49 protein-coding genes and 1 pseudogene are annotated in these 47794 nt (G+C 58.2%); 16 read left to right on the forward strand and 34 right to left on the reverse strand.

The genetic code is table 11. The features are described from left to right. The 25 genes and pseudogenes from HY011_23610 to HY011_23730 form a co-directional block, all read right to left on the reverse strand. On the reverse strand, positions 1–821 hold an 821-nt coding region (locus tag HY011_23610; protein ID MBI3425928.1), incomplete at its 3' end, for an aldehyde dehydrogenase family protein. A gap of 2 nt (positions 822–823) precedes the next feature. Further along, on the reverse strand, positions 824–1144 hold the full coding sequence (locus tag HY011_23615; protein ID MBI3425929.1) for a hypothetical protein: 321 nt from the start codon (positions 1142–1144) through the stop codon (positions 824–826). Further along, positions 1125–1325, reverse strand: a complete 201-nt coding sequence (locus tag HY011_23620; protein ID MBI3425930.1) for a hypothetical protein — start codon at positions 1323–1325, stop codon at positions 1125–1127. The genes HY011_23615 and HY011_23620 overlap by 20 nt, the downstream gene beginning before the upstream one ends. Before the next feature lie 147 nt (positions 1326–1472). After that, the gene (locus HY011_23625; protein MBI3425931.1) at positions 1473–2621 is read right to left on the reverse strand and encodes a Gfo/Idh/MocA family oxidoreductase; all 1149 of its coding nucleotides are present in this window, start codon (positions 2619–2621) and stop codon (positions 1473–1475) included. Positions 2622–2812: 191 nt separating this feature from the next. Next, a complete protein-coding gene (locus HY011_23630) occupies positions 2813–3673 on the reverse strand; it encodes a xanthine dehydrogenase family protein subunit M (protein MBI3425932.1) in 861 nt (286 codons plus the stop codon). A gap of 39 nt (positions 3674–3712) precedes the next feature. Next, positions 3713–4270 (reverse strand): (2Fe-2S)-binding protein, encoded by a 558-nt coding sequence (locus tag HY011_23635; protein MBI3425933.1) that lies wholly within the window; start codon positions 4268–4270, stop codon positions 3713–3715. Positions 4271–4275: 5 nt separating this feature from the next. Continuing rightward, positions 4276–5010, reverse strand: a complete 735-nt coding sequence (locus tag HY011_23640) for a Uma2 family endonuclease (protein ID MBI3425934.1) — start codon at positions 5008–5010, stop codon at positions 4276–4278. A 54-nt stretch (positions 5011–5064) separates the two neighbouring features. Then, positions 5065–7290 carry a xanthine dehydrogenase family protein gene (locus tag HY011_23645; protein ID MBI3425935.1) on the reverse strand — a complete coding sequence of 742 codons (2226 nt, stop codon included), beginning with the start codon at positions 7288–7290 and terminating at the stop codon, positions 5065–5067. 5 nt (positions 7291–7295) lie between these two features. Next, entirely contained in the window at positions 7296–7514 is a 219-nt protein-coding gene (locus HY011_23650; GenBank protein MBI3425936.1) for a hypothetical protein, read from the reverse strand. Between the two features lie 45 nt (positions 7515–7559). Next, the gene (locus tag HY011_23655; protein ID MBI3425937.1) at positions 7560–8552 is read right to left on the reverse strand and encodes a TIGR03842 family LLM class F420-dependent oxidoreductase; all 993 of its coding nucleotides are present in this window, start codon (positions 8550–8552) and stop codon (positions 7560–7562) included. Between the two features lie 176 nt (positions 8553–8728). Then, positions 8729–11686 carry a CHAT domain-containing protein gene (locus HY011_23660; GenBank protein MBI3425938.1) on the reverse strand — a complete coding sequence of 986 codons (2958 nt, stop codon included), beginning with the start codon at positions 11684–11686 and terminating at the stop codon, positions 8729–8731. 186 nt (positions 11687–11872) lie between these two features. Further along, a pseudogene (locus tag HY011_23665) lies at positions 11873–12450 on the reverse strand (PIN domain-containing protein). Between the two features lie 49 nt (positions 12451–12499). Continuing rightward, the gene (locus HY011_23670; GenBank protein MBI3425939.1) at positions 12500–12796 is read right to left on the reverse strand and encodes a hypothetical protein; all 297 of its coding nucleotides are present in this window, start codon (positions 12794–12796) and stop codon (positions 12500–12502) included. A 163-nt stretch (positions 12797–12959) separates the two neighbouring features. Beyond that, complete coding sequence (locus HY011_23675) at positions 12960–13298, reverse strand: toxin-antitoxin system HicB family antitoxin (GenBank protein ID MBI3425940.1); 339 nt, start codon at positions 13296–13298, stop codon at positions 12960–12962. A gap of 32 nt (positions 13299–13330) precedes the next feature. Next, entirely contained in the window at positions 13331–13744 is a 414-nt protein-coding gene (locus HY011_23680; GenBank protein MBI3425941.1) for a PIN domain-containing protein, read from the reverse strand. Between the two features lie 27 nt (positions 13745–13771). After that, positions 13772–15367, reverse strand: coding sequence for a D-aminoacylase (locus HY011_23685; GenBank protein ID MBI3425942.1), 1596 nt, complete (start codon positions 15365–15367; stop codon positions 13772–13774). A gap of 171 nt (positions 15368–15538) precedes the next feature. Next, positions 15539–16408, reverse strand: a complete 870-nt coding sequence (locus HY011_23690; GenBank protein ID MBI3425943.1) for an acyltransferase — start codon at positions 16406–16408, stop codon at positions 15539–15541. Positions 16409–16461: 53 nt separating this feature from the next. After that, positions 16462–17997: an NCS1 family nucleobase:cation symporter-1 gene (locus HY011_23695; protein ID MBI3425944.1), complete on the reverse strand. Its 1536-nt coding sequence runs from the start codon at positions 17995–17997 to the stop codon at positions 16462–16464. A gap of 28 nt (positions 17998–18025) precedes the next feature. Beyond that, positions 18026–18709: a DUF4145 domain-containing protein gene (locus HY011_23700; GenBank protein ID MBI3425945.1), complete on the reverse strand. Its 684-nt coding sequence runs from the start codon at positions 18707–18709 to the stop codon at positions 18026–18028. A gap of 69 nt (positions 18710–18778) precedes the next feature. Beyond that, the gene (locus tag HY011_23705; GenBank protein ID MBI3425946.1) at positions 18779–19180 is read right to left on the reverse strand and encodes an HNH endonuclease; all 402 of its coding nucleotides are present in this window, start codon (positions 19178–19180) and stop codon (positions 18779–18781) included. Beyond that, a complete protein-coding gene (locus HY011_23710; protein ID MBI3425947.1) occupies positions 19177–19539 on the reverse strand; it encodes a hypothetical protein in 363 nt (120 codons plus the stop codon). Before HY011_23710 ends, HY011_23705 begins: the two co-directional genes overlap by 4 nt. A 56-nt stretch (positions 19540–19595) precedes the next feature. Continuing rightward, on the reverse strand, positions 19596–20987 hold the full coding sequence (hydA, locus tag HY011_23715; protein ID MBI3425948.1) for a dihydropyrimidinase: 1392 nt from the start codon (positions 20985–20987) through the stop codon (positions 19596–19598). A gap of 5 nt (positions 20988–20992) precedes the next feature. Then, positions 20993–21418 (reverse strand): PIN domain-containing protein, encoded by a 426-nt coding sequence (locus HY011_23720; GenBank protein MBI3425949.1) that lies wholly within the window; start codon positions 21416–21418, stop codon positions 20993–20995. Next, positions 21415–21660, reverse strand: coding sequence for a hypothetical protein (locus HY011_23725; protein MBI3425950.1), 246 nt, complete (start codon positions 21658–21660; stop codon positions 21415–21417). The genes HY011_23720 and HY011_23725 overlap by 4 nt, the downstream gene beginning before the upstream one ends. Positions 21661–21687: 27 nt before the next feature. Continuing rightward, positions 21688–22977: an aspartate aminotransferase family protein gene (locus tag HY011_23730; GenBank protein MBI3425951.1), complete on the reverse strand. Its 1290-nt coding sequence runs from the start codon at positions 22975–22977 to the stop codon at positions 21688–21690. Between the two features lie 296 nt (positions 22978–23273). On the opposite strand from HY011_23730, the gene HY011_23735 reads away from it, so the two are divergent. Beyond that, positions 23274–24590, forward strand: coding sequence for a tetratricopeptide repeat protein (locus tag HY011_23735; GenBank protein MBI3425952.1), 1317 nt, complete (start codon positions 23274–23276; stop codon positions 24588–24590). 160 nt (positions 24591–24750) lie between these two features. Further along, positions 24751–25941, forward strand: coding sequence for an RICIN domain-containing protein (locus HY011_23740; GenBank protein MBI3425953.1), 1191 nt, complete (start codon positions 24751–24753; stop codon positions 25939–25941). A gap of 181 nt (positions 25942–26122) precedes the next feature. Here the strand turns inward: HY011_23740 and HY011_23745 are convergent, their stop codons facing one another. The 5 genes from HY011_23745 to HY011_23765 form a co-directional block, all read right to left on the reverse strand. Continuing rightward, the gene (locus tag HY011_23745; protein MBI3425954.1) at positions 26123–27349 is read right to left on the reverse strand and encodes a saccharopine dehydrogenase NADP-binding domain-containing protein; all 1227 of its coding nucleotides are present in this window, start codon (positions 27347–27349) and stop codon (positions 26123–26125) included. 92 nt (positions 27350–27441) lie between these two features. Further along, positions 27442–27921 (reverse strand): pyridoxamine 5'-phosphate oxidase family protein, encoded by a 480-nt coding sequence (locus HY011_23750; GenBank protein ID MBI3425955.1) that lies wholly within the window; start codon positions 27919–27921, stop codon positions 27442–27444. 93 nt (positions 27922–28014) lie between these two features. Then, positions 28015–28431 (reverse strand): hypothetical protein, encoded by a 417-nt coding sequence (locus HY011_23755; protein ID MBI3425956.1) that lies wholly within the window; start codon positions 28429–28431, stop codon positions 28015–28017. 94 nt (positions 28432–28525) lie between these two features. Continuing rightward, positions 28526–30001, reverse strand: a complete 1476-nt coding sequence (locus HY011_23760) for a DUF853 family protein (GenBank protein ID MBI3425957.1) — start codon at positions 29999–30001, stop codon at positions 28526–28528. Positions 30002–30450: 449 nt separating this feature from the next. Continuing rightward, positions 30451–30642, reverse strand: a complete 192-nt coding sequence (locus HY011_23765; GenBank protein MBI3425958.1) for a hypothetical protein — start codon at positions 30640–30642, stop codon at positions 30451–30453. A 112-nt stretch (positions 30643–30754) separates the two neighbouring features. On the opposite strand from HY011_23765, the gene HY011_23770 reads away from it, so the two are divergent. The 6 genes from HY011_23770 (at position 30755) to HY011_23795 (ending at position 34709) form a co-directional block, all read left to right on the forward strand. Beyond that, positions 30755–31228 (forward strand): EVE domain-containing protein, encoded by a 474-nt coding sequence (locus HY011_23770; GenBank protein MBI3425959.1) that lies wholly within the window; start codon positions 30755–30757, stop codon positions 31226–31228. Positions 31229–31365: 137 nt separating this feature from the next. After that, positions 31366–31755 (forward strand): VOC family protein, encoded by a 390-nt coding sequence (locus HY011_23775; GenBank protein MBI3425960.1) that lies wholly within the window; start codon positions 31366–31368, stop codon positions 31753–31755. Positions 31756–31871: 116 nt separating this feature from the next. Then, positions 31872–32585 carry a TIGR02453 family protein gene (locus tag HY011_23780; protein ID MBI3425961.1) on the forward strand — a complete coding sequence of 238 codons (714 nt, stop codon included), beginning with the start codon at positions 31872–31874 and terminating at the stop codon, positions 32583–32585. Then, positions 32585–33250, forward strand: coding sequence for an endonuclease III (gene nth / locus HY011_23785; GenBank protein MBI3425962.1), 666 nt, complete (start codon positions 32585–32587; stop codon positions 33248–33250). Before HY011_23780 ends, nth begins: the two co-directional genes overlap by 1 nt. Positions 33251–33264: 14 nt before the next feature. Then, positions 33265–33636 carry a cytoplasmic protein gene (locus tag HY011_23790; protein ID MBI3425963.1) on the forward strand — a complete coding sequence of 124 codons (372 nt, stop codon included), beginning with the start codon at positions 33265–33267 and terminating at the stop codon, positions 33634–33636. Positions 33637–33644: 8 nt separating this feature from the next. After that, positions 33645–34709, forward strand: coding sequence for an acetylxylan esterase (locus HY011_23795; GenBank protein ID MBI3425964.1), 1065 nt, complete (start codon positions 33645–33647; stop codon positions 34707–34709). 114 nt (positions 34710–34823) lie between these two features. On the opposite strand, the gene HY011_23800 is transcribed toward HY011_23795, so the two are convergent. Together HY011_23800 and HY011_23805 are read right to left on the reverse strand one after the other, a co-directional pair. Then, positions 34824–35573, reverse strand: coding sequence for a hypothetical protein (locus HY011_23800; GenBank protein MBI3425965.1), 750 nt, complete (start codon positions 35571–35573; stop codon positions 34824–34826). A 121-nt stretch (positions 35574–35694) separates the two neighbouring features. Next, positions 35695–37800, reverse strand: a complete 2106-nt coding sequence (locus tag HY011_23805; protein MBI3425966.1) for a hypothetical protein — start codon at positions 37798–37800, stop codon at positions 35695–35697. A gap of 379 nt (positions 37801–38179) precedes the next feature. On the opposite strand from HY011_23805, the gene HY011_23810 reads away from it, so the two are divergent. From HY011_23810 to HY011_23825, 4 genes are read left to right on the forward strand one after another with little or no spacing between them, the layout of a single operon-like run. Next, the gene (locus tag HY011_23810) at positions 38180–38500 is read left to right on the forward strand and encodes a UPF0175 family protein (protein MBI3425967.1); all 321 of its coding nucleotides are present in this window, start codon (positions 38180–38182) and stop codon (positions 38498–38500) included. Further along, entirely contained in the window at positions 38497–39021 is a 525-nt protein-coding gene (locus tag HY011_23815; protein MBI3425968.1) for a hypothetical protein, read from the forward strand. Before HY011_23810 ends, HY011_23815 begins: the two co-directional genes overlap by 4 nt. Positions 39022–39071: 50 nt before the next feature. Then, entirely contained in the window at positions 39072–39539 is a 468-nt protein-coding gene (locus HY011_23820; GenBank protein ID MBI3425969.1) for a hypothetical protein, read from the forward strand. A gap of 2 nt (positions 39540–39541) precedes the next feature. Then, entirely contained in the window at positions 39542–39952 is a 411-nt protein-coding gene (locus HY011_23825) for a hypothetical protein (GenBank protein ID MBI3425970.1), read from the forward strand. 30 nt (positions 39953–39982) lie between these two features. Here HY011_23825 and HY011_23830 read toward each other — a convergent pair whose 3' ends face one another. Both HY011_23830 and HY011_23835 read right to left on the reverse strand, forming a co-directional pair. After that, positions 39983–41515 carry a M20/M25/M40 family metallo-hydrolase gene (locus tag HY011_23830; GenBank protein ID MBI3425971.1) on the reverse strand — a complete coding sequence of 511 codons (1533 nt, stop codon included), beginning with the start codon at positions 41513–41515 and terminating at the stop codon, positions 39983–39985. A 28-nt stretch (positions 41516–41543) separates the two neighbouring features. Next, positions 41544–42098, reverse strand: coding sequence for a YkgJ family cysteine cluster protein (locus HY011_23835; protein ID MBI3425972.1), 555 nt, complete (start codon positions 42096–42098; stop codon positions 41544–41546). Positions 42099–42266: 168 nt separating this feature from the next. On the opposite strand from HY011_23835, the gene lysS reads away from it, so the two are divergent. The 4 genes from lysS to HY011_23855 form a co-directional block, all read left to right on the forward strand. Continuing rightward, on the forward strand, positions 42267–43844 hold the full coding sequence (gene lysS / locus HY011_23840; protein MBI3425973.1) for a lysine--tRNA ligase: 1578 nt from the start codon (positions 42267–42269) through the stop codon (positions 43842–43844). Between the two features lie 25 nt (positions 43845–43869). Next, positions 43870–45588, forward strand: a complete 1719-nt coding sequence (locus tag HY011_23845) for a hypothetical protein (GenBank protein MBI3425974.1) — start codon at positions 43870–43872, stop codon at positions 45586–45588. Continuing rightward, positions 45588–46838 (forward strand): ABC transporter permease, encoded by a 1251-nt coding sequence (locus tag HY011_23850; protein ID MBI3425975.1) that lies wholly within the window; start codon positions 45588–45590, stop codon positions 46836–46838. The genes HY011_23845 and HY011_23850 overlap by 1 nt, the downstream gene beginning before the upstream one ends. 347 nt (positions 46839–47185) lie before the next feature. Beyond that, on the forward strand, positions 47186–47794 hold a 609-nt coding region (locus HY011_23855), incomplete at its 3' end, for a hypothetical protein (protein MBI3425976.1).

Raw genomic sequence — 47794 nt, forward strand, 5'->3', positions numbered from 1 at the left:
AACGAAGCGCCGATGATCTGGTTCGTCGTCGCGTCCATATCGGCATCGGGCAAGACCAGCATGAAGTTTTTCGCGCCGCCCGCCGCCTGCACGCGTTTGCCGTGTGCGGTGCCGGTTTCATAAATATATTTCGCCACCGCCGTCGAACCGACAAAGCTGATCGCCGCGACATCGGGATGTTTGAGCAGCGCATCCACCGTCTCACTGCCGCCATTCACGACGTTGAACACGCCCTTGGGCAAACCCGCCTCGGTCAGCAATTCCGCCAGCCGCAACGGCGTCAACGGCACCTTCGGCGAAGGCTTCAGGATGAACGTATTCCCGCAGGCGATGGCAATCGGGAACATCCACAACGGCACCATCGCCGGGAAATTGAACGGCGTAATGCCTACGCACACGCCAACGGGATGGCGTTCAACGCGCCCATCAATCCCGCGCGCCACGTTATCCAGCGCCTGCCCCATCAAGATCGAAGGTGCCCCGCAGGCCAACTCCACCATCTCGATGCCGCGCCGGATGTCGCCCTTCGCCTCGTCGTGCGTCTTGCCGTGTTCGCGCGTCACCAGCCGCGCCAATTCATCGAAATGCTCTTCCAGCAAACTGACAAAGCGGAACATCACGCGCGCGCGCTCGACCGCTGGCGTATCGGCCCACGCCGGAAACGCCGCCTTGGCCGCCTGCACGGCGTCGTCCACGGCCTGCGCGTCGTCGGGCACGTGCGCAATCACTTCGCCGCGCGAAGGGTTGTAGACAGGCGTGAATTGCGCTGTCGCAGTGGCAGCCAGTGCGCCGCCGATGTAGTTCTGACAAATGGTGCTCATCGTTACTCCTCGTTCTCTTTGTCGCGCTCATTGGCAGGCGGCAACCGCAGCCCGGCCTTGAGCAACTTGTTTTCGATGCGTAGTTGAAATTTCTCGCGCTGATCGGCTTCGTGTTGTTTGGCGTAGTGCAATTCATCGCGCAACCGCTGCACTTCAAAGGCTAACCGTTCAATGGTGTTTTCGTTGCGCCGTAGTTGCTCACCCATTGTCCGGGTCAATTCCCGGACTTCACCTTGCAATTCTTTGACCGTATGCTGTGTGCGTTGCTGCGCTTCGGTCAGGGTGAAAATTTGCCGGATATACTCAAAAACTGAGTTCGACATAAGGACGCTCCTTCAGCCGCGCCAAAAGCTCGCGGGTTTCGGCCTGCATGGCTTCCGTCTCCGCCTGGTCACGGGCGATCTGCTCGTTGGCCTTACGGATGGCAACCAGCATACGCTCCATCTCCGCATCCATCGCTACAGCTTCTTCCAGCGTAAATCCAAGTTCGGAACTTTCGTTCATCTGTATACCTCCTAGCGTCGCAGATCATACTGCCACGCTAGGCTTGTTGAGAAACTCTTCCAATAAATTCCCTGTCGCCTGCATGCGAAACGCCGCCGTCGGACGCACCTCATCAATCGGATAAGTTTGACAACTTGCCCTGCCGATTTAATCGAGCGAAACCCAACGCTCTTCCTTCGCACTCTTCAAAATCGCCTCGCCGAGCAGCAATTCATAATGCCCATCAGCAAAGGTCGGAAAGACCGACGGAGCCTGCAAATCGCCGCCTCGCAGCACGCGATAAAATTCGCTGTAAAGCTGTTTGAACGTGTCGGGGAACCCTTCGTTGTGGCCGCCCGGATAGCTGGCGAATTGGCGCGCTGCGGGCACGAGCAGCGAGGGGTCTTTCAGCAACAATTCATTCGCGCGCTCACGATGCCCGATCCACAATTCGTTCGGGCGCTCGCTGTCCCAGGCCAACGAAGACTTGGCGCAATCCATCTCGTAAAACAAACGATTCTTGCGGCCCGCGCTGACTTGCGAGACGGTCAACACGCCGCGCGCGCCGTTGGCAAAGCGCAACATCACCGTCGCGTAATCTTCGGTGTTGATCGGCTGTTCGATGTAGTCATCCGGTGTCAGCAGCTTGCCGCCGAAGGTCTCCAGCGCCTGCTTGGGTTTCTTGCGCGTTTTGAGGAAGGTCGCAAAGTCGGCGCACACCGCCGTAATTTTCTGCCCCGTGATGAACGTCATCAGGTCGAGCCAGTGCGAACCGATGTCGCCCACTGCGCGCATATCGCCGCCCAAGCCCGGCTCCAAACGCCAGTTCCAATCGGTGTCATACAACAGCCAGTCTTGCAGGTAAGAACCTTGCACGATGTAAACATCGCCAAGCTGCCCACTTTGCACGACCGCGCGCGCCTGCTGCGCCAACGGATAAAAGCGCAGATTGAAATTCACCGCCGCCAGCAGATTGTTCTCTTTCGCCAGCGCCACCAGTTCGCCGGATTCTTTCGTATTCAGCGCCAACGGCTTTTCGCATATAACGTGCTTGCCCGCGCTCAACACGGCTTTGGCGTGCGGATAATGTAGATGATTCGGCGAAGTGATATGCACGACGTCAATCGCCGGATCGGCCAGCATCTCTTCCAACGCGCCGTATGCTTTGCCAATGTGCAATGCCGCAGCGCGTTCTTCGGCGCGCTCCATCGGCACATCTACCAGCGCGACGACTTCCATACCGAGACGCCGCAGCGCCTCAACGTGAACGGGACCAATAAAACCGGTGCCCACTATCCCAACACTGATTTTTTTCATCTTTATTCCTTTCGTCATTGGACTGTCGTCAGCTTTTGTGAGCAGCAACGAAAGCCAATGCTTTGAGCCTTCGTGAGTAAAACGAAACAAACTTCGACGCCTTGCGGGGCAATTCATCAAAGCGGATCAGAGCCAAATTGTGATTGCTGATGAGTGGAAAAGAATACTGCAAATCTGCGGTGCTGCCACGCCTAGCGCAACTGCGACAAAAAATCTTGTAGCAAGTTGCTCGCGACTTGCGCGCGATACCCCGCCGTCGAACGAATGTCGTCAATCGGTTTCAACTCAGTAACCAGCGCCGCGCAGGCATCCTCGATTGCCGCCGCATCTAAAGCCCGCCCGCGCAAGGCCGCCTCCGTTTGCGCCGCACGCACTGGCACCGGTGCGACGCTGCCATACGCCAGCCGGATGTCTTTGAGGGTGTCCGCATCCAGCAAGGCCATTCCGGCAAAGCAGACTTTCGAGATCGCCTGCGCCTTGCGCGTGCCGACTTTGCGCGAATGTTGCCGCCAACCCGCTGTCGCGCGCGGCAAGCGAATCGCGCGGATCAACTCATCCGGGCGCAGCACCGTCGTTTTGTAGCCGGTGTGAAAGTCCCGATACGCCACCCAACGCGCGCCTTGCGTGGAAACCAATTCCAGATCAGCTTCATACACCAGCAACGCGGGCAGCGAATCGGCGGCGGGCGAGGCGTTGGCGATGTTGCCGCCCAGCGTCCCGCGATTCTGAATCGCAATGCTGCCGGTCAGGCTGGCGGCTTCGCCCAGCAGCGGGAATTCGGCTTGCAGTACGGCCTGCGTTTGCACTTGCGTATAGGTCGTCAACGCGCCCAGCGTGATGTATTCATCAGTCACGTTGATGCCGCGCAATTCGGGCAAGTGCCACAGGCTGATGAAACGTTGGTGCGCCAGCTTGCCCGCTTCGAGCAAGACCATCAAGTCGGTGCCGCCGGCGAAGGGCTGCCAGACGGTGGGTGCTTCAGCCAATAAAGACAGGGCTTCGGCCAGCGTGGCCGGGGCTTTCAATTCATAATCGGGAAGATATGCACGCATAACACGATGTACAGCGGACTGACAGTCCGCTGATGGCACTCAATTCAAACCCAAACCGGAATGCTGACAGTCTCGGCCAATGTCTGCGGCGTCAAGACTGCCAGCGGACTGACAGTCCGCTGTACGGCTTTGCTGACACGCCCGCACCACCGACTCAAAAATCTTCATATACCCCGTACACCGGCACAGATTCCCCGCCAGCCCATTGCGCATCTCATCCAGCGTCGGTTGCGGATGTTCCGCCAGCAACGCGACCGCCGCCAGCACCATCCCTGGCGTGCAGATGCCGCATTGCGCGCCGCCGCATTCAATAAAAGCCTGCTGGACGGCGTGCAACTGTTCGCCGTCAGCGACACCTTCAATCGTCGTGATGTTCGCATGCGCCACTTGCGCGACGGGCACCAGACAACTGTTGACCAACGCGCCATCGAGCAAGACCGAGCACGCGCCGCATTCGCCTTCGCCGCAACCTTCTTTGGTGCCGGTCAGGCGCAATTCTGCGCGCAATACGTCGAGCAGCCGCGCCATTGGATAAACCCGCGCGGAATGCGCCGCGCCATTGACCGTAAAATTGATGGTGATTTTTTCGGCGGGCATGGCGCTTAAGTCAGAGTAGCGGGATCAATGCCAAGCTCGCGCAACTTGGCGGCAAGGCGTTCGTTTTCCTGTATGACCTGCGCCGCGCGTTCGTGTTCGCGTTCGGCGAATGCGGCAGCCTGGCGCGCTTGCGCTTCGGCCTGGCGCGCGCGGGCCTCCTGTTCGACGGGCGAGAGGAATTTTCGCCCGTCAGGGCGGTACAAACTCAAGGCTCCATCGGCTTCGAGTTTGAGCGTGACGCCCAGCAAGCGGCTGCGCCACGCGCCGACAAAGGCGAGCGGTTTCAATGCGCCGCCTTCGCACAACCAGATGCGCAGCTTGCCCGTGTCGGGATCGTATTCGTAATACTCCTCGACACCGTATTGCTGGTAAAACTCGCGCTTCTCTTCCATTTTCAGCCACGAATTGCTGGGCGAGATGATCTCGAAGACGACTTGCGGCGCAATGCCGTCTTCTTCCCATTGGCGGTAAGAAAGACGATGTCCTTTGGGGCGGCCAAAAACCACCATCGTGTCGGGCGCATACACGATGTCGGTGCGCCCCTGTACCGGATACCAAAACAAATCGGCGGCGACGAAGACCTTCGGGTCAGCAGCAAACAGCGCATCCAATTCGCCCTGAATGGTCACGATGTATTGATATTGTTTTGTATTTTCGGCCATCGGCTCTCCATCGGTGTCGGGATAGACGATGGCGCCTTCGTTGACGGTCAGCGTAATGAGTTTGGCGGGTTGAGCCATCGGTAATTACTCCTTGTGAAAGCTAAGCGGTGACGCGGCGATCATAACATTTCTTCAACGCGGCAACAGCGGCAGCAGCATTTCCGGCAACAACGGAATGCGTGTGCAACTAACGCCCGTCGCGTCTTCAATCGCATTCAGGACCGCCGGCGCGGGGCCATCCATCGGCAATTCGCCGATGCCTTTCGCGCCTGCCGGGCCGTAGGCGTATGGCCGCTCTTCAAAATACACGCGAATCGGCGGCAGATCAGCCGACGTGGGCATGATGTAATTCGTCATCTGATTATTGACCATCCGGCCTTCGCGCCAGACGACATTTTCATAGAGCGCGTAACCGATGGCCTGCGCCACGCCGCCTTCGATCTGCCCGGCGGCCAGCACGGGGTGAATGACTTTGCCGACTTCCTGAAGCGCGACGAAATCGTCAACGCGCGCTTCATACGTCACCAGATCAACGGTGACTTCGGCAACGTAAACAGCCCAGGCATAAGTGCCATAGGCGTCGCCCTGATATTTCTCGTCGTCCCACACCACGCCCGGCGGCGGGTCGTAGCGGCTAAACGTTTTCAGCGCGCCGTAACCTTCGATGTAGGCGCGACAGGCGGCGGCGAATTCAGCGGACGTATACGCCTCATCCAACAAACCGCTGTTGCGCAGCGTTTGTTTCAAACCGAGCGCGGCGGATTCGACCAATTTGCCGACGACCATCGTCGTGCGCGAAGCGACGGTCGGGCCGCTGTTGGGCACGTTCGCCGTGTCGGGTTGCGCGAGTTCGATCAGCGCGTAATCAATGCCCAACGTATCGGCGACGATTTGCGAGAAGACCGTGTTCGTGCCTTGCCCAATCTCAGTGCTCGCGGCCAGCACGCGCACGTGGCCGTCGGCCGTGGCTTCTACGCCGACGACCGACGAGAGATAGACCTCGCCCGAACCGGTGAAGCCCGCGCCGTGCATAAACGTGGCAAAGCCGATGCCTTTCTTTTCGGTTTTGTTGGCGGCGTTGTGCGCGGCAAAGCGCTCGCGTTTGGCGTGGTATTCGCTCAGTTCGAGCGCGCGGCTGAGCAAGCCATCCAAATCAATCTTTTCGCGGATGACTTGTCCGGTCGCGGTCGTCTCGCCTTGCTGCAAAAAGTTGAGGCGGCGGAATTCTGCGGGCGTCAGGCCCACGGCGCGCGCGACTTTGTCCATCTGGCGTTCGAGCGCAAAGATGCTCTGCGGCGCGCCAAAACCGCGAAAGGCCCCGTGCGGCGGATGATTCGTCGCCACGGCGCGCGCGTGGATGCGCACGTTCGGACAATGGTAAGGCCCGGCGGCGTGAATCGTCCCGCGCGACAACACGACGGAAGACAGCGTGGCATACGCGCCGCCATCAATCACGAAATCAATTTCCAGGGCCAGCAGCTTGCCGTCTTTCGTCACCGCCGTGCGCTGGCGCGTGCGTGACGGATGCCGCTTGGTCGTCGCAGCCATGTCTTCGGCGCGATCATAAACGAGCTTGACTGGCTTGCCCGACTTCCACGCCAACAACGCCGCGTGCCCGGCGATCAACGAGGGGTATTCTTCCTTGCCGCCGAAGCCGCCGCCGGTGACGGTCTGAATCACGCGAATCTTTTCGGGCGGCAGATTGCTGAACAGCTTGAGCATCGCCTTGTGGACGTAATACGGGCATTGCATCGAACCCCAGACCGTCACGCCTTCTTGCGCATTCGCCACGGCGATCATCCCGTTGGTTTCAATGTAAAGCTGTTCCTGCGCGCCGGTCTCGTATGCGCCCTCGACGATCAGATCGGCCTGCGCCCACGCGGCGTCCACGTCGCCCTTGTCCATCAAATAGCTTTTCAGGACATTGTCCGTGCCCCAGATGATTTCGGTTTGGTTGAGCGAATCTTCAATGGTGAAGATGGCGGGCAGCGGCTCGATGTCGAAGGTCACCGCGCGACGGGCTTCTTCCAGCAAATACTTGTCGGGATGCGCGAGCAGCAAGATCGGCTCTTCGGGATGATTGATTTGCTCGGCGGCGAGGTAAGGCTGATCGTCCAAAATCAATGCAACAACATTGGTGCCGGGAATGTCCGCCGCAGTGACGATGGTGAATTCAGTCCACGGGATGTGCTTGGCAAAATTGATCTGGTGAATACGCCCGCGCGCCACGGGCGAGCGCACGGTCGCGCCGTAGAGCATGCCGGGCAATTGAATATCGTCAACGTATTGCGCGCGGCCCGTGACTTTGTCGTGGCCCTCTTTGCGTTGGACAGGTTGACCGATGATTGGTGTTTGCATACGGGTTAAGATGTGCGCTTCCCAAAGTTCGCATAGCCTGCATTCAACATCGTTTCCAACTGGTTGAGCTTCACGCCATTTTCAGCTTGCAACCGATCAATTTCCGCATGCACTTTTTCGCTGTGTGCGTTTGATTCATCAAGCACTTGATTCAATTGATCGAGGACAACGCATAGCAGCGCAGCTTCCGCTTGCGTAATTTCCAATTTGATCGTCTCTTCCATACTGCTCGCCTTCGAATAAGCTTTAGCACACGGTGAAATCTTCGTTCATTCACACGCCGGGATCACGTCGCGGCCATACACGTCAACCGTCTGTTCTTCATCTCCGCACATCAGGTAGATATTGAATTGTGTCACGCCGGCGTCTTTCAATTCATTCAGCCGCCGCACTTGCTCCGCCACCGGCCCGACCAGGCAAAAACGATCCACGACTTCATCCGTCACGAACTCGGCATTGCTGCTGCCGACCTCGGCGTGATGCAGATAGTTGTAGCCCTGCCGGTCGCGGATGAAGCCCGTCAATTCAGGCGGCAACTCTTCGGGTTTGTATTTCGACACCAGATCAACGACGTGGTTCGACACCAGCGCCGGGAACCAGCGCACACGCTCGCGCGCCACAGCCAAATCATCCGACACCCACACCGGCGCCGCCGCCATCACTTTGATCTTTGAAAAATCACGGCCCGCTTCCTCAGCGCCCTCGCGCACGAACTGCAAACACCATTTGATCAGGTGCGGGTCGGCGAATTGCAGGATCACCCCGTCGCCAATCTTGCCCGCGCAACGCAACGCTTTTGGCCCGTAGCCCGCCACCCAAATCGGCGGCACGCCCGCATCGGCCCAAGCCATCTGAATCTCTTTCTCTTCGTAAACCAGCGCCTTGCCCGCACACAGATCGCGCACCGTTTGCACACACTCTTCCAGCACCGCCAGTGTCGTAGGCCGCTTGCCCATCACGCGCCGCGACGAATCGCCGCGCCCGATGCCGATGTCCATGCGTCCGCCCGAAATGCGATTCAACGTAGCGAACAAGCTCGCCGTCACTGTCCAATCACGCACCGCCGGATTGGTCACGCACGGACCGATGCGCATGCGTTCGGTGTTCGCCGCCATCAACGTCATCAGCGGAAACGGCTCCTGCCACAGCACGTGCGAATCGAACATCCAGCCGTAAGCAAAGCCCGCCGCTTCCGCTTGCCGCGACAAGCTGACGATGCGTGGCGGCGGCATATCGGGTTTGAAAGTAATCGCAAATTCCATCGTTGTTACCTCATTTGACTGTGTATTCACGCGCCCAGATCGAGCGCGTTTTGCCTGTCGGAGTGACCGGCGTGAGTGTAACACAACTGTCTTTTTGTACCCGCGCATCCGCAAGGACTAACGCCAAGCGCCACCGGCAGCGGTTTGCGTGGCGCTCCGCCAAATCTGGTTCAAAATCAATCCCGCTTCCCCTGTAAATTTGCCCACTCGCCCGATTGAATAAAGCTCGCCCAGTAGTACGGATGCTCGCGGTCTGGGCGCTTGAGCAGCCGCAGTTGCACTTCGCGCAAGGCGGCGCTGCGTCCCCCGCCTTTTTGCAGCGCCTGGTAATACTCGATCATCAGGTCGCGCGTGCCTTTATCCGAGACCGGCCACAAGCTCATCACCTGCGTCTCAGAGCCTGCCAGCACCAGCGCGCGCCGCAACCCATAAACGCCCTCGCCCGTTTTCACCTCGCCGACGCCGGTGTCGCAAGCCGACAGCACGACCAGCTTCGTTCCCCACAAATTCAGCCCGGCAGCCTCTTGCGCCGTTAAAATGCCGTCGTCGTCATCGTTGCCCTTGTGCAAGTTCGCCCCTGCCAACGCCAGCCCCGACCGCAGCAACGGATTTTCAATGCGCCCGGCCATTGGTTCCGCGCCGCCCAATTGCATCAACTTCAGCCCCCGTCCTTCATTGGCTGGTGGTGATTGATTTTCGAGAAAGAAGCCGTGCGTGGCGATGTGCAAAATGCGCGGGTGGTTCAGGCGTTTGAGCGCGGCTTCGGTCGCCTGCGCCTGCACCAGCACTGTCGCATCGCCCACGATAGCCTTGAGCGCCTGTGCTTCCTCCGCCGTGCCGGGCAGCGGCGGGAAGTAGTAACCCGCCAGCACCGCCCCTTCGCCCGTGGCGGCCTTCGTGCCGGGGCGATACGTCAATTTCAAGAGGCGTTCCTGCGCCTTGCCGTCTTTAGCCTCTTCGCCGAAGTCGGGGTTGGCGACGACCATTGCCGCTTGCCCGTTTTCCTGTTTGCTCTCCTGGTTGACCTGCAACCGCAGCAAGTCGCGCCCGCTGGTCAGGTAGCTGAACTCGTAGCTTTCCACCAGATAGCGATTCGCCTCATCCACCAGCGCGGCGAAGGGCACGAGGTTGAGCGCGCCATCGGGCGAGAGCAGCACGCGCCGCGTTTTGCCGAGCAGCGGACGCAGCGGCTGCATCACCAACCGGTCAACTTCGCGCGCCAACGGCTTCACGTCTTGACGAGTCTTATCACGCAAAGCCTGCCGCAGCTTTGCGACCGCTTCATCAATCACGCCCACTTCGCCCAAATCCACCCACGACGGCTCGCCCTGATTGCCGAGCGCGTAAGCCACATAGCGGCGTGCTCCGGCCTTGAGTGTTTTGGCATCAAGCGGAAGAAAGGAGGCAAATTCAATCAACATTGCACTCAGGGGAATGGCCTTCTGCACAGCCGCAAATGTGATGGGTTGAAGCTGTGTGCCAAACTCAGCGTTGCGGGCGCTGATCTCTATTTCGAGTTTTTCAACGCGTTCGCGGAGTTGACCAAGATCGGCTTTGTATTGCGCCACATCCTTATCGCCTAGCCCGCCGAGCGTAGTCTGCGAAAGTCGCGTGAGGGCTTCAGTATATTGATCGAGCAGCGCACGATCCTGCGGCGTGGCGCGGTTACGCAGTTGTGCGAGCGTGTCGCTCATCGCATCAAGTGCGCGCCCTTTGCGCGAGAAGAGCACAGCCATTGCCATCCGGCTTGCGGCTGCATCTTTTGGTGCGGATGCTGTGTGGAGCGACAGAGTGAAATCAAGCTCGTTTGCCGATTGATTGAGATAAAGCAGCTTTTGGCGTTCGGAGCCGGTGGTGAGATTGCGCGTCAGGTCGCGTTCTATTATTTCGTGAACGCGCATGATGTAGGAGACTGCTTTCGCGTAGATGCCTTTGCTTCTGTACAACACTGCTAGATCGCTCAACTCAGCAAGCGGGTCCCCATTAAGTTTCTCGCTGATCGCCAGCGCTCGCTGAAGCAATTGCTCGGCCTTCGCGTAGTCGCCTTTGCTTCGGTATAACTCTCCAAGATTGCCCAGTGTAGTGGTGACAGCAGGATGGTCAACGCCGAACGTTTTTTCATATATTGCCAGCGCACGCTGATAGAGCGACTCAACCTTCGTGTAGTCGTCTCTGCTGTCGTATAACGCTGCCAAATTGTTCAGCGACTCGGCGACAGCGGGATGCTCAACGCCAAGTGCCTCCTCCCTAATTACGAGTGCCTGCTGAAGCAGCGGCTCGGCCTTCGCGTAGTCCCCTTTGCTCCTATACAACCCCGCCAGATTGTTCAGCGACTCCGCGACGTAGGGATGTTTTGCGCCGAGCGCCTTTTTATAAATCGCCAGTGCCCGCTGATGGAGCGGCTCAGCCTTCGAGTAATCACCTTTTGTCTCGTACAACACCGCCAGATTGTTCAGAGCCTTGGCGACCTCGGGGTTCTCCGCACCAAACCATTTCTCAAATATCGGCAGCGCTCGTTGATAAAGTGGTTCGGCCTTCGTGTAGTCGCCTTTTCTATAGTACAACGTCGCCAAATTATTCAGCGGTGCAGCGACAGCGAGATTCATTGCGCCTAGCGCCTTCTCCGTAATAGCTAGTACCCGTTGATAGAACGGCTCGGCTTTCGCATAGTAACCGTTGCTCTCGTAAAACTCCGCCAAGTTGTTTAGTGAAGCAGCGACAGCGGGATGCTCTGGGCCGAGCGCCTTTTCGCGGATCGCCAGCGCGCGTTGGTAGCTCTGCTCAGCTTTAGTATTGTCGTGTGTGCTGGCGTAGAGCATGGCGAGGTTGTTAAGCGCGCTGGCGACGTAAGGATGCTCTGCACCGAACGCCTTCTCAAAAATCGCCAACGCACGTTTAGCCAGAGGAAGCGCTTGATCGTATTTGCCCGCCTGGTCCAATCTGTCAATCTCTTCCGTCAATCTAGTAGTTTCCTGCAAAGCGCGCTCCGCTTCCTTTTCCTTTGATTGCGCGAAGACGTTGCCGCCGGAGTGGATGAGCGCGAGCAGCAGCGTGGCGAAGACGCCGCAGCGCAGGGCGAGTTTCAGGCTGGCGCGGGACGGCAACCAGGGCGATAGGTTTGTCAAAGTCATCATTCCTCCTATTGGCAAACAGCAAGCTGTGATTGTTGAGACGGCGCAAAGGGTGACATCCCCAAGCTCTTACTGCGCACAGACTCCTTGCAGCCGAATTCCCACCGCCCAGCCGTTTACCTACGCTTCAGCGCCGCCTCACGTCGAAAGGGCTTCCGCTGCTCAAGCGACGGCGGCGGCAAGGGCTGCTCAACCGCCTGCTGATTTGAAGCAGATTTGACTGAGTGCCCCGACCGTCCTGCGCAATCCCTGCTTGGACAAAGTTGCCAGATACTGGGCCGGAGTCTTGGGCGGATTCTGCAACGCCTGTTGATGCGTCTCGACCGTTGCGCGAACGACCAGCGGGTTGAGGGCGATCAGGCGCAAGACAAACTCATCCGGGTGTTGCGCTTCAATTCCGCAAGGTTGCAGCACACGCGCCGGAAAGTCCCGCAGGTTGTAAGTGACGATCACCTGCGCCTGTGCCGCGAGGGCGGCGGCCAACACATGGCGATCATCCGGGTCAGGCAGCGTCAGGCGCTCAATCCGCTCTTCGTAACCAGTCACCAGACAATCGCGCACGGCGGCATTCATCAATTGCCGTGTCCGCTCCAATTGGGCGGCGGAAAGGTCGGGGCGATTTGCCAGCACGTTGCGGATCCATTCATCGTGAATGGCGTCCGTCCACCGCGCCCGAAACAAGCCCGTGCGCGCCGGGCGGACAAGCAGGTCACGCAAGGGCGGGGATAAAGCAGACAGGCATCATAAATGGCGCTCAGTTCGGGCACGACTACTCATACCCTATGTTCAACTCCTGCGCCTGCGCCGTCAGTTCATTCAGAATGGCGGCGGCTTCTTCATCGCTGCGTTTTTATAGGCGAGCAAGTCAGCGAGTTTGATAACCGGTTGGCCGATTACAACGGTGCCCGGCAACTCAGCGCCAGCGAGCAGGCTTTCGACAAAGCTGACCGAGACGTTTAGCACTTCCGCCGCTTGTGTCAGCGAGAGTTCCGGTTCAGCGGGAAACGCGCCAGGCGCGCTACGGTCATTGAGCAGTTGTTTCAGCAATTGCCGTTCGGAAAGGGGCAGTTGCGTAACTTGCTGCAAAATACTTTCGAGGGAAACTCCAATCATGGTTTTTGACCTCCCAAAGATTCTTCCTCAGTCAACGAATTCAAGGGGTCTTGCTTACCTCACCGGCGCGCCGCAGCCCCCAGCAACACCTGCCCAGGCCGCGCCTGCGGTCAGCTTGCCGTCATCCAGCACGACCAAGTCATTGCCGATTTCGCACAAAGCACTAACCGGTGTGTTTCGCTTTGCGTGCCTCAATCAATGCGCGCATTTTTGCAGCCGTCTCGACGCTAAGTTCCGGTTCAGGGGCGACGCGCTCGCGTTCGGCCAGCACGCGATCTATTTCATCATCGGAAGCGGTTCCCAGACGATCAAGCAAGGCGAGGAAATCGGCGCGTTGTTGCAAGCGTTCCGTGTCTGAAGTCGCGCGTACACGATAATTCGACATGGCATACGCAAACATGGCATTCAACAGGTACTGGCTCAGGGAAAGCCCTTCGGTTTGCGCCAGCCCTTGCAATTGCCGGTAAAGCGTATCAGGCAAGGTCAACGTCACGGTATTCATGGCAATTCTCTCCGCAGGTAAAAACGTTGCGATTAGTTCGGGTCGGTCAGCGCCATAACAAATTCCACGGGCGACATTACGCGCAAGCCCAGCGTCTTCTGCGCTTGCGCTAAATCTCGTATGTTTGCAGTCACAACAGTCGCGTCCGCGTTCATCGCGCAATCAATCAGATGATCGTCGCCCGGATCAGGCGAACTCGGACGCCACGAGAAATAGATTGTCACAAACTCGGCTTGTCCCAACAAGCTGCGCAAAACAGGTTGTATTTGTGTCCAGCGTCGGGCCGAAAGTTTACGCCCCAGCACGTCTTCGTATTCATAAGCGAGCGCATTGGTGACGCAGGCTTCGATCAGTCCCGCGCGCCAAGCGTCTACGATCAAGCCGCAAACGCTGCCCTGTTTCGTCAAGCCTTCAAAAATCACATTGGTGTCTATCACTGCCCGCATGGGTTTCCCAACAGAATGTTTTCAGTTTCACCGCCGCGCCGCCGCCCCCAACAACACCTGCCCGGGCCGCGCTTCCGTCATTTTACCGCCATCCAGCACAACCGCGCCGTTGACGATCACGTAGCTGAAGCCTTCGGCATACTGATGCGGCTCGGCAAAGGTCGCCTTGTCACGCACACGTTCCGCATCGAACACGACCACGTCCGCCTTCATACCAGGACGCAACAAGCCGCGATCAGTGAAGCCCATACGCCCGGCAGGCAGCGAACTCATTTTGCGCACGGCATCTTCCAGCGTCAGCACACGCTTTTCGCGCACATATACATTCAGCACGCGGGCGAAGGTGCCGTAGCTGCGCGGATGGGGCACGCCGCGTTTGGGAATCTCGACGCCGCCGTCCGAAGCGATCATTGTCAGCGGGTCTTTGAGGATGCGCACGAGGTCGTCTTCGTTGATGGCGTGAAAGATAGCCGACGCGCCGCCACGGGCGACAAGTTCGAGCGTCGTTTCCGCCGCGTCTTCAAACGACGTGGAACGCCCACGCGCTTTGGTGATCTCCGCCAGATTCTTGCCCTCTAAACTTTGATCCCAAGTGCAGCGCGCGATGTATACGTTTTTGGGATCGCCGCCGCCGCGATCAAACTTGATGTTCTCGATGATGGCGGCTTTGATCTTGGCGCGCGTGGCCGGGTCTTCCAGGCGTTTGACCAGTTCGCGCAGGCCGCCTTCCTGCGCCCATTGCGGCAGCAGCGCGACGAGGCCGGTGCTCGACGCGGTATATGGGTATTGGTCAATCGTTACGTCTACGCCACGCGCGCGGGCTTCGGCAACGAGGTGCAAGGTGTCAACGCTGCGGCCCCAGTTGTCTTTGCCAATGATCTTGTGATGCGTGACCTGCGTTGGCAGTCCGCCTTGTTCGCCAATGGCGATGGTCTCGGCAACGCTTTTGAGCACGCCCGCCGCTTCGTCGCGCATGTGCGAGGTGTGAATGCCGCCCATGCGGCCCGCGACTTTGGCGAGTTCGATGACCTCTTCGGTCGGCGTGTAATTGCCGGGCACGTAAAACAAGCCAGTGCTCAACCCCAGCGCGCCTTGTTCCATCGCCTCTTTGACCAGGGCTTTCATCTTTTCGATTTCGTCCGGCGTGGCGGGGCGATTGACCAGGCCGATGACCTTTTCACGGATGGAGCCTTGGCCGACCAGCGCGCCCATGTTGATCGCGATGCGCGCTTGCACAAGTTGGTCAAAGAAGGGTTTGAGCGGCAGCGGCGAACTGCCATCCGGCCCTTCAATCGCGGTGGTCACGCCCTGGCGGATGTAGTTTTCGGCCTTCGTCTCTTCAAAAATCTGCCGCCGCGCGTGCGAGTGCGTGTCAATGAAACCGGGCGCGATGATTTGGCCATTGGCTTCGATCACGCGGCGCGCGGTGGCACCCTCGAGCTTGCCGACGGCGGCGATGGTGTCGCCGCGCAAGGCTACGTCGCCGCGAAACCAACTGTTGCCCGCGCCGTCTACGATGCGTCCGTTGCGGATGAGCAGGTCGTAAGGCTGCGTTTGCGCCGTGTGCAAGGCGGGCGCGAGCAAGAAAAGAAAGCTCAGCAAGAGAGAAAGCGTTATTTTCATTGGTGTTCTCGGTCGGGAAAGGCACGCCTCTGGGAACGCAGACATCCCTGCCTGCTGTGAAAAAAGCGGCGCAGCCTTCCTTACTCCATCAGTCAAACCGCGAGAGACAAGGAAAGAGGAGCGCCTCGCGGCTTCTATTACAGCAGGCAAGGATGCCTGCGTTCCCAGGCTTTATCCCTGCACTAGCGTCCCATACGTATCAGGGCGCCGGTCGCGGAAGAACTGCCACGTATTGCGCACTTCGCGGATCATATCCAGATTCAAATCGGCCACGACTACGGCGTCTTCGTCACGCGGCCCTTGCGCAACGATTTGGCCGCGCGGATCGCAGAAATAACTCTGACCGTAAAACTCGCCGATGTTCCAGGGCGCTTCAACACCCACGCGATTGATCGCGCCGATAAAATAACCATTCGCTGCCGCGTGTGCAGGCTGTTCCAGCTTCCACAGATATTCGCTCAAGCCCGCGACTGTCGCCGACGGATTGAAGACGATTTCAGCGCCGTTCAAACCGAGAGAGCGCGCGCCTTCGGGAAAATGCCGGTCGTAGCAGATATACACACCGATACGCGCATACGCCGTGTCAAAGCACGGGTAGCCCAGATTGCCGGGCTTGAAATAGAACTTCTCCCAAAAGCCGGGCGCGACGTGCGGGATGTGGTTCTTGCGGTACTTGCCCAGGTATTTGCCGTCGGCGTCAATCACGGCGGCGGTGTTGTAATACACTCCCGCCTGCTCTTCTTCGTAAATCGGCACGACCAGCACAATGCCGTGGTCGCGCGCGACTTCCTGCATCAGCTTGACTGTGGGGCCGTCGGGAATTTTCTCGACCGCGTCGTACCAGCGCGTCTGCTGTTCGGCGCAAAAGTACGGCGTAGTGAAAACTTCCTGCATGCAGACGATCTTGGCGCCCGCGCGGGCGGCGGCTTCGATCAGGTTCAGGTGGCGCTCGATGTTGATCTTTTTGATCTCGTCAATCGGCAGATCGGTCGGCGCGGCGTTCTTTGCTTGTATCAAACCACATTTCACAATGCGTGCCATAATTGCTCCTCATCGGTACCGCGCGCGTCAGCAAGCGGCACCTTCAAATTTGCTCAATTGGTTGAAGTTGACGACGCACCGCTTGCTGACGCGCGCGGTACCGTTGCGGGCGGAAAGGTCTTCATCAACCCATAATGAACTACCGCTCCCACACCAAAGCCCACAAACCAGCCATAATCGAAGAGTGGCTTAAACAGCGGGACTTTCCAGCCAATCAGCGCCAACCCGCAACCTATAGCAGTGGCAACCACGGCGCGCCAATTCCACCCACTCGCATAGGTGTAGCAGCCAGTTGTCCGATATAAATCGCCCAATACCAATTCCCGATTGCGCACCAGCCAGTAATCCGCAATCAAGACACCTGCAATTGCGCCTAAGCCTCCCGAATAACCATTCAGCCAACGAAAGATATAAACGTCCGGGCTGGAAAGCAGCTTCCACGGCTGCATCGCAATGCCGAGCAAGCCGGTAATCAGGCCGCCCGTGCGGAACGAGATCAGCTTCGGGAAGGCATTCGCAAAATCGTTGGCGGGCGAAACGACGTTGGCCGCGATATTCACCGCCAGCGTCGCCACCACCGCCGTGAACATCGAAAGCGCGACGACAAAGACGTTGCTGAATTGCCCAACGACCTTGAGCGGGTCCCACAACTCTTCGGGCTTCATCTGCGGATAGATCACGATGGCCGCCGAAGTAATCATCACACCCATCGCGGCAAAGACGGTCATCGTCGTTGGCAAGGCCACGACCTGGCCGACGGTCTGTTCGCGCTGGCTGCGTCCGAAGCGCATGAAGTCGGGCATATTCAACGACAGCGTCGCCCAGAATCCGATCATCGCCGTCAGCGACGGAATGAACACAGGCCAGAATTCCCCCAGCGTTTGGAACTTACCCGCATTGGTGAAGAGCGTGCCCAGGCCATCGGCGCGCCAAATCGCCCAGCCCAGCAACACCGCCGTCATCACCAGCACATACGGCGCGGCCCAGTTTTCGACCGCGCGCAACAAATCCATCCCGCGATAGATGATCCAGATGTTCAGGCCCCAAAAGAGCAGAAACGACAGCCACTCCGTCCCCGTATGCCCACCGACTGGCCCGCCCAGCAGCGTTTGCCAGCCGGGAATGATGGCCTTGAAAAAGGTGTGCAGCGCCTCTCCGCCGATCCACGCCTGAATGCCAAACCAGCCGCACGCCACAATCGCGCGCATCAACGCGGGCAGATTCGAGCCGATGGTGCCGTAACTCGCGCGCGCAAACACGGGGAACGGAATGCCGTATTTCGTGCCCGGATGCGAGTTGAGCAAGATCGGAATCAGCACAATCGTATTGCCCAGCAAGATCGTCACCAGCGCCTGCCACCAATTCATCCCCGCCGCAATCAAGCCCGACGAGAGCATATAAGTCGGGATGCAATGCGCCATCGAAATCCACAGCGCCGCATAGTTATACGTCGTCCAATTGCGTTGCTGGATGGGCACGGGCGCGAGGTCTTCGTTGTAGAGCGGGCTGGCGCTGATGGCGGCGGGGTCGCGGAGTTCAACGCGACCGTCTGGGTGGTGGATGGTTTCGGGAACATTTTTAGCGGACATACAAAGCCTCTTGCTTAAATTATGAGTGTCACTTTTGCTTCGGAAGCTTAGAGGCTGCTTGGGGAAGGATGTAAACCCCGTTCAATAGATGCTCGACGACATTCATTGCAATAGACAACTGTTCGTCCGAGTGCGGTTTTACTTCGTGAGCAGCATCATTGCCTAGAGTTCTCAAACTGTGAAGAATCTCTGCCCCATCCTTAGTCAGTACCCCCAGCGCTACTAAGCTATCAATATTTTCTTTTAGATTCTTGCCAGAAGCTTCTTTCTCCTTACATACCGTCTCTATCAATGCTCGTATACCAATACCCGCCAATACGGGCATTTTGTTGCAGAGTGCGGAATGGGTTTCTTTGTAGATATTTGCCACTTGAGAAGGAAGAAAATGCATATCACTTAGTTGGCGCCTTCCCGCAACACGGCTAGGATATAAGCTCTCATCAGGTATATAAATGTCATCACCATCACTTACTTCTACATAGCTATCTGAACTCCCATGAACCTCACGGAACGAGATCTCTTCGCAACCATTACATTGAACAATCTGGTATAGATCTTCCCACCAGTACGCTAAAGGCGGAGTTCCCTCTACATTATCGATATCCACTGATTGCATCACACGATGCTTAGTTTTGATATGGCACTGTCTACACGGTAGCCGATGCTCCTCATTCTGTGACTTGTTGATAACTGATGTTGTTTTGACACTCATAAAGCCATTGCTCCGTCTTGTAAGAGTGGCTGACTTTAAGCAGATCATTGATAACCTGCACCACGCCATTTACGGGAAAAGGCCAAACCGCATCCAATGCGCCCTCGCCGCCAACGAAAATGCCTGATTCATGCGCAACCGCTGCACCGTAGCGCGCCCAATTTCAGTCAAGCCTAAAATCTTTCGGCTTTCTACCTCGACGGTAAAATGTTCTTCCCACCGATCTTGCCGCGGATGAAAAAGCCGGATTGCCTGCTGTGAGGCTTCATCAAAGCCCGTGAGGTAATCGCCTTTGAAAAGATTGCAAGCGCGGCAAGCCAGTGCCAGATTCGCTTCGTCATCACTCCCGGCATGGCCTTTTGGGTGAATGTGCTCGACTTCAAAGGCGTAGTTGAAAATATCTTCGGGCGCGCGGCAATACTCACAACGATGCGCCGCGCGTTCTGCCACCAAAGGGTAGTGCGGATTCATGGCGCTAAATCCAGCAGTGCTTGTTCAGCACGCCGTCCCGCGCCTTGCACTTCAGCCTCTATCAAAGCTTCCAGTTCAAGCTGTTCATGCGGCGGCAACTGTTGGCCTGTATCGCGAGCCATGCGCCATTGCGCCATCAGCGCCGCCAGCCGTTGCTGTTGCGCCGCGCTAAAAAACTGATCGGGCCGTTTTGATCCCACGATCACCCGCGCTTCGGATTCATCCAAAGCCAATTGCGCAGCCAAAGCATCCAATGCTTCGCCCATTGTCTTGCCCTGCGAACGTTTGTCACCTGCTACAGCACGCCAGATGATTTCGCCCGGTACGGGATGTTCAGGAATGATTGAGATCGTCGTCATCGCTATGTCCTCTTGTTCGGTTTCCGGCAATCGCCATTAGACGGCTAAAGGTAAACTCAGTGCGCTCCCGTCTCACCACGCTTCAAAAACTGCCCCGCGCCCGCCTGCCCTTTCCATTCCCCATTTTCGACAATCACGTTGCCACGCGACAGCACGACTTCGGTCACGCCCTTGATCGTCCAGCCTTCATACGCGCTGTAATCCACGCGCATGTGATGCGTCGCGGCGCTGATCGTCTGTGCGCGGTTGGGATCGAAGATGACGATGTCGGCTTCGGAGCCGACGGCGATGGTGCCTTTGCGCGGGAAGAGGCCGAAGATTTTGGCCGCTGCCGTCGAAGTCAGTTCGACAAAACGATTGAGGCTGATGCGGCCCTGCGCCACGCCACCGTTGTAAATCAGGCTCATGCGGTGTTCGACGCCGGGGCCGCCGTTGGGAATCTTGCTGAAATCGTCAATGCCCAGCTCCTTTTGCTCTTTCATACAGAACGGGCAATGGTCGGTCGAGATGACTTGCAGATCGTTGCTGCGCAAGCCGCGCCAGAGCAGTTCCTGATTCTCTTTGCCGCGCAACGGCGGCGTCATCACGTACTTGGCGCCTTCAAACCCTTCCTGTTCGTAGTAGCTGTAATCCAAGAACAGATATTGCGGGCAGGTTTCGGCGTAGGCCGGCAAGCCAAGGTCGCGGGCATTTTGGACTTCTTTGAGCGCGTCGTAACAACTCAGATGCACGATGTAAACGGGCGCTTCGGCCATTTCGGCGATGGCGATGGCGCGGTGCACGCCTTCGGCTTCGGCCTTAGTGGGCCGCGTCAGCGCGTGGTATTTCGGCGCGGTGCGCCCCGAGGCCAGCGCGCGTTTGACCAGCACGTCAATGATGACGCCGTTTTCAGCGTGCATGCAGATCAAGCCGCCGTGCTCGCCCGCCTTGGTCATCGCTTTGAAGATCGTCCCGTCATCCACCAGAAACACGCCGGGGTAGGCCATGAACAGCTTGAAGCTCGTCACGCCCTGATCAATCAAACCTTTCATTTCTGGCAAGCGCTCGTCAGGCAGATCGGTGCAAATCATGTGGAAGCCGTAATCGGTCGTCGCCTTGCCTTGCGCTTTGGCGAACCAGACATCAAGGGCTTCGTTGAGCGCCTGCCCGTGCTGCTGGACGGCGAAATCAATGATCGTCGTCGTGCCGCCAAAGGCCGCTGCGCGCGTGCCGGTTTCGAAATCATCGGACGAAGACGTGCCGCCGAAAGGCAAATCCATGTGTGTGTGCGGATCAATGCCGCCGGGGATGACCAGTTTGCCGGTGGCATCAATCGTTTTGTCTACGGTGCCGACGATGGCGGAAAGGTCTTTGCCGATCATGGCGATGGTTGCGCCTTCGATCAGGATGTCGGCGATGTAGGAATCAACGGCGGTGACGATGTGGCCGTTTTGGATGAGGGTGCGCATAAACTTCACTCCTGATTAGTATTGAGTTGAGTTATCAGTTCAGCGGGTGTGAATGCGGGAATTATGGAATTCCGAAAGCCGTCTTTGTCGCGTGTGACGATCGCGTCCAGATCGGCAAGCGTGGCACAAGCGATTTGCAAATTGTCTTCGAAGTCAACGCCGGGCAAATCCAGCGCCTGCTCCAATGCCCGCCGATCAACTTGGCAAATCGCAAACGTATCAAGGCAGACACGAATTGCGTCGAAGGCGCTAGTCAGCCCTTTATGCTTGCGCGCGATGTAGAAAATGTCGGTGAGCGTCGAGGCCGTCAAGCAGCCCATAATTCTTCCCTCATCGCAAGCCTGCCAACAACCAGCAGCTTCGGCATCCCAAGGCGCGCGTTTCAGCAAAGCGTCGAGCAGCACGTTGGTGTCAAAGAGCACTTGCGTCATCCGTACTTCTCCATGCGATGTTCATCCAGCCATTGCTTAACTTCCGCATCGGTTGGAGCAGGCTGCTCAGTCGTCAATAGTCCTAAGGCCCGAACAAGTGTCTTTTGACGCTTTTTTGGTGGGGCAATTCTAGGTGAGAGTTCCCTCAACACATCTTGGACTAATTCCATTTGTTGCGCAGTTGGCCACTGCCGAACCGTACTGAGAACCAAGTCATAGTTGCTGCTTTGAGTCTGACTCATCGTTTTCTATCCTCCTTCCTAAATACGTTACACGGTAGCCAGTGCTTCATCCAACGCCGTCGCCAATTCATCCGCATTATCTTTCGTCATAATCAGCGGCGGCCCGAGGCGGATGCAGTTGCCATACAGCCCGCCCTTGCCGATCAGCACGCCGCGCTTTTTGGTTTCCTCAAACACCTTCACGACGGCCTGCGGATTTGGTTCTTTGGTCTTGCGGTCTTTGACGAATTCGAGCGCCTGCATCAGGCCCATGCCGCGCACATCGCCGATCACGTCGTATTTCTCCATCAAGCCCATCAGCCGTTCGCGCAAATGATCGCCGACGACTTTGGCGTTGTGCGCCAGGTTTTCCTGTTCGATCACTTCAATCGTCGCCAGCGCCGCGCGCGAGGTCACCGGGTTGCCGCCAAAGGTCGAGAACGTCAGCGTCGGCGTGGCGGCGGCCACTTCCGGCGTCGTAATCGTCCAGCCGATGGGCGAGCCGTTGGCCATGCCTTTGGCCGAGGTGATGATTTCTGGTTCAACGTCCCAGTGCTCGATACCGAACCATTTGTCGCCCGTGCGGCCCCAGCCGGTTTGGACTTCGTCGGCGATGAAGACGCCGCCGTATTGGCGGATGATGGCGACGGCTTCTTTGAAATACTCTTTGGGCGGCGTGATGTAACCGCCGACGCCCAAAATCGGCTCGGCCATAAACGCCGCGATGTTGCCTGAGGTCGCCGTCTCGATCAGTTCTTTCATGTCTTTGGCGCAAGCCAGATCGCATTCGGGATAAGTCAGCTTGAACGGACAGCGGTAACAATACGGCGCGGGCGCGTGGTAATAGCCGGGCACCTGGGTCGGCAAGACCTTCCAGCTTTTGTGCCCACCAGCGGATTGCGCGGCGGCGCTGCGTCCGCTGTAACCGTGGCGCAAGGTGATGATCTCTTGCCGCCCGGTGTAAAGCTTGGCCGCTTGCGTCGCGGTTTCATCGGCTTCGGTGCCGCTGTTGGTGAAGAAGGATTTTTGCAATTTGCCGGGCGCAAGCTCGGCCAGTTTGGCGGCGAGTTGGGATTGTGGCGCGTTGGCGTAAAGCGTCGAGGTGTGCGTGATCTTTTGCACCTGATCAATGATGGCGGCGGTGACGTGGGGATTCACGTGACCGACGCTGGTGGTCAGCACGCCGCCGAAACAATCGAGGTATTTGTTGCCCTGATCATCCCAGACGTGCATGCCTGCGCCGTGATCGAGCGCGAGCGGTTCCTGGTAATACATCGTGACGGCGGGAAACAGGTAATCTTTGTGTTGCTGAACGGTGCGATTTTCGCTGGTACTCATAAATGACGTTACTCCTTCGAGGTTTGGAGAAATGATTCTGGTGGCGCTGGTCGAGCGTCAAAGGTGAGGCGGATTATGGCATTGCCGGGCTATTCCACCAATAGAAAGGCGGGCGCTTGCCACAGAGGCACGGAGTCACAGAGAAAAAGACAGAAGGAGCCATAGCGCAAGGCCATGCCGGTTCTCCGCTCTGTGACTCCGTGCCTCTGTGGCAAGGCTTTTGTCTCAATCCAGTTCAAACACGGCCTGCCGCAATCTTGCCGTAATCTGGCGAATCCGTTAGCCTCTCGGTCGCTATGATCTCCATTCCAATTCGTTTTATGGCGCTGCGACTGGCCTTGCTCTTGGTCTTGACCGTCGCGTTGGGCTGGCTCGGCTGGTCAATCACGCGCGCAGCCATTGGCGACAGCCTCAGCAGCTATGCTGAACGCACGCCGAACCTGTCGAACGAAGCGCGGTTGCGTAGCGCCGATGCGGCGGCCAAGTATGCCCCGCAAGATCCGCTGGTACGTTGGAACCGCGGCGGCCTTTACTTGGCGGCGGCGGCGGACGAACAGGCAGAGCAGTTTTTGCCCACCGCCGTGGCCGAGTTGCGCGCCGCCACGCAAGCCAGCCCGAATGACTACCGTTTGTGGTTGACCTACGGACGCGCGTTGGAACGCAATGGCACATTGGCCGAGGCGCGGGCAGCGTTCAAGCGCGCCGTCGAACTCGCGCCCAATCATTTCGATTCGCAATGGGGCCTGGGCAATTACTTGCTGCGGGCGGATGAACGCGCAGCGGCCTTTGACGCATTGCGCCAGGCGTTGCGGCAACGGCCCGCCGCGATGCCGTTGATCTTTGATTACGCCTGGAATGTTTATGACGGCGACAGCCGCGCCATCGCGGAGGCGCTGGCTGAGACCAACGAAACGCGCGCGCAACTGGCCGCTTTGCTCAGCACGCGCCATCGCGTGGATGACGCGCTGCAACTCTGGCGCGAGAGCAACCCGCACACGCCCGCCGAGACGCGCCAACTCGCCATAGCGCTGACCAACGCGGGTCATTTCAAAGCCGCTTATGACCTCTGGCGCGCGACCAAAGACGACGCGTTGCCGCCACTGGATAGCAATTCCATGCTGGCCAATGGCAGCTTTGAACAGAATTTCGATCCGGCTTCGACCTTGCCGCTCCTGAGTTGGCGCTGCCAGCCCGGCCAGACCGTCAACGTCTCGCTCGACCAACAAACCCACGCGGTGGGGCAAATGAGTCTGCGCTTCCGCTTTGAACAGGAAGAAAACCTGACGCTGATTCTGGCGACGCAAACCGCGCCCGTGCAACCGAACACGAGTTATTGCCTGAGCTTTGCGGCGCGCACCGAGGCGTTGCAAAGCCTGAGCACGCCGCTCGTCAGCGTGACCGACGCGGTGGAAGAAAAACGGCTGGGCGTCTCGTCGGCGCCACTGCCCAATGGCACCCGCGATTGGCAACCGACGACGCTGCGCTTTACCACTAAACCCGCGACCGAAGCCGTCACGGTGCGTGTGCAACGTTTGCCCTGTGCGGAACCGCCGTGCCCGCTGACAGGGCGTCTGTGGCTGGATGATTTCAAATTGGCCGAGTGCGCAAAATGAAAGCGCCCGCCTTGTAGTAGCGAATTTATGCGCGGGGTTACTTGGCGAATATGCGAATAAATTCGCTACTACAAGGGAGAACCCGACTGTCACACAATTTGCTTCTTCAATGGTTTTGCGTTGAAACCAAAATGACAACCAATTTTCCAGGAGGGGAGCGATGAACCGACGCTTGATTAACCTGGTCAGCGTTTTGTTACTGCTGGCGTTTCCGCTGGCGGCTGGGGCGCAAACCCGCTCTGCCAGTAATGCGGAACGCGAGGCCGTGATGCGCGAACTGGACTACCGCCTGACCCGCGAACGCGGTGCTGATATAGAAATCCGTATTGAGCTCGCCGAAGCCTATCCGCTCGGCAACAACGAAACGGGTGTGCGGGGCCGCGCTATGATTCGTGCACGCAACCGTGATTGGGAATCGCTCTGGTTCGATTCCGCGCTCGAACGCCGTGGGGGCCGCGTGACGCGGTTGGACTGGGGTTACGGCAACCGGCGCGGCGATGCTCGGCCCGGTGATCCCCGCACAAACGATCCGCGCCCTGACGACCGTTATCAGGGGAGCAGCAGCATTGGCGTGTTGCGCAATGGCCGCTACGAAATTCAACTAGTGGCGACCAATCGTCTGCTCGACATCGGCAACGGCAACCAGGTCGTGCAACGCGAGGCCAGCCGCGCGCGCAGTCAGCAATGGGATTTGGAAATCGCTGGCGGCAACTATTACTCCATACGCTCGGCGGAAACTGGCGAAGTGATGACCTTTGAAGGCCGTGGCGAAAGCGGCGACAACGTCATCTTGACGCGCGAACGGCGCAATGATGAGGCGCAACTTTGGGAAATCCGCCCCGGCCCGGACAACGGCTATTACTTCATCGCGCGCAACGGCAAATCCATGGATTCGCCCAGCAGCGCTCGCAACGACGGCGGGCGGATGCAGCTATACAACCGCAACGGCGAAGCCAATCAGCGCTTCCGCTTGCGCCTGGTTGACGACCGCACGCGCCTGGATGATCGCAATCGGGGTCGGGATCGTTACGACGACCGGGGACGCGAGAACAGCGGCGCCTCAAGTTTGCGCTGGAGCGGGCGCGTGGATGGCGAGATCGAAATCGAGGTGCGCGGCAATGTGGTGCGCGAACGGCATATTTCAGGCCAGGCGCCCTATGACGTGCGCACCAGTTCGGGTTGGTCGCTGCCGCGCCGTGACGTAACGGTGCGTGTCAATCGCCTGCGCGGACGCGGGCGCGTCGAAGTGGTTGAACAACCCACCTCGCGCAATGGCTATGTGGCGGTCATCCGCATCAGCGATGCCGACCGGGGCGCGGATGATTACGAACTCGAAATCAGTTGGAACTGACAACACCAGCGACCTAGCGCCGTGGAAGTCGCCGGTCGCGGCGTGAATTGACGCGCAGCGTCTTTGGAGTGCGCGCGGCACAGGCCGCCGCTTTGGTAATCCCTTGGTTAGCAAATGATCAAAGGCTTACCAAAGCGGCGGCCTGTGCCGCGCGCACTCCAAAGGCTTCGCCCAGCCAAGTTCAGCGGCTGTCTGGGGCGGTTCCAATTTCAATCGCCATACCCGCCTGTTTCAACCGTTCGGCCAAAATGTCGCCCAAGCCAGTCGCCGGCGTCAACAAACCGCCATGTGGCGCGCCGCCAGGCAAAGCGGCGGGATTACCTGTTAAACATAAGGCCGATTCGCACAGAAATTTCACTGTGGCGCGATTGCCAGGATCGCCTTGGCCTTTGATGACGCCGCGCACCTGACGACCATCTACCGCCACACCCAGTAATTCACAGCGGAACCAGCCTTCATTCATCGTCTTTTCCGCAGGCCCCTGCCCCGGCGCGGGCAACACGGATTTCAAGAGGGGCCGCAGCGGCGATTGCAGCGCCAATTCAAACAGCGTCGCGCCCGCCGCTAATCCGCCAGCCGGCAGCCAGCCCAGCGGGCCGTTGAATTTGGTGTATTCCTGATAACTGAACTCCGCGCCATACCCCGCCTGCCATTCACTGAACAGCGCCTGACTGCGGCGCACGACGCGCGTGTTGATCGGCCCCATCACAAACGGCGCGACCCACGCGCCCGCGTCGGCGTCGTAATGCGGCGTGACTGGGTCCTGGTTTTGCCGTAAAGCGGCGCGTGTCGCCTCCGGCACAGGGTTCAGCAAAAACGGATGGCGCGCGTGGACGGCCTGCCCGCTTTCATACAGGTTGAAGGCCGTCGCCAGCGTGCCGCCATTCACGCCGCCCGCCATTTGAAAGTAGGCTTTGACGCTCCGGCAATCCACACCGAATTGCTGTTGGATGTGACGCGCCATCAGGAACGCGCCCAAATCGGAAGGCACCGAGTCAAAGCCGCAAAACGGAATGATGCGCGTGCCCGTCGCGGCGGCTTCGGTGTGGTAACGATCAATCAACTCTCTGACCCAAACGGTCTCGCCCGTGATGTCTACGTAATGTGTCTGGTGGCGCACGCAGGCATCCACGAGCTTCGTACCGTACAAGGCAAACGGCCCGGCGGTCGTGAGCACGACACGCGTGCGCGCGGCGATGGCATCCAACGCGGTTTGATCCTGACTGTCAGCGACGAGGATGTCAGCCGAAGCGCCGATTTCAGCTTGCACGGCAGCCAGCTTTTCATGATTGCGCCCGGCCATGGCCCAGCGCACGTTTGGCGCATGCTGAGCGAAATAGGCGACCGTCTGTTTGCCGGTAAAACCGCTCGCGCCATACAACACGACATCGTAATCACGGGTTTGCATAGGGGCCTACTTTGTACGGTACCGCGCGCGTCAGCAAGCGGCTGCCTACGCTGCGCACCGCTTGCTGACGCGCGCGGTACCGTACCGATACGCTATTCCTGCCAAGTCAGAATCTTGCCGCCCTGCCCCAACATCAGACTGCCCGGCATCACGCGCAAGCGCCAGGGTTCCAGCCGCAACGCGACAAAGGCGTCGCACGTCGGGCTTGTCCAGGCGGGAATGATTGCGGGGTTGTAGCCGAGCGGCGCCGGCGTGCTGTCAAAGAGATTCCACAGCATCGTGCGCGTCTCTTCGTCAAAGGCCCAACTGGCGCGGCATTCGGCGACGCAAGTGTCGTGGTTCGCGGCCCAGTAATTCAGCGACAGATACGGGCTGGCTTGCAGGTGCGCGCGTTTGGTCGGCGTCGGCGAAGTGCCAATCCAACCGACCAACTTCGCGCCGTCCCATTGCCAGATCGGATGCAGGACGCGCGAACGCGGACGGCCCTGGGCATCCACCGAGGCGGCACTGGCCCAGACGATGCGATGCGCCATTTCGACAAAGGCGGGAGCGACTTCCTTTAACTTTTGCATGGCAACTCATCCATCACAACGCTCTAAAAACCAAGCGCGGCCACGGCGTGGGGAAAAGCCGTCGAGCCGCGCTGGCGGATTGCGCCGAAAGGCTTATTTGATCTTGTAACCAGCCTCGCGCGAGCCTTCGCGATGCGCGGTGTGGCAGCCCATGCAGGTGCCCTGGATTTTTTGCTGCTCGGCGGGAATCTTGTCCCATTCGCCAGCCGCGGCGAGTTTGCCGATGGCGGCGGCGGCATTTTTCCCGGTGACGGAAAAATCCACCGCGTCCTGCGCCTTGTGCTCTTTCCAGAAATCTTCGGAAGTTTTGAAGATGGCTTCCAGCTTGGCGGCATCGGACTTGGCGCCGTCAGCGTTTTTCTCGGTGACGTTTTTGCGCAGGCTGCCGTTGGTCGGCATGATCGTTTTCATGGCCGCTTCAAACGCGGCTTGGTCAAAGGCCCGGGGCGTCGCCGCGAGGACGCTTAAGGCCGTGAGGGTCAGTACAACAGAGAGTTTCAAAAGCTTCATGTGTTCTCCTAACTGGGTTGTTTTGCTAATTCAGTTTGTGTGAAGCGGGCCTTGCCAGGTGAACCGCCAAGTTGATAGTCAGGGAGGAAAATCGTTACCGCCGCCGCCCGCTGCCGCCAAAAATTCCACCCAGCAAGCCGCGCGAAATTTCGCGCGCCACCTGCGTCCCAATCGAACGCGCCGCGCTTTTGGCGAACGCGCCCAACAATCCGCCCGCCACGCCCATCACGCCGGCCATCGCGCCCGACATTGCGTCTGGTTGCGCGGGCGCGGCCTCCGGTTCCGCCTGCATCTGAGCCGCGCGGTTCTTCAACATTTCGTAGGCCGAATCGCGATCCACAGCGTTTTCATAATGGCCATAAAACGACGAGCCGCGAATCACGGCTTGCCGCTGTTCGGGCGTGATCGCACCCAGCTTGCTTTCGGGCGGCGCGATGAACGCGCGGCGCACGATGGTCGGCGTGCCCTTTTCGTCAAGCACTGAGATCAGCGCTTCGCCCACACCAAGTTCCGTAATCGCGGCTTCGGTGTCGAGCGCGGGGTTGACGCGAAACGTCGTGGCGGCGGCCTTGACCGCCTTTTGGTCGCGTGGGGTAAAGGCGCGCAAGGCGTGTTGTACGCGATTGCCCAATTGGCCCAGCACTAGGTCGGGAATGTCGAGCGGATTCTGGCTGACGAAATAGACGCCGACGCCTTTTGAGCGCACCAGGCGCACGACCTGTTCGATCTTGGTCAGCAGCGCGTCCGGCGCGTCGTCAAAGAGCAAGTGCGCTTCGTCGAAAAAGAACACCAGTTTGGGTTTGTCGAGGTCGCCGACTTCGGGCAGCATTTCGTAAAACTCCGAAAGCAGCCAGAGCAGAAAGGTCGCGTAAAGCATCGGCGAGGCCAATAATTTATCCGCCGCCAAAATGTTGATGACGCCGCGCCCATCATCGCCGCTTTGCAGCATGTCGTTCAAATCCAGCGCGGGTTCGCCGAAGAATTTGTCGCCGCCCTGTTGCTCGACTTCCAGCAAGCGGCGTTGAATCGCGCCCACACTGGCCGCTGAAACGTTGCCGTAGCTGGTCGTCAATTCTTTGGCGTTGTCAGCCACGTGCTGCAACATCGCGCGCAGGTCTTTCAGATCAAGCAGCAACAGTTTGTTGTCGTCGGCGACCTTGAAAACCAGATTGAGCACGCCGCCCTGCGTGTCGTTCAGGTTCAAGACGCGCGTTAGCAAGAGCGGCCCCATCTCCGAAATCGTCGCGCGCAGCGGATGCCCCAGTTCGCCGAAGACATCCCAAAAGACGACCGGATAAGCCTGGTATTTGAAATCGTCGCGCGCGAACTGTTGCACGCGCTCGGCCACTTTGGGATTGTCGCCGCCCGTCTGCGAAATGCCGGCCAAGTCGCCTTTCACGTCGGCCATAAACACCGGAATGCCCTGGCGGCTGAAACTCTCGGCCAGCACGCGCAGCGTCACGCTTTTGCCGGTGCCGGTCGCGCCCGCGATCATGCCGTGGCGATTGGCCATCTTGGGCAGCAGGTAAATCTCTTCGGTATCTTTGGCGAGCAGAATTGGGGTTGCCATCTCGTTCAGTTTCCTTCTTTTGAGTTATTGAGTGGGGTTGTGCGCTGCGCAGTATAGCAGCGATGTGGCGGAACGGGGAACAGCAGCGCAAGGGAGATAAATGAAGCTTGTGCTTATTTCGGTATGCGCAGCCTTTGGAGTGCGGCGGCTCGACGCCGCTTTGGTAGGCCCTCGGCAACAGACGTGCAGCAGGCAGTCAAAGCCAATGGCAAGTGTTCCCGGCCTGCTGTCCCGAGCCAAAGCTATGCCAAAGCGGCGTCGAGCCGCCGCACGCCAAAGGCTGCGCCGCGCCAAAGTATTGACGGGCCGCCGGAGAAATAAGCACAGGCCTCAGATAATTGCCCACCACAAAAAGGCGCAAAAGGCGCAAAAGAATTCAAACTGGTCAATCTGTTTTGCGTTTTTTTGCGCCTTTTTGCGGCGGCTTTCTTCGATGATGATGGTCGTGATCAATCAGTGCTCAGATCGCTGACGCTCTCCGTACTGACGACAGTCGTCGCGCCTTTATTCCATTTCGGCGTGTATGGGCAATGGCGGCAGCCCGTGCCGCAACAACTGCCGCGTTGCAAATGATAGGCGCGGGTGAAGACCATAAAGCCGCCTTCCCAATAAAAATCCGCGCCTGCATCCAAGCGCTGCATCTTTTCTTTCAAAGCTTTCAAAAGCTCGTTGTTTGACATCCGTCACCTCGCCACCCTATTTTCACCGCCCAGCAGTCGCAAAGAAAGTCATCTATACATCAGGAGGAAACGCATGCCCAAACGTTACTGGCTGTTGAAGTCGGAGCCGGAGGCATTTTCGATTCAGGATTTGGCCCAGGCGAAAGGCCAAACCACCTGTTGGGACGGGGTGCGCAACTATCAGGCCCGCAATTTCATGCGCGAGATACGGCTGGGCGACCAAGCGTTTTTTTATCACAGCAACGCCGCGCCGCCCTGCATCGTCGGCAGCGTCGAAATCGTCAAGCAGGCCTATCCCGATCCCACGCAATTCGATCCCAAAGATCATCATTACGATCCGAAAAGCAAAATGGATAGCCCGGCCTGGGACATGGTGGACGTCAAGCTGGTCGAGATTTTCCCGCGCGCGCTGGGCCTGGATGAACTGCGCGAAGTGCCGGAACTGGAAGGCATGGAACTCTTGCGGCGCGGTTCACGTTTGTCGGTACAACCGGTCAGCCCTGAACAATGGAAAGTCATTGTCAAACTGGCCAAACGTAAGAAATAACATTCGGGACATGTTTGCCAGAGAGGCACGGAGGCACGGAGGAAAAACAGCAATTCCCTGCTCACTTAGAAATCCTCTGTGTCTCCGTACCTCTCTGGCAAACTCCCCTTGTCTTACCTTTTCAAAGGAGCATCCCAATGGCAGCACGTGTCGCACATTTTGAAATTCACGCTGAAAACCCCGCACGCGCTATCGCGTTTTACACCCAAACGCTGGGCTGGGAATTCCAGCAATGGGCCGATCAACCGTATTGGCTGATTTCCACCGGCCCCACCGATCAACCCGGCATCAATGGCGGCTTGCTGCCGCGTCACGGCGCGGGGCCGCTGGATGGCCAAGCCGTCAATGCTTTCGTCTGCACCGTGATGACCGATGCGCTGGATGAATTGCTGACAACCATCCCGGCCAACGGCGGTTCGATTGCGCTGCCCAAAATGCCGGTGCCGACCGTCGGCTGGCTGGCCTATTTCAAAGACACCGAAGGCAACATCTTTGGCGCGATGCAAAACGATCCGAATGCGCAATGACAACCGTGTCAGTAGCCCGACTGTGAAGGAGGGCTGGCTTCAAGTGAAACCCAATCAATCTGATTTGAAGCCAGCCCTCCTTCACAGTCGGGCTACTGACACAACGAGGAGCCCCGATGGCAAAAGAGCTACGCTTCACCCCCGCCCTGTTCGACTTTTTGCGCGAACTCAAGGCCAACAACAACCGCGAGTGGTTCGAGGCCAACAAGCCACGCTACCTGGCCGATGTGCGCGAACCCTTTCTGGCCTTCATCGCCGCGCTGCGTCCGCGTTTGCAAAACCTCAGCCCGCATTACGTGGTCGAGCCGAAATGCATGTTCCGCATTTACCGCGACACGCGTTTTGCCAAAGACAAGACGCCGTATAAAACCGCCGCGTCGGCTTACTTCTGGCATCAGGCCGGCAAGCTCGATACGCCGGGCTTTTATCTGCACATGGAACCGGGCGACTGTTTCGTGGGCATGGGGCTGTATGAACCCGCGCCCGCGCTGCGCAATCAGGTCGTCGCGGCCATCGCCGCCAATGCCGACGAATGGCGCGGCATCACCGGCGCCAAAGAATTCAAAAAGCAGTTCACCTTTAGCGGCGATGCGTTGCAGCGCGTGCCGAAGCCGTATGGCGAAGATCAGACGCTGGCGCCCGTCTTTGAAGATTTGAAACGCAAGTCTTTCATCGTCGTCGCCAAGCTGAACGAAAAGCAGGTTTGCGCCAGCGATTTTTTGGACAGATACGAAGCGCTTTGCACTGCGGGCGCGCCGCTCGTGGCCTTCCTGACGCGCGCCGTCGGGTTGCCGTGGAGCGCAACCGATAAAGGGACAAGGAAAAAGTGATGCCGAAAAAGAAACGCGAGACCCAGGCGGAACGCTACGACCGCACTCAAAAAATCATCCGCGCGTTGAGCAAGACGTACCCTGAACCCAAGTGCGCGCTCGATCACGCCAATCCGTTTGAACTGTTAATTGCCACGATCCTTTCGGCCCAGTGCACCGACGTGCGCGTCAACCTCGTGACCGCCGATCTCTTTCGCAAATACCGCGCGCCGCAGGATTACCTGAACGTGCCGCAGAGCGAACTGGAGCGCGACATTCACTCGACCGGCTTTTACAAAAACAAAGCCAAGAACATTCAGGGCGCGTGTCAGGCGTTGGTCGAGAAACACAACAGCGAGGTGCCGCGCACGATGGACGAATTGCGCGCGCTGCCCGGCGTCGGGCGCAAGACGGCCAACGTTGTGCTTGGCAATGCGTTCGGCATCGCTTCGGGCGTGGTGGTGGATACGCACGTCACGCGGCTCTCGCAACGGCTGGCCCTGACCGAACAAAAGACTGCCGAAAAGATCGAAGAGGATTTGCTCGAACTCGTGCCCGAAAAGCATTGGATCAACTTTTCACACTGGCTGATCTTGCACGGACGCGCCGTGTGCAATGCGCGCAAACCGCTCTGCGACAAATGCGTGATCGAGCCGCTGTGCCCGTCTTCATTGTTGCGGACATAACCTACGGAGAACCTATGAAAAAGCTGTTCACACTGGTTGGTTTAGTGTCGCTGCTGCTGCTTTGCATGCGTTGGGGCAGCGCCGTCCCGCAAGACCTCGATCCGCTAAAAGTGGCGAGCGACACGCACAAGCTGCTCTTTGAGAACCGCTTTGTGCGCGTGTTGGAAGTCCACGTGCCGCCCGGCAAAACCGAACCCTGGCACCAGCATGGCAATCGCGTAGTTGTTTACCTCTCGGATTACCACACACGCATCACCGAACGCGGCGGCCAGCCACAAGAGAACCTGCGCAAAGCCGGACTGGCGCGTTGGAGCGAACCCACCATTCACCAGGTCGAGAACATCGGCAAAACCGAGGGGCGCGTCATCAGCGTGGAACTCAAATAAGGAGCGATATGAGCGCACGTTATCTTGGCTGTTTTGTGCTGCTATCAATGAGCGCCTATCTTGCAGCCATAACTTTAACCCGGCCCACGGCAGCGGCCCGCGACAAAGAGCAGGCCCGCAACCGCGCGGCATTTCTAAAGCTGATTGAGCGCCCGCGCGTGCCGCTCGCTCCGGAAGTCAAAGAGTTGGGCGCAGCGGACGATCTCGCGCAAACGCAGTTCAGCTACGCCGCCGAAGCCAATCAACGTGTTCCGGGCTTGCTGGTCAAGCAAGCCAAAGCCAGTGGCCGCCGCCCCGTCGTGATCGCGTTGCACGGCACGGGCGGCAACAAAGAAAGCCAGTTGGCGCTATTGCAAGACCTGGCGCGGCTCGGTTTCATCGGCGTGGCGATTGACGGGCGCTATCACGGCGCGCGCACCAAGGCGGGCAAAGGCTCTGAGGGATACAGCGCAGCCATGCTGCGCACCTATCGCACCGGCAAAGAGTTGCCCTTCCTTTACGACACCGTTTGGGACGTGCTGCGCTTGTTGGATTATCTGGAAACGCGCGCCGATGTGGATGCACAACGCATCGGCCTGATCGGCTTTTCAAAAGGCGGGATGGAAACCTATCTGGCCGCCGCCGTGGATGCGCGCATCGCTGTCGCAGTGCCCTGCATCGGCGTGCAAAGTTTTCGCTGGGCGCTCGATCAAAATGCCTGGCAGTCGCGCGTGGGCACCTTCCAAACCGCCATCAATGGCGCAGCCATAGTCGAAGGCGTCACTGACATCAACAGCGCGTTTGTGCGCAAGTTTTATGATCGTGTGATGCCGGGGATTTATGGTGAATTCGATGGGCCGGAAATGTTGCCGCTGATCGCGCCGCGCCCCTTGCTGGTCATCAATGGCGATTCGGATGCGCGCACGCCGCTGCCCGGTTTGATGGAATGCGTTGAACGAGCGCGCACGGCGTACAGCAACGCCAAAGCGGACGAGAAGTTTGTCTTTCGACTTCAAGAAAAGACCGGCCACGCTGTCACGCCCGCCGCGCGGCAAGCGGCGTTGGATTGGTTTGGCAAATGGCTGAAACCATAACGACCACCGCTTCAACACGGGGCACAAGAGCATGGAGTTCAGGCTTCAGCCTGTCTGGGAAATCTCGCAGACAGGCTGAAGCCTGAACTCCATGCTCTTTTTACGAGAGCTAGGTCAGGGCTGTTCGGCGCGCACGATCGCTTCCACAACAACTTGGTCAGGGTATTCAGTCAACAGGCGCTGCACGTTCCAGTGCTGCTTGTCCAGCAGATGCGCCACCAGCAAATTAAAGCGCCAGTACAAGCCCGACTTGGCCCAATCCATTTTCCGATCGCCTGCCAGAAAGGCGCGTTTCGCTTCGTCGTAATTGAACGCCGCGCCTTTGCCCACATAATCGGCATAGCCCTCACGCACCCATTGCGGCAAGCGGTGATAGGCGATGCCGCCGACGGCCTGGCCCGTGAGCGTGTGAGTGATTTCGTGCGCGATGAAATAGTCCAGGGTGCGCTCGCCGGGCACACGCTTGCCGCTCGGCCCGATTAAGCAGTTTTCTTCAATCAGCGAATCGCGCAGGAAGACGTTGGTCGTAACCGGGTAGTAATTGACGCCGCCAGCGCCGTAGACATAGGTGAAAAAGAGCCGCTGCCGCCAGCGCGCGTTGCAAATGAATACTGTGTGATCCTGTTGAGCCGAATAAAGCGGAGATGTCGCCAGCTTGGCCTCGACCTTATCCATGACCTGTTTGCCCATTTCAGGCGCAAACGGCTGATCGGAATACAACGCCAGATTGTTGGCGCTTACCGAGGCATGAAAGAAGGCTTTAGGAAACGACAGCAGCCCCCACAACAAACCAAAAACAGCGGCGCAGCCCACCGCTGTTTTCAGCAACACACGCTTCCAATTTTTCAGCCACTGGCGTTTCATCAATTGAACCTCGCTTTGTTCATCGAAATCAGCTTTGGCGTGCGTTTGTTTGCGCCCGCCGCTTTTTGCGCACCATAGCGCAGCTTGCGAGGTGTGTACAGCAAATGGCTTGCTCGTGGGGCTATTTGATATTGATGCGCACCGTATTGGCGACTATGCCATCCACCGTCAGCACTACATCCACATCGCCACGGCCAGCCAGGCTGCGCGGGATGCGCAAGTTGACCTGATCCACACCGGCCAAGCCGCCTTGTTTTCCAGCGAAAAGCACTTCGGCTGCCGTGCCGCCGATGGTCGCCGTGACGTTGGCTTGAGCGCTGCGTTTGCGCAACCCGGTGCCGTACAAAATCAGGAAGACCTGCTCGCCGTCAGGGCCAAGGTCAAGCGGCACGGCGCCGAATTTGTTGGTGGATACATTCAACTGCGCGACTGTTTCATAACTTTGCGCGCCGTTGGCTTTGACGCGCAAGACGACTGCCGCCGCGACGCCCTGGCCGTTGGCGTTGGCGGAAAACAACCCTGGCGCGATGGTTTGCACCGGCAACGTGCCGCCCGAAAGCGAACCATCACCAGCGGTCACCGTGATCGTCGCATTGCCGTTGGCGGTGCCTTCGGGCAGTTGGTAGTTGATCTGGCCCGGCGAGACAAAAAACAGCGGGGCCAGGCGTTCGGTGCCGGCGCTGTCACGCACGCGCACGCTGGTGCCGGCCAAAGTTGTCGGCAGCGGCACACTGGTGGCCGCTTGCGTGCCCGTTGCGAGTCCGGTGCCAAAGGCCGAGACGATCTGTTCGCTGGCAAAGCGCGCGGCGCCGAAACTGGCGGCTGAAGTGCAGGCCACATCTTTCACGGATGGCCCCACCACATCCGACCAACTCGATCCGTTCCACCGCCCCAGGCGCGGCGTATCCACGGCGGTGGTGCTGTTGTTGTACGCCTTTTGGAACGTGCCGCCGGTGTAAACAAACCCCGCCAATTCCAAGATCGTTTGCGTCTGCGTGTCCAAGCCATTTCCCGTATTGCCGGTCGAAGCGCCCAAGGCCGACCACGCCGTGCCATTCCAGCGCACGATGTTGTTGGCGCTCACCGTCGTGCCATCGCCGTTGTTGCCGGCTGAAAATGCGCCGCCCAAATAGACATTGTTGCCGCTGGCATAAAGCGTATTGAGATAGCCATTCACACCGTTTTTGCTCGCGCCCGCGACGCCATTGAAAGGGGCCCACGTCGTGCCATTCCAACGCGCCACAGCGTTCACGCGCACGACATTGGCGGCGCTGTTATAGACATTGAAAAGGCCGCCCCCGACGATCAGATCAGTGCCGCTCACGGCCAGCGCGCTAACGCTGAAATCCGTGCCGTTCGCCTTGTCGCCGCTGCCCGTACCGAGTGCGGCCCAGGTATTCGTTGCCGCATTCCAGCGCGCGACATAATTCGCGCTAACTTCATTGCCAGTGTTGTTGAGGGCTTTGTTGAACGAACCGCCGACGTAAAGATCGCTGCCAATCAGCGCCAGCCCATGCACCCAGGCTTGGCCGCCCGCGACACCGTTGCCATTCGCTGCTGTGCCATTGCCCAAGGCCGTCCACGACGAACCGTTCCAACGCGCGACGCCATTGGCAAAGACGCTGTTGCCGGCCGCGTTGTAAGCCACGGTGAATGCGCCGCCGAGATAAACATTGCCGCCGCTGACCAACACGTCATCTACGCGCTGATTCACACCGTTGGCGCTCAGGCCGCTGCCGCCGCCCAACGCCGCCCATTGGCCGGTCGCGCTATTCCAACGCGCCACGCCATTAGCGCTGACCGCAGTCCCCGCACTCTGATAAACATTGCTGAAGCCACCCACGACATACACATCATTGCCGCTGATGGCGAGGTCTTCGACAAAGCCGCCCACGCCGTTGCCAGTCGAAGTCGTGCCCGTGCCCAGCGTCGTCCACACGCCAGTTTTGACGTTGAAGCGCGCCACGCCATTCGCGTTCACGCCGCCAATCGTGTGGAAGCTGCCCCCGGCATAAACGAAATCGCCCTCGCCCGCCAGCGCCGAGACCGCGCCATCCGCACCCGCCAGATCGAACCACAGGGCGGTCGCGCTGGCCTTGGGCGCCGCCGCTTGCACTTGATCGTGCCCCGGCGCCAGCGTGGCGGTCAGATTTAACCAGGCGAAGACAAGACTCAACACCCTGAAAGCACGATGAGACAGCAAGCGGCGAATCGTTGTGTTATTCATACGACCTCTCTGAATTTGTAGGTTGGACGCTGGCGGGACAAACCGCGTCAAAGGTTGTTGGCGGCGCTTGATTGCCGGGCAGCAGACGGCGGCGCAGTATTTCTTGAATTGGACTGGGATGCAGGTTACGGCGCTTGGCGGGAATCAGCAACCAGGGGCGTAGTTCGCTCATGACAAGTCACCCAGCTTCAGACATCTACCACGCCACGTGTCGAGGTGATCAAACGGGCTAAATGTTACGTTAGGAACGTGTGCCCGGGGCCGCTGGATTGCTGGCGATTCTTGAGCGCGTGATTGTGCGTGCGCTATGCTGCAACCGTTGAAACGCGCGGGAAGTAACACGAGCCTTCGCTGAACGCAGTTGCTGGAAATGAAACCGATGTCTGAGACAACTACGATATACGACGTGCTCGCCCTGGCGCGCACGCTTACCCTTGCCGACCGTTCGCGCCTGGCAAGGCTATTCACCCGTGCGGAAAATACACCGCTGCCAGAGCGCGCTTCCCTTGACGAGGCGCTTGAATTGTATCTGGCGGATGCTTGCAGCCTGGGACGGGCGGCTGAACTTTCGGGTGTCACGCGCTGGAAGATCATCGCTTATTTGAAGGAACGCGGCATCCCGGTGCTGGCACTGGGCGAGCAAACCGCCCACGAGTTGGATGCCCAGGCGGAGCAACTCGAACGGGAAGGAATCCTGTGATCGTCGTCGGCACCACCAATATCCTCAGTTTCCTGGCGGCGGGCGACTCGTTACCGGCATTCCTGCGCTTGTTCGCCCGTTCCAAACTGGTGATTCCGCCCGGCGTGCAACAAGAACTGCAAGCCGGCTTGAACGCGGGTGCCAACTACCTCGAACCGGTGCTCCAAGCCATCCAAGCCAATCAAATCGAAGTCAGCGCGCTTTCGGCAGAAGAAGAGTTTCTCACCTACAACTTGCCGCGCAGTCTCAACGAAGGAGAACTCCAAGCTCTCGCCCTCACCCAAAAGCGGCGCGCGCCCTTGCTGTGCAACGACACCCAGGCCCTTCGTTATTGCCAACCGCGCGGCATCACCGTCGTCAATCTGGTCGCCATTTTGCGCCTGCTCTGGGTAAAAAACGTGCAGTCGCCTGATGAGGTGCGCAGGTTGATCGAGCAGATGGAGCGGGTCGAAGGTTTGGCGCTGTCTCCCAGGCAGGTGGATGAGATTTTTGCTCAACACGAAGGCACTGAGACAGACTAACAACAGGGCGTTATAATCAACGCACAAAACCATTCCAGGAGGGACGAAATATGCTTGAGACTCTGACCATTGAAGACGGCGGTAAGGTCGCCTTGCCTGATGCTGTGCAAACACGTTACGGATTCAAACCTCACACATCCATCCGCTTGATCGAGACCAAAAACGGCGTTTTGCTGGTGCCGCTGACAGATGCGCCGATGAGCGCGGCACTCCAAGCCGAATTGGAAGAATGGCAGGCGCTGGGTGCGGGTGAATCTGTCAACGGAAATATGGTTGTGCCTGCACCGTATGTCCTGGCGACGAATCTTTCCATCAAAGATCGTTCGCGCGAGGACGAATGGTTGCACGCGCACCAGGTCGAATACGCAGGTCAGTACGTCGCGCTCGAAGGCAATCGGTTGGTCGCCCACGGAAATAGCTTTTCTGAAGCAGCCACGGCAGCGCGCGCGGCAGGCGTCCAGGATGCGCTGGTCGTTTTTGTGGAAAGCCCAGACACGCCGCCTTATCTCGGATTCTGATCATGACCTATCAACTGAACTTCAGCCAAAAACAACGTTACGACTCGCTGGAAACGGGCATTTCCCTGGAAGTCGCGCTTCAGTATGGCGGCAACAAAACGCATTGCCGCGCCAAAATTGATAGTGGCTCGCAGGCTTGTTTGTTTGAGCGCGGTATCGGCGAGTTTCTCGGCATTCCAGTTGAAAGCGGACTCCGGCGGGATTTCTCCACCCTGACCGGCAGGCTAACGGCTTTCGGTCACGAAGTGGTGCTGGAAAGCCTGGGGTTGCAATTACAGAGCTTTGTTTATTTCGCTGAATCTGACGCGATCAAACGCAACCTGCTGGGTCGGCAAGGCTGGCTGCAATTACTCAAGTTTGGTCTGGTTGATTACGACAGCGAAATTTACCTGAGCCTTTACGATGAAAAATGATTGCGAGCGAATCCAGCCAGACTCCCAATTTCACTTCATCGTCAACAACACCGCCATCGTCTCAATCCCATCCCACAAATTCTGCAACCGCATATTCTCGTTCGCGCTGTGCTGGTTGTTGTCGTGATTGGCAATCGGCACGCCGATGCAGGGCGTTTTCAGATGGTCGGTGAAAATGTACAGCGGCACGCTGCCGCCCAGCGTGGGCATTTTGATGACCGGGCCGCGGGTACTTTCAACAGCACTAGCGACGGCGGCGATGATGGCTTGGGAGATGGGCAGGTCCATCGAAGTTTTGGACGCGTTGTAGCCGCCCTGGCGCATGACTTTGGCGATCTTGGGATATTTCAGGCGCGTGGCGTCGTCGGGGTCAGCTTCGACGATGTAGTAGCCCTGGGCGCGGATGTGTTCGACGACTAAGTCTACGGCGCGGCGATGGTCGAGGCCTTTGACCAGGCGGATGTCGAGCGAGGCCGTGGCGGTCGAGGGCACGACGTTGCGGGCGGTCGCGCCGACTGAAGAGCTGACGAAGCCGCGAATGTTAAGCGAGGGCAAGTTGAGCATTTCGCTCAAGCGTTTGCCGCCGCCTTCGCTCCAACCCAGACCGAGTTCGCGTTTGAGCAGCGCGTCGTTGTCGGGCGCTTCAGCAAAAGCGCGCAGTTCGGTGGCGCTGAGCGGTTCGATGCCGTCGTAATAGCCTTTGATCAGCACGCGCCCGTCATCGTCTTTCATCGAAGCCAGCAGCTTGGCCAGCATCAACGCCGGATTGGGCGCCCAATTGCCGTAATGGCCGCTGTGCAATTCGCGGCGCGGGCCGTACACAGTAACCTCAAGACCGGTCACGCCGCGCGCGCCGAAATAGATTTGTTGGCGGCGTGTTTGGTCTACGGGGCCGTCGCATATCAGCCAGGCATCGGCTTTGAGCAGGTCTTTGTATTTGGCGACGAATTGTTCCAGATGCGCCGAACCGGCTTCCTCTTCGCCTTCAAAAAAGAATTTGAGATTGGCTTGGGGTGTGATGTTGTTGGCGCGCATGGCGTCGAGCGCGGCGCAGATGGTGATAATCGGCGCTTTGTCATCGCCGGTCGAACGCGCGTACAAGCGCCATTCGGGATCGAAGGGCTGACCTTTGGCGGGGAACGGAATGTCTTTGCCGCCCGCTTCGAGCGAGGCCGAACGCAGGATTGGTTTGAACGGATCACCGCCCACCCACTTGGCCGGTTCGACCGGCTGGCCGTCGTAGTGGGCGTAAAAGATCAATGTGCGCGTCGCGCCGGGCGTATTGATTTCGCCATAAACGACAGGCGGCACATCGGGCAATTCCAGCAATTGGGTTTTGACGCCGCGTTTTTGCAGCAGCTCGACGATTAGCGCGGCATTGCGGCGGATGTTGGGCAGATCAGAGGCGACGTTGGGGATGGCGAGCAGGCGCGTGTATTCGGCCATGATCTCGTGCTCGTGCTGCTGGCGGTATTGGCGCGCGGCTTGGGCGGCGGGGGATGTTTGGGCAACCACCGGATAAGTCAGCAACAGCAAGGTCAAGAGGGCGGGTTTGGTGTTCATCGGTTCTCCGGCATTCAAAAGACCAATTTCAAATTTGAGATTTCAAAATGATGGCGCTCATCCGCTGGCGTTTGCCGCTGTCTTGATCGGCAATGCCGCCATCACGGCAATGCTGCAAATTTGCCAGCGCCAGACGCGTGTTTAATTCGTCAAGCGGCACCAGATGCTCTTCGTCCAGTTCATTCACCGCTTCGGGCGTGGTGAAATTGAGCGGGCAAAAGTCTACTTCCGGCGCGCCGTCTTCGGCCTCGAAGAGCAGCGGCAAGCCTTGGGTGCGGCAGATCAGCGGGCGTGATTCGTAGATTGCACAGCGTTCATTCACGAGCAGCGGACAGGCGACGGGTTCGCCTCGTGCTTCGCGTTGGTTGACCTCAGCGGCTTGCTGTTCGATGCGTGTGCGCAGGTCTGGCGGCAATTCGTCCAAGGTGGCGGCGATACACGCGGCTTCCACTGGAAAGACAGAAAGATGATGCTGACAGCAGCCGCTGCACCCGGCGCGGCAGGCCAGATGCGCGGCGTAGCGCTGGGCGAGTTGCGTAGTCAGGGCGTCAACGGTTTGAACGAGTTGTTCGTAAGGAGTCATCGCGCGCCGCATCCTACGCGCGCACGGGCGGCAAAGGCAATGCCGCGAATTGACCGAGCAGATGGCCGAACAAATGCTTGACCAATTGCCTGAATTGACACTCGTAAATTGGCATTCCTATAATCGCGCCTCATTTTTCCCAGGCAGATCATCGCTGAAGGAGCACTTTTGCTAGAGCAAGACAACGATCAGATTCAACAGCGGCGGCAACATCTCGCTGACATTGCGGGCTTGGGCCACGCCGCCTATCCGCACCGCTTCGACCGCACACACACGATTTCGCAGGCGGCCGAGGGCTACCAGTCCTTCGCCGGCAAGAAAGAAGGCGCGGAACTTGAGCAGGTCAACGCCGAGCTGAAAGCCGTGACTGACGGCGCGGTGCGGCTGGCCGGACGCATCATGACCCAGCGGCTGATGGGCAAGGCGGCCTTTGCCAATTTGACCGACGGGTTGAAGCAGTTGCAGGTTTACCTGCGCAAAAACGACATTGGCGACGAAGCCTGGGCGCTCTATCAAAAGCTCGATCTGGGCGATTGGGTGGGCGTCGAAGGCTTTCTGTTCATCACGAAAACAGGCGAACTTTCGCTGCACGTGCATAAGCTGGAATTCCTGGCCAAGGCCTTGTTGCCGATGCCGGACAAGTATCACGGCGTGCAGGACAAGGAATTGCGCTACCGGCAACGGTATGTGGATTTGATCGCGAGCAGTTCGGCGGCGCATTTGCACGAAGAGGCGACCGCGCTGACTTCGCGCGAGGTCTTTGAGCGACGCGCGCAGATCATCCGCGAGGTGCGGCACTATTTCGACTCGCGCGGCTATGTCGAAGTCGAGACGCCAATGCTGACGCCGCTCGCGACGGGCGCGGCGGCGCGGCCTTTCAAGACACATCACAACGCGTTGGACATTGAACTCTTTGCCCGCATCGCGCCGGAGCTGTATCTGAAACGCCTGATCGTGGGCGGCTTTGAGCGCGTTTATGAAATCAACCGCAACTTCCGCAACGAGGGGCTGTCGTACAAGCACAACCCCGAATTCACGATGCTGGAATGGTATCAGGCCTATTCGGACTATCGTGACCTGATGGATTTGACCGAGGAGTTACTGACGCTGCTGGCCGACCGCGTCTGCGGCACGCGGCAGGTGCCGTATCAGGGTCAGACGATCAATTTCGACAACTGGCAACGGCTGACGATGCGCGAAGCCGTGTTGAAGTACTGGCCCGACGACAAGGCGGACGCGCAGCCTTCGCTGGACGGGTTGCTGGAACGCGGCGCGCTGGAACAGGCAGCGGCGGCGGCGGAAATGAACTTCGATCCGAAGCTGAATGACGGGCAATTGCTGGGCGCGCTTTTCGAGCGCGTCGCCGAGCCGCATCTGCTTGATCCGACTTTCATCATCGAATACCCGACCGAGCTGTCGCCGCTGTCGAAACAGAACCAGACCGACCCGCGTTTTGTGGATCGGTTTGAGTTGTTCATCGCTTCGATGGAAGTTGCGAATGGCTTTTCGGAGTTGAATGACCCGATTGAACAGCGCCGCCGCTTTGAAGAGCAGATGCAACAGCGCGCGGGCGGCGACGACGAAGCGATGGTGATGGACGAAGATTACATCCGCGCGTTGTCTTATGGCATGCCCCCAACGGCGGGCGAAGGTATCGGCATTGACCGTGTGGTGATGCTGCTGACCAATCAACATTCGATTCGCGACGTAATTCTCTTCCCGCACATGCGGCCCGAAAGCAAATAACAGACGAAAATAAGGAGCAGGCATCTTGGCGAAGCATCCCTCGACAAAGGCCAAAACAGGCAAGCAGGCTATTGAGACTCGGCCAGAATTGAATGAAACCATTACTCCTATCGAAGCCAAAGAATCCAAACCGAAACCCTGGCTGCTGATCGGACTGGCGGCAACGGTGGCGGTGGCCTTTCTCGTTGTTTACACCATGCGGCTGGATCACGTCGTCGGGCTGGTCGTGGACGATGCGTGGTATGTGTTGCTGGCCAAGGCACTGGCGACCGGACAGGGTTACACCATCATTAACTCACCGACACCAGGCATACGGCCCTTCTACGCCCCGTTCTTCCCCGCGCTCCTTTCGCTTTTCTATCGTTTCTCAAGCGGCTTCCCGGGCAACCTGCTGCTGCTGAAATCGGTTTCGATTGTGGCGATGTTTGGCGCGGGCGTGCTGGCGTATTTCTATTTTCGCCGGGTGCGTGAGGTGCCGGAATATACGGCATTGGGCATTGCAGCAGCGACCGTCTTATATCCGGCGCTGGTTTTTTTGGCGACTTCATCCGTGATGTCGGAATGCGTCTTCACGCTCTTGCAACTGGGCGCGCTACTGCTGATCGAACGCTGCGTGGCCGAACGCGAGAACAAAGCCGCGCTCAAATTTGCAACCTTTGGCGCGTTGCTGGTATCCGCCGCCTTTCTGACGCGCCCGGCGGGCCTCGGTTTGTTGTTAGGCAGTTTGCTGTATTTGCTCAAAGAGAGACTGACACGCACGTTATTGATCTTTGCGGCAATAATGGCGTTGCTGGTTGGCCCCTGGGTTTTGTATTCGCGTATTTATGCGCCTACGGCGGAACAACGCGCGGAGCAAGGGGCGAACATCGTGCAGCCCTATACGACACAATTTTGGCAAAAAGTGGCGGGCCAGCCTTTAGACGGTACGATTACTTTCGACGATCTACCGGAACGCGTCTGGAACAATCTCGCGGAAATCGGCAAATACGATATTGGTGGTATTGCGTTCTATTCACTCTTTCGCCCGCTCGAACCGGGCGAGCGCATTCGCATCGGTCAGGAAGGGCGCGGCCTGTCACTCCTTTTCGCGGCGCTGGCGTTGTTCGGTTATGTGATGACGGTGCGGCGACGCGTGACGCTGGCGGAAATCGTAACGCCGCTGGCCCTGGCAATTTCCCTTTCGTGGGGCTGGGAGCAGTTTCGCTTGTTGCTGCCTTTGGTGCCGTTGTTGCTTTATTACCTACTGATGGGCCTCAAAGGCTTTGGCGATTTGTATCAGTTACTGACGAGCGAACCGGCAGGGCGGCGACAATGGCTCCCGGCGACAGTGCTGATCTGGTTGATCGTCGTGCTGAATCTTTACAGCAACAATCAATATATCCAGCGTAAGAACGATCCCTCACCCGCCTACCAGTTGAAATGGCTCAAAGCATTTGATGAGAACGAAGCGCTGATCAAATACGTCGGCGAAAGGGTGCCTAAAGATGCAGTCTTGGCGACCCAAAACCCGGCGCTGGTCAATCTCTATACCGGCCATAAAACCGTGGCATCGGACGATCCAGCCGGGGCGTGGGAAAACTGGAAGAAGCTGGGCGTGCGGTATCTGGTGCGCACCTCGCCTTACCCGCTGGAAAAACCCGACGCCTCTGAAAGTAAATTCAACATCCTCTATCGGCAGGGCGGTCAGTTGAATTTGCGCGTGGTGGATTTGGGCGAGGTGGCCACACGCCAGTCGTGGAAGTGATGCCATACGAACTGTTCATCGCTCTGCGCTATTTGCGCGCCAAACGCCGTCAGATGGCCGTGTCGGTGATCACGGGCGTAGCCATCCTCGGCGTCACTATTGGCGTGGCAGCGCTATTGGTCGCCCTAGCTCTGATCAAAGGCTTCCGCCACGAAATTCAAGACAAAATCTTGCAAGGCACCGCGCATCTCAACCTGCTCAGAGCTGACGGCGGCAACATTGAAAATTATGGGGAATTGGCAGCGCAAATCAGCACTGTACCGGGAGTCGTGGCGGCTTCGGCAACAAGCTACGAGCCAGTCTTACTGACCATCGGTGATCGCAGCGAACAAGCCATCATCAAAGGTGTTGATCTAACGGCCCAGGCGAGCGCCAACGAAGTCTTTGCAATCACCGTTGAAGGCGATGCCAAACAATTGAGCCGCCCAGACTCACCAGCCGTTGAAGACAGTCCCGCCGGCATCATCATTGGCAAAGAGTTGGCTCGAACCCTGGGCCTGCAATTAAACGCCCGCGTCACCGTGGTATCAGCCGCAACCAGTTTAACCCCCGCCGGCATGTTGCCCCGTCCCAGATACACAAGCTTTCGAGTGGTAGGTTTTTTCGCTTCAGGTCTATATGAGTATGACTCGAAATGGGCCTATATCGCCTTGGATGTGCTGCAACAACTCAGCGGCAAAGGTAACACTGCGGGGGTCATTCAAATGCGCGTAGCCGATATTTACGCCGTCAGTGAGATTGGCGCGCGCGTGCAAGCTAAAGCTGGCGCAGCTTTCATTACAAACAACTGGCAGGAATTGAATCGCCCGCTGTTTGCGGCCTTGCAATTACAGCAACGTATCGTGGTGATCTTCTTTATTCTGCTGATTGCGGTTGCCATGTTAAATATCATCACGACTTTGACGCTCATGGTGGTTGAAAAGCATAAGGATGTCGCAATCCTACGGGCGCAAGGGGCTACGGCTGCTTCAATTGGCCGTATCTTTTGCTTGCAAGGAATATCTGTTGGAGTCATTGGCACAGTAAGTGGTTTCGCCTTAGGGGTCATTTTGTATTGGCTCATCAATGCTTACCACTTAATTGCAGTACCGGCGGAAATCTACTCCATTTCTCATGTTACCCTTCAATTGCGCGTTATAGATTGTTTGGGAGTCTGTCTCACTACCGTTTTTATCAGCTTTCTGGCTACGCTTTACCCGGCCTACACAGCCGCCAAACTACAGCCGGTTGAAGTTTTGCGGTACGAATAGCGGCATCACTAACTCTCACAAAATCAAAAAATTAAACATGCCGGACATGCCGATTAAAGCTATTGACAAGACTCAGCACGATACGTAGACTTGCGCGCGTTGGTGAGTGCCCCTCACAGTGCACAGCCCGAACTTCTACTGACCCTCTTCGGAAAATTCGGTTGTCAGGTTCGCACAATGATTGCGCGATACTGCCTTTTTTTCAGTTAGTAGATGGGTTGACTCGCTGACAGCAGGGTTGATTCCCTGAATGACCATAATGACCGACTTCGACTCTTGGCAGCTTTGCCGAGGGGTTTTGCAGTTAACTAACAATCTCGTTTAAGAGAATAAGGAGAAACTCGAAGATGCGAACCTCACGCAAACTCTCACAAATTGCGTTTATCTTTTTTGCGTTGCTGGTAATGGCCGCTTCTGCTTTGGCAGCGGACCCAGGCTCACCATATCCGGCAAGCTCTGAAGTCAGCGATCAAAAAGCTGGCTCGGTTTTGATCTACAACATCTACACGTCGAATGCTTCGGGTGGCAACACTCAAAACACGCGTGTGAACATCACGAACACGAACCTGACCAATCAGGCCTTTGTGCACTTGTTCTTCGTCAGCGCGGATTGCACGATTGCAGACTCTTATGTTTGCTTGACGGCGGCGCAAACGGCGAGCTTCCTGGCGTCGGATGTGGATCCGGGCACCAAGGGCTACATCGTAGCGGTGGCAGTGGATAATCTGGGCTGCCCGCTCAACTTCAACTTCCTGATTGGCGACGAATACGTCAAGTTCGCTTCCGGTCACGCGGCGAATTTGGGCGCTGAGGCCTTTGCGGCGCAAGGTGTGCTGCCGTGCGATCCGAATCAACCGTCAGTGGACATCAACTTCAGCGGCGCCACAGGTGGCTACAACAAGCTGCCGCGGGCGCTGGCGGTGTCGAACTTCCCGAGCCGTGCAGACGGCAACGAC

Source organism: Acidobacteriota bacterium (genome assembly GCA_016196035.1).
Lineage (GTDB): Bacteria > Acidobacteriota > Blastocatellia > RBC074 > RBC074 > JACPYM01.

Excerpts from the sequence above, each read along its gene's own strand:
- HY011_23615 (MBI3425929.1), bottom strand. The coding sequence starts at position 1,144 with ATGTCGAACTCAGTTTTTGAGTATATCCGGCAAATTTTCACCCTGACC.
- HY011_23620 (MBI3425930.1), bottom strand. The coding sequence starts at position 1,325 with ATGAACGAAAGTTCCGAACTTGGATTTACGCTGGAAGAAGCTGTAGCG.
- HY011_23625 (MBI3425931.1), bottom strand. The coding sequence starts at position 2,621 with ATGAAAAAAATCAGTGTTGGGATAGTGGGCACCGGTTTTATTGGTCCC.
- HY011_23630 (MBI3425932.1), bottom strand. The coding sequence starts at position 3,673 with ATGCGTGCATATCTTCCCGATTATGAATTGAAAGCCCCGGCCACGCTG.
- HY011_23635 (MBI3425933.1), bottom strand. The coding sequence starts at position 4,270 with ATGCCCGCCGAAAAAATCACCATCAATTTTACGGTCAATGGCGCGGCG.
- HY011_23640 (MBI3425934.1), bottom strand. The coding sequence starts at position 5,010 with ATGGCTCAACCCGCCAAACTCATTACGCTGACCGTCAACGAAGGCGCC.
- HY011_23645 (MBI3425935.1), bottom strand. The coding sequence starts at position 7,290 with ATGCAAACACCAATCATCGGTCAACCTGTCCAACGCAAAGAGGGCCAC.
- HY011_23650 (MBI3425936.1), bottom strand. The coding sequence starts at position 7,514 with ATGGAAGAGACGATCAAATTGGAAATTACGCAAGCGGAAGCTGCGCTG.
- HY011_23655 (MBI3425937.1), bottom strand. The coding sequence starts at position 8,552 with ATGGAATTTGCGATTACTTTCAAACCCGATATGCCGCCGCCACGCATC.
- HY011_23660 (MBI3425938.1), bottom strand. The coding sequence starts at position 11,686 with ATGATGACTTTGACAAACCTATCGCCCTGGTTGCCGTCCCGCGCCAGC.
- HY011_23670 (MBI3425939.1), bottom strand. The coding sequence starts at position 12,796 with ATGATTGGAGTTTCCCTCGAAAGTATTTTGCAGCAAGTTACGCAACTG.
- HY011_23675 (MBI3425940.1), bottom strand. The coding sequence starts at position 13,298 with ATGAATACCGTGACGTTGACCTTGCCTGATACGCTTTACCGGCAATTG.
- HY011_23680 (MBI3425941.1), bottom strand. The coding sequence starts at position 13,744 with ATGCGGGCAGTGATAGACACCAATGTGATTTTTGAAGGCTTGACGAAA.
- HY011_23685 (MBI3425942.1), bottom strand. The coding sequence starts at position 15,367 with ATGAAAATAACGCTTTCTCTCTTGCTGAGCTTTCTTTTCTTGCTCGCG.
- HY011_23690 (MBI3425943.1), bottom strand. The coding sequence starts at position 16,408 with ATGGCACGCATTGTGAAATGTGGTTTGATACAAGCAAAGAACGCCGCG.
- HY011_23695 (MBI3425944.1), bottom strand. The coding sequence starts at position 17,997 with ATGTCCGCTAAAAATGTTCCCGAAACCATCCACCACCCAGACGGTCGC.
- HY011_23700 (MBI3425945.1), bottom strand. The coding sequence starts at position 18,709 with ATGAGTGTCAAAACAACATCAGTTATCAACAAGTCACAGAATGAGGAG.
- HY011_23705 (MBI3425946.1), bottom strand. The coding sequence starts at position 19,180 with ATGAATCCGCACTACCCTTTGGTGGCAGAACGCGCGGCGCATCGTTGT.
- HY011_23710 (MBI3425947.1), bottom strand. The coding sequence starts at position 19,539 with ATGACGACGATCTCAATCATTCCTGAACATCCCGTACCGGGCGAAATC.
- hydA (MBI3425948.1), bottom strand. The coding sequence starts at position 20,987 with ATGCGCACCCTCATCCAAAACGGCCACATCGTCACCGCCGTTGATTCC.
- HY011_23720 (MBI3425949.1), bottom strand. The coding sequence starts at position 21,418 with ATGACGCAAGTGCTCTTTGACACCAACGTGCTGCTCGACGCTTTGCTG.
- HY011_23725 (MBI3425950.1), bottom strand. The coding sequence starts at position 21,660 with ATGAGTCAGACTCAAAGCAGCAACTATGACTTGGTTCTCAGTACGGTT.
- HY011_23730 (MBI3425951.1), bottom strand. The coding sequence starts at position 22,977 with ATGAGTACCAGCGAAAATCGCACCGTTCAGCAACACAAAGATTACCTG.
- HY011_23735 (MBI3425952.1), top strand. The coding sequence starts at position 23,274 with ATGATCTCCATTCCAATTCGTTTTATGGCGCTGCGACTGGCCTTGCTC.
- HY011_23740 (MBI3425953.1), top strand. The coding sequence starts at position 24,751 with ATGAACCGACGCTTGATTAACCTGGTCAGCGTTTTGTTACTGCTGGCG.
- HY011_23745 (MBI3425954.1), bottom strand. The coding sequence starts at position 27,349 with ATGCAAACCCGTGATTACGATGTCGTGTTGTATGGCGCGAGCGGTTTT.
- HY011_23750 (MBI3425955.1), bottom strand. The coding sequence starts at position 27,921 with ATGCAAAAGTTAAAGGAAGTCGCTCCCGCCTTTGTCGAAATGGCGCAT.
- HY011_23755 (MBI3425956.1), bottom strand. The coding sequence starts at position 28,431 with ATGAAGCTTTTGAAACTCTCTGTTGTACTGACCCTCACGGCCTTAAGC.
- HY011_23760 (MBI3425957.1), bottom strand. The coding sequence starts at position 30,001 with ATGGCAACCCCAATTCTGCTCGCCAAAGATACCGAAGAGATTTACCTG.
- HY011_23765 (MBI3425958.1), bottom strand. The coding sequence starts at position 30,642 with ATGCAGCGCTTGGATGCAGGCGCGGATTTTTATTGGGAAGGCGGCTTT.
- HY011_23770 (MBI3425959.1), top strand. The coding sequence starts at position 30,755 with ATGCCCAAACGTTACTGGCTGTTGAAGTCGGAGCCGGAGGCATTTTCG.
- HY011_23775 (MBI3425960.1), top strand. The coding sequence starts at position 31,366 with ATGGCAGCACGTGTCGCACATTTTGAAATTCACGCTGAAAACCCCGCA.
- HY011_23780 (MBI3425961.1), top strand. The coding sequence starts at position 31,872 with ATGGCAAAAGAGCTACGCTTCACCCCCGCCCTGTTCGACTTTTTGCGC.
- nth (MBI3425962.1), top strand. The coding sequence starts at position 32,585 with ATGCCGAAAAAGAAACGCGAGACCCAGGCGGAACGCTACGACCGCACT.
- HY011_23790 (MBI3425963.1), top strand. The coding sequence starts at position 33,265 with ATGAAAAAGCTGTTCACACTGGTTGGTTTAGTGTCGCTGCTGCTGCTT.
- HY011_23795 (MBI3425964.1), top strand. The coding sequence starts at position 33,645 with ATGAGCGCACGTTATCTTGGCTGTTTTGTGCTGCTATCAATGAGCGCC.
- HY011_23800 (MBI3425965.1), bottom strand. The coding sequence starts at position 35,573 with ATGAAACGCCAGTGGCTGAAAAATTGGAAGCGTGTGTTGCTGAAAACA.
- HY011_23805 (MBI3425966.1), bottom strand. The coding sequence starts at position 37,800 with ATGAATAACACAACGATTCGCCGCTTGCTGTCTCATCGTGCTTTCAGG.
- HY011_23810 (MBI3425967.1), top strand. The coding sequence starts at position 38,180 with ATGTCTGAGACAACTACGATATACGACGTGCTCGCCCTGGCGCGCACG.
- HY011_23820 (MBI3425969.1), top strand. The coding sequence starts at position 39,072 with ATGCTTGAGACTCTGACCATTGAAGACGGCGGTAAGGTCGCCTTGCCT.
- HY011_23825 (MBI3425970.1), top strand. The coding sequence starts at position 39,542 with ATGACCTATCAACTGAACTTCAGCCAAAAACAACGTTACGACTCGCTG.
- HY011_23830 (MBI3425971.1), bottom strand. The coding sequence starts at position 41,515 with ATGAACACCAAACCCGCCCTCTTGACCTTGCTGTTGCTGACTTATCCG.
- HY011_23835 (MBI3425972.1), bottom strand. The coding sequence starts at position 42,098 with ATGACTCCTTACGAACAACTCGTTCAAACCGTTGACGCCCTGACTACG.
- HY011_23850 (MBI3425975.1), top strand. The coding sequence starts at position 45,588 with ATGCCATACGAACTGTTCATCGCTCTGCGCTATTTGCGCGCCAAACGC.